The 57,671-nt window shown below is 72.4% G+C and carries 46 protein-coding genes (1 of these 46 running past the window's edge); 23 read left to right on the top strand and 23 right to left on the bottom strand.

What is annotated here, in order from left to right; all coding sequences use genetic code 11:
- Together metK and ACYVJE_RS19375 are read right to left on the bottom strand one after the other, a co-directional pair.
- The coding region (gene metK / locus ACYVJE_RS19370; RefSeq protein WP_461145563.1) for a methionine adenosyltransferase at positions 1–841 on the bottom strand (841 nt) is incomplete at its 3' end.
- Positions 842–960: 119 nt separating this feature from the next.
- Positions 961–2,661 carry a glycine/sarcosine N-methyltransferase gene (locus ACYVJE_RS19375; protein ID WP_459159266.1) on the bottom strand — a complete coding sequence of 567 codons (1,701 nt, stop codon included), beginning with the start codon at positions 2,659–2,661 and terminating at the stop codon, positions 961–963.
- A 1,227-nt stretch (positions 2,662–3,888) separates the two neighbouring features.
- Here ACYVJE_RS19375 and ACYVJE_RS19380 point away from each other — a divergent pair.
- A complete protein-coding gene (locus tag ACYVJE_RS19380; RefSeq protein ID WP_461145564.1) occupies positions 3,889–4,731 on the top strand; it encodes an alpha/beta fold hydrolase in 843 nt (280 codons plus the stop codon).
- Positions 4,732–4,762: 31 nt separating this feature from the next.
- Here the strand turns inward: ACYVJE_RS19380 and ACYVJE_RS19385 are convergent, their stop codons facing one another.
- Positions 4,763–5,680 (bottom strand): alpha/beta hydrolase-fold protein, encoded by a 918-nt coding sequence (locus ACYVJE_RS19385; RefSeq protein ID WP_461145565.1) that lies wholly within the window; start codon positions 5,678–5,680, stop codon positions 4,763–4,765.
- Between the two features lie 215 nt (positions 5,681–5,895).
- Between ACYVJE_RS19385 and ACYVJE_RS19390 the strand changes: the two genes are divergently transcribed.
- Entirely contained in the window at positions 5,896–7,449 is a 1,554-nt protein-coding gene (locus ACYVJE_RS19390) for an acetolactate synthase large subunit (RefSeq protein WP_461145566.1), read from the top strand.
- Positions 7,450–7,516: 67 nt separating this feature from the next.
- On the opposite strand, the gene ACYVJE_RS19395 is transcribed toward ACYVJE_RS19390, so the two are convergent.
- The 3 genes from ACYVJE_RS19395 to ACYVJE_RS19405 form a co-directional block, all read right to left on the bottom strand.
- A complete protein-coding gene (locus ACYVJE_RS19395; protein WP_461145567.1) occupies positions 7,517–8,581 on the bottom strand; it encodes a 2-oxoacid:ferredoxin oxidoreductase subunit beta in 1,065 nt (354 codons plus the stop codon).
- Positions 8,578–10,518 (bottom strand): 2-oxoacid:acceptor oxidoreductase subunit alpha, encoded by a 1,941-nt coding sequence (locus tag ACYVJE_RS19400; protein WP_461145568.1) that lies wholly within the window; start codon positions 10,516–10,518, stop codon positions 8,578–8,580. The genes ACYVJE_RS19395 and ACYVJE_RS19400 overlap by 4 nt, the downstream gene beginning before the upstream one ends.
- Before the next feature lie 352 nt (positions 10,519–10,870).
- Positions 10,871–12,082 carry a PAS domain S-box protein gene (locus tag ACYVJE_RS19405; RefSeq protein ID WP_461145569.1) on the bottom strand — a complete coding sequence of 404 codons (1,212 nt, stop codon included), beginning with the start codon at positions 12,080–12,082 and terminating at the stop codon, positions 10,871–10,873.
- 220 nt (positions 12,083–12,302) lie between these two features.
- Between ACYVJE_RS19405 and ACYVJE_RS19410 the strand changes: the two genes are divergently transcribed.
- Positions 12,303–13,139, top strand: a complete 837-nt coding sequence (locus tag ACYVJE_RS19410; RefSeq protein ID WP_461145570.1) for a crotonase/enoyl-CoA hydratase family protein — start codon at positions 12,303–12,305, stop codon at positions 13,137–13,139.
- Here ACYVJE_RS19410 and ACYVJE_RS19415 read toward each other — a convergent pair.
- A complete protein-coding gene (locus ACYVJE_RS19415) occupies positions 13,108–13,929 on the bottom strand; it encodes an enoyl-CoA hydratase/isomerase family protein (RefSeq protein ID WP_461145571.1) in 822 nt (273 codons plus the stop codon). The two genes, ACYVJE_RS19410 and ACYVJE_RS19415, sit on opposite strands and share 32 nt — an antisense overlap.
- 191 nt (positions 13,930–14,120) lie before the next feature.
- Between ACYVJE_RS19415 and ACYVJE_RS19420 the strand changes: the two genes are divergently transcribed.
- Positions 14,121–14,807, top strand: a complete 687-nt coding sequence (locus ACYVJE_RS19420; protein ID WP_459159257.1) for a histidine phosphatase family protein — start codon at positions 14,121–14,123, stop codon at positions 14,805–14,807.
- Positions 14,808–14,839: 32 nt separating this feature from the next.
- On the opposite strand, the gene ACYVJE_RS19425 is transcribed toward ACYVJE_RS19420, so the two are convergent.
- The 9 genes from ACYVJE_RS19425 to ACYVJE_RS19465 form a co-directional block, all read right to left on the bottom strand.
- Positions 14,840–15,796: an LLM class F420-dependent oxidoreductase gene (locus ACYVJE_RS19425; protein ID WP_461145572.1), complete on the bottom strand. Its 957-nt coding sequence runs from the start codon at positions 15,794–15,796 to the stop codon at positions 14,840–14,842.
- 56 nt (positions 15,797–15,852) lie between these two features.
- Positions 15,853–17,391: an acyl-CoA synthetase gene (locus ACYVJE_RS19430; protein ID WP_461145573.1), complete on the bottom strand. Its 1,539-nt coding sequence runs from the start codon at positions 17,389–17,391 to the stop codon at positions 15,853–15,855.
- 53 nt (positions 17,392–17,444) lie between these two features.
- Positions 17,445–18,098: a PaaI family thioesterase gene (locus tag ACYVJE_RS19435; RefSeq protein ID WP_459159254.1), complete on the bottom strand. Its 654-nt coding sequence runs from the start codon at positions 18,096–18,098 to the stop codon at positions 17,445–17,447.
- Complete coding sequence (locus tag ACYVJE_RS19440) at positions 18,095–18,850, bottom strand: crotonase/enoyl-CoA hydratase family protein (RefSeq protein WP_461145637.1); 756 nt, start codon at positions 18,848–18,850, stop codon at positions 18,095–18,097. The genes ACYVJE_RS19435 and ACYVJE_RS19440 overlap by 4 nt, the downstream gene beginning before the upstream one ends.
- 368 nt (positions 18,851–19,218) lie before the next feature.
- Complete coding sequence (locus ACYVJE_RS19445) at positions 19,219–20,670, bottom strand: glutamate synthase subunit beta (RefSeq protein WP_459159253.1); 1,452 nt, start codon at positions 20,668–20,670, stop codon at positions 19,219–19,221.
- On the bottom strand, positions 20,663–25,228 hold the full coding sequence (gene gltB, locus ACYVJE_RS19450; protein WP_461145574.1) for a glutamate synthase large subunit: 4,566 nt from the start codon (positions 25,226–25,228) through the stop codon (positions 20,663–20,665). The genes ACYVJE_RS19445 and gltB overlap by 8 nt, the downstream gene beginning before the upstream one ends.
- A 490-nt stretch (positions 25,229–25,718) precedes the next feature.
- Positions 25,719–27,011 carry a glycosyltransferase family 87 protein gene (locus ACYVJE_RS19455; RefSeq protein WP_461145575.1) on the bottom strand — a complete coding sequence of 431 codons (1,293 nt, stop codon included), beginning with the start codon at positions 27,009–27,011 and terminating at the stop codon, positions 25,719–25,721.
- 205 nt (positions 27,012–27,216) lie between these two features.
- A complete protein-coding gene (locus ACYVJE_RS19460) occupies positions 27,217–30,522 on the bottom strand; it encodes an acetyl-CoA carboxylase family protein (RefSeq protein ID WP_461145576.1) in 3,306 nt (1,101 codons plus the stop codon).
- A 28-nt stretch (positions 30,523–30,550) separates the two neighbouring features.
- Complete coding sequence (locus ACYVJE_RS19465; RefSeq protein WP_461145577.1) at positions 30,551–32,287, bottom strand: AMP-binding protein; 1,737 nt, start codon at positions 32,285–32,287, stop codon at positions 30,551–30,553.
- A gap of 188 nt (positions 32,288–32,475) precedes the next feature.
- Here ACYVJE_RS19465 and ACYVJE_RS19470 point away from each other — a divergent pair, with 188 nt between their 5' ends.
- Positions 32,476–33,168, top strand: a complete 693-nt coding sequence (locus ACYVJE_RS19470) for a 4'-phosphopantetheinyl transferase family protein (RefSeq protein ID WP_461145578.1) — start codon at positions 32,476–32,478, stop codon at positions 33,166–33,168.
- 681 nt (positions 33,169–33,849) lie between these two features.
- On the opposite strand, the gene ACYVJE_RS19475 is transcribed toward ACYVJE_RS19470, so the two are convergent.
- Positions 33,850–34,614 (bottom strand): bestrophin-like domain, encoded by a 765-nt coding sequence (locus ACYVJE_RS19475; protein WP_461145579.1) that lies wholly within the window; start codon positions 34,612–34,614, stop codon positions 33,850–33,852.
- Positions 34,615–35,041: 427 nt separating this feature from the next.
- Between ACYVJE_RS19475 and ACYVJE_RS19480 the strand changes: the two genes are divergently transcribed.
- Together ACYVJE_RS19480 and ACYVJE_RS19485 are read left to right on the top strand one after the other, a co-directional pair.
- Complete coding sequence (locus ACYVJE_RS19480; protein ID WP_461145580.1) at positions 35,042–36,460, top strand: family 2B encapsulin nanocompartment shell protein; 1,419 nt, start codon at positions 35,042–35,044, stop codon at positions 36,458–36,460.
- Between the two features lie 12 nt (positions 36,461–36,472).
- Complete coding sequence (locus ACYVJE_RS19485) at positions 36,473–37,510, top strand: family 2 encapsulin nanocompartment cargo protein polyprenyl transferase (protein WP_461145581.1); 1,038 nt, start codon at positions 36,473–36,475, stop codon at positions 37,508–37,510.
- A 101-nt stretch (positions 37,511–37,611) separates the two neighbouring features.
- Here the strand turns inward: ACYVJE_RS19485 and ACYVJE_RS19490 are convergent, their stop codons facing one another.
- Positions 37,612–38,373: a LamB/YcsF family protein gene (locus ACYVJE_RS19490; RefSeq protein ID WP_461145638.1), complete on the bottom strand. Its 762-nt coding sequence runs from the start codon at positions 38,371–38,373 to the stop codon at positions 37,612–37,614.
- Between the two features lie 220 nt (positions 38,374–38,593).
- Here ACYVJE_RS19490 and ACYVJE_RS19495 point away from each other — a divergent pair, with 220 nt between their 5' ends.
- From ACYVJE_RS19495 to ACYVJE_RS19520, 6 genes are all read left to right on the top strand, one after another.
- Positions 38,594–39,496 (top strand): 5-oxoprolinase subunit B family protein, encoded by a 903-nt coding sequence (locus tag ACYVJE_RS19495; protein ID WP_459159243.1) that lies wholly within the window; start codon positions 38,594–38,596, stop codon positions 39,494–39,496.
- Positions 39,493–40,482 (top strand): 5-oxoprolinase subunit C family protein, encoded by a 990-nt coding sequence (locus tag ACYVJE_RS19500; RefSeq protein ID WP_461145582.1) that lies wholly within the window; start codon positions 39,493–39,495, stop codon positions 40,480–40,482. The genes ACYVJE_RS19495 and ACYVJE_RS19500 overlap by 4 nt, the downstream gene beginning before the upstream one ends.
- 11 nt (positions 40,483–40,493) lie before the next feature.
- Entirely contained in the window at positions 40,494–40,733 is a 240-nt protein-coding gene (locus tag ACYVJE_RS19505; protein ID WP_461145583.1) for an acetyl-CoA carboxylase, read from the top strand.
- Positions 40,730–42,073: an acetyl-CoA carboxylase biotin carboxylase subunit gene (locus ACYVJE_RS19510; RefSeq protein WP_461145584.1), complete on the top strand. Its 1,344-nt coding sequence runs from the start codon at positions 40,730–40,732 to the stop codon at positions 42,071–42,073. The genes ACYVJE_RS19505 and ACYVJE_RS19510 overlap by 4 nt, the downstream gene beginning before the upstream one ends.
- A gap of 339 nt (positions 42,074–42,412) precedes the next feature.
- Positions 42,413–43,702, top strand: a complete 1,290-nt coding sequence (locus tag ACYVJE_RS19515; RefSeq protein ID WP_461145585.1) for a glutamate decarboxylase — start codon at positions 42,413–42,415, stop codon at positions 43,700–43,702.
- A 192-nt stretch (positions 43,703–43,894) separates the two neighbouring features.
- On the top strand, positions 43,895–44,833 hold the full coding sequence (locus ACYVJE_RS19520; protein ID WP_459159238.1) for a nitrilase-related carbon-nitrogen hydrolase: 939 nt from the start codon (positions 43,895–43,897) through the stop codon (positions 44,831–44,833).
- Positions 44,834–44,961: 128 nt separating this feature from the next.
- Here the strand turns inward: ACYVJE_RS19520 and ACYVJE_RS19525 are convergent, their stop codons facing one another.
- Positions 44,962–45,258: a 4a-hydroxytetrahydrobiopterin dehydratase gene (locus ACYVJE_RS19525; protein WP_459159237.1), complete on the bottom strand. Its 297-nt coding sequence runs from the start codon at positions 45,256–45,258 to the stop codon at positions 44,962–44,964.
- A 227-nt stretch (positions 45,259–45,485) separates the two neighbouring features.
- Between ACYVJE_RS19525 and larE the strand changes: the two genes are divergently transcribed.
- The 3 genes from larE to larC are packed head-to-tail and all read left to right on the top strand — an operon-like array spanning position 45,486 to position 48,322.
- The gene (gene larE / locus ACYVJE_RS19530) at positions 45,486–46,313 is read left to right on the top strand and encodes an ATP-dependent sacrificial sulfur transferase LarE (protein WP_459159236.1); all 828 of its coding nucleotides are present in this window, start codon (positions 45,486–45,488) and stop codon (positions 46,311–46,313) included.
- On the top strand, positions 46,310–46,981 hold the full coding sequence (gene larB / locus ACYVJE_RS19535) for a nickel pincer cofactor biosynthesis protein LarB (protein WP_461145586.1): 672 nt from the start codon (positions 46,310–46,312) through the stop codon (positions 46,979–46,981). Before larE ends, larB begins: the two co-directional genes overlap by 4 nt.
- A 3-nt stretch (positions 46,982–46,984) precedes the next feature.
- A complete protein-coding gene (gene larC, locus ACYVJE_RS19540) occupies positions 46,985–48,322 on the top strand; it encodes a nickel pincer cofactor biosynthesis protein LarC (protein WP_461145587.1) in 1,338 nt (445 codons plus the stop codon).
- 72 nt (positions 48,323–48,394) lie between these two features.
- Here the strand turns inward: larC and ACYVJE_RS19545 are convergent, their stop codons facing one another.
- The gene (locus ACYVJE_RS19545; protein ID WP_461145588.1) at positions 48,395–48,799 is read right to left on the bottom strand and encodes a hypothetical protein; all 405 of its coding nucleotides are present in this window, start codon (positions 48,797–48,799) and stop codon (positions 48,395–48,397) included.
- A 278-nt stretch (positions 48,800–49,077) separates the two neighbouring features.
- Between ACYVJE_RS19545 and ACYVJE_RS19550 the strand changes: the two genes are divergently transcribed.
- Positions 49,078–49,326: a hypothetical protein gene (locus ACYVJE_RS19550; protein WP_459159232.1), complete on the top strand. Its 249-nt coding sequence runs from the start codon at positions 49,078–49,080 to the stop codon at positions 49,324–49,326.
- 64 nt (positions 49,327–49,390) lie between these two features.
- Entirely contained in the window at positions 49,391–50,188 is a 798-nt protein-coding gene (locus tag ACYVJE_RS19555; protein ID WP_461145589.1) for an exodeoxyribonuclease III, read from the top strand.
- 48 nt (positions 50,189–50,236) lie between these two features.
- On the opposite strand, the gene ACYVJE_RS19560 is transcribed toward ACYVJE_RS19555, so the two are convergent.
- Positions 50,237–51,244, bottom strand: coding sequence for an Acg family FMN-binding oxidoreductase (locus ACYVJE_RS19560; protein WP_461145590.1), 1,008 nt, complete (start codon positions 51,242–51,244; stop codon positions 50,237–50,239).
- 167 nt (positions 51,245–51,411) lie between these two features.
- Here ACYVJE_RS19560 and ACYVJE_RS19565 point away from each other — a divergent pair, with 167 nt between their 5' ends.
- The 3 genes from ACYVJE_RS19565 to ACYVJE_RS19575 all read left to right on the top strand — a co-directional run bounded on the left by ACYVJE_RS19565 (position 51,412) and on the right by ACYVJE_RS19575 (position 55,264).
- On the top strand, positions 51,412–52,680 hold the full coding sequence (locus ACYVJE_RS19565) for an aminotransferase family protein (RefSeq protein ID WP_461145591.1): 1,269 nt from the start codon (positions 51,412–51,414) through the stop codon (positions 52,678–52,680).
- Positions 52,681–52,803: 123 nt separating this feature from the next.
- Positions 52,804–53,310 carry an ATP-binding protein gene (locus ACYVJE_RS19570; protein ID WP_459159228.1) on the top strand — a complete coding sequence of 169 codons (507 nt, stop codon included), beginning with the start codon at positions 52,804–52,806 and terminating at the stop codon, positions 53,308–53,310.
- A gap of 124 nt (positions 53,311–53,434) precedes the next feature.
- Complete coding sequence (locus tag ACYVJE_RS19575; protein WP_459159227.1) at positions 53,435–55,264, top strand: transketolase; 1,830 nt, start codon at positions 53,435–53,437, stop codon at positions 55,262–55,264.
- 49 nt (positions 55,265–55,313) lie between these two features.
- On the opposite strand, the gene ACYVJE_RS19580 is transcribed toward ACYVJE_RS19575, so the two are convergent.
- Both ACYVJE_RS19580 and ACYVJE_RS19585 read right to left on the bottom strand, forming a co-directional pair.
- Complete coding sequence (locus ACYVJE_RS19580) at positions 55,314–55,586, bottom strand: DUF3040 domain-containing protein (RefSeq protein WP_459159226.1); 273 nt, start codon at positions 55,584–55,586, stop codon at positions 55,314–55,316.
- 134 nt (positions 55,587–55,720) lie between these two features.
- The gene (locus ACYVJE_RS19585) at positions 55,721–56,743 is read right to left on the bottom strand and encodes an MBL fold metallo-hydrolase (RefSeq protein ID WP_461145592.1); all 1,023 of its coding nucleotides are present in this window, start codon (positions 56,741–56,743) and stop codon (positions 55,721–55,723) included.
- A gap of 159 nt (positions 56,744–56,902) precedes the next feature.
- On the opposite strand from ACYVJE_RS19585, the gene ACYVJE_RS19590 reads away from it, so the two are divergent.
- Both ACYVJE_RS19590 and ACYVJE_RS19595 read left to right on the top strand, forming a co-directional pair.
- Positions 56,903–57,613, top strand: a complete 711-nt coding sequence (locus ACYVJE_RS19590; protein WP_461145593.1) for a FadR/GntR family transcriptional regulator — start codon at positions 56,903–56,905, stop codon at positions 57,611–57,613.
- Between the two features lie 51 nt (positions 57,614–57,664).
- Positions 57,665–57,671, top strand: the 5' end (the start) of a protein-coding gene (locus tag ACYVJE_RS19595; protein WP_461145594.1) for a four-carbon acid sugar kinase family protein. The gene runs 1,436 nt beyond the window's last position; only the first 7 of its 1,443 coding nucleotides appear in the window; its start codon is at positions 57,665–57,667; the stop codon falls past the right edge of the window.

Here is a 57,671-nt window from a genome sequence, read left to right on the forward strand (position 1 = left end):
TGCCCGAGAAGGCACCGCCACCGTGCCGGGCCATACCGCCGTAGGTGTCCACGATGATCTTGCGGCCCGTGATGCCGCAGTCACCCATCGGACCACCCACGACGAAGCGACCGGTCGGGTTGACCAGGACGTTCATGTCGCCGTTGTCCAGGCCGACGCGGTCGAGCTCGGGGTTGATGACCTTCTCGCGGATGTCCTTGGCGAGCATGGTGTCGAGGTCGACGTCCTCGGCGTGCTGCGTGGACAGCACCACCGTGTCCAGGCGCACGGCCTGGTCACCGGCGTACTCGACGGTGACCTGGGTCTTGCCGTCCGGGCGCAGGTACGGCAGCACGCCGTCCTTGCGCACGTTGGTCAGCCGGCGGGACAGCCGGTGCGACAGGGCCAGCGGCAGCGGCATGAGCTCGTCGGTGTCGTTGCAGGCGTAGCCGAACATCAGGCCCTGGTCGCCCGCGCCCTGCTTCTCGATCTCGTCCTCGGAGCCCTCGACGCGCTGCTCGTGCGCCTCGTCCACGCCCTGGGCGATGTCCGGCGACTGGGCGTCGATGGCCACGTTCACACCGCAGGAGTTGCCGTCGAAGCCCTTGCCGGAGGAGTCGTACCCGATCTCCAGGACGGTGTCGCGGACGATCTGCTGGAAGTCCACGTAGGCCTCGGTCGTGATCTCACCGGCGATCTGCACCTGGCCGGTGGTGATCATGGTCTCGGCAGCGACGCGGGACTTGGGGTCCTTGGCGAGCAGCGCGTCCAGGATGGAGTCGCTGATCGCGTCCGACATCTTGTCCGGGTGACCCTCGGTCACCGACTCGCTGGTGAACAGCCTACGGTTGATCTCACTCACGCCTACTCCTCATCTCGCAGCTGAATGCTGCTTCGATCCTTGCGTTCACGAACGTCCGTGTCGTTGCGGGTCGGCCGGTCCGGTCCCGCGGACCTCCCGGCCCGGTCCGGCACCCGGGTTCAGGCGCGGCCGTGGATGACGCCCCAGGCGAGGCTTCCGCTCTTGCCGCCGTCGACCCAGTTGCGCAGACCGACCTTCATCCGACTGCGATAGTCCTCCCCGATGCGGTCCGCGAGTTCGTCCTCGCGCTTCTCCAGCTCCTGCAGCACTCGGCCGTAGTGGAGGGTCAAGTAGTCCGTCAAGTCCTCGAACTCGACGTCGGTGAGTCCGAGCTTGGACAGCTCCCGCTTGTAGAAACCGGGCGAACCGAGGCTGTCCAGGTGCAGCCGGTCCAGGATCGGCTGCAGCGCCTTCGACCCCGCGGCGCCGTCCGCCGCCATCGGGTCGGTGAAGACGAAGTCGCCCTTCGGCTGCAGCACGCGGGTCACTTCCTCCAGCACGCGCTCGCGCTCGCCGCTGTGCAGGATCGCGTCCTGCGACCAGACGAGGTCGAAGGCGTTGTCCTGGAACGGGAGGTTCTCGAAGGAACCCTCGTGGACCTCGATCAGTTCGTCGAGCCCCTCCTGCCGGTTGAACTCCCGGTTGCGGTCGTTCTCGACCTCGCTGAGGTTCAGGCAGGTGACCTTGCACCCGTAGGTGCGGGCCAGGTGCCGAGCGGCACCACCATACCCGGCGCCGATGTCGAGCACACGGGTGTCCGGCGTGATCTTCGCCTTGCTCGCCATGTGCTCCACGGTGCGCTGCGACGCGACGTTGATCTCCTCGTCCTGCGTCTTGTACAGGCCCACGTGGAAGTGGTTGCCGCCCCACACGTGGAAGTAGAAGTTGTCCGCGTCCTCGGAGTTGTAGTAGTCGCGGGCGGTGTGCACCGCGCCCGAGTACATGCTGGACAGTTCATCGTCCGGCGTGTACTTCTTCTCCGCGATGTGGATGAAGAAGTCCGGCTCGTCGTCGGAGTAGGTCTCCTGGAAGTCCCCGTAGGTGTCGATGCGCTGGAAGCCCACCTCGCGCAGCAGCCGCCGCGTGTAGTTCTTCCGGAGCGGGAACATGTTCAGGTAGTACTCGGACTTGTCCGGGAACACGTACTTGAACCGCGCGAGGCCGTCGTCGATGTGGTCCGGGTCGGCGGACACGTCCTCGCCCGCGTAGTAGTACGTGTGCTTGCTGGAGAAGCCGGAGTCCAGGATGGAGTCGTAGTTGCGCTGGTCGATGATCAGCACACCGTCGTGGTTCAGCATCGCGTAGAACTCCGCGAGCGCCTTGCGCCGGTCCCGCTCCGAGAAGAGGTGGGTAAACGAGTTACCCAGGCAGATGATCGCGTCGTACGTGCCGTGGACGTCGCGGTTGAGCCAGCGCCAGTCCGCGTTCACGACGCGCAGGATGTGCCCGCCGTAGGAGAGCCCGTTGCTGAACGCCTGGGCCAGCATCTGCGGGCTGCCGTCCGCACTGACCGTCTCGAAGCCTTCCTCCAGGAGCCGCACGGAGTGGAAACCGGTACCGGTCGCCGCGTCCAGGACGGACTTCACCCCGCGGGCTTTGAGCTGGTCAATGAAGAAGCGGCCTTCGCTCTCAGTGCGCGCCTTCCAGTCGATCAGGTCGTCCCACTTGTCGACGAACCCGCCGACGTACTCGTGCGTGTAGTGATCCGACTCGCGCACTTCCAACGGGTTGTCGCCGAAGACCTGCTCCTCGCGATGCATCGGGTCGACGTCCGACCCAGTCTGATCACTCTGGGCAAGGTCGTTCACGCTCTTGGCCATGCTTCACTCCCACCACTCGCGTTGGTCATGCGCCTCCGCACAACTCGGGTTCGCACGATTCAGTGCCCGAGCTCGACTCGTGGCCGTGCGGGTCGCCGCTGCGAAATAAGGGCAACTCTCGACCGACCTGGGCGGCCCGAATCAACGGCCGCGCACCAAAGTCGATCCCCGTGCGGTCAGCTTCGTTGCCGACCTCGACGCGAAATCTGTGCGTCGAGTACCCAAACTAGATGAAAAAGTTCCTGACACAACCTTTTCCGCTTGTGACCCTGATCACAACGCTCCGGTGATTGCATGATTCGGATGGACCGCCCCGGCGAAAAAACGCCCCACCACCTGCGAATTTCCGGAGCCTTTCCCCGCGGCGCAACGATCGCGTAAGTGCGCTTCGCCGCCATCCTGTGTACACGCGCGCGCACTTCTTAGCACATTACGCGGGAGGGAATCAACCGTGCACCCGAGTGATTCTTCGCAGGCCCAACCCCGGTGCACCCCCGCCGAACGGCGGGATCTCCCCTGCTCACCCGGTACATCGCCGCGGACGGCCGGGGTGTTACGGCTCCGCGACCCGCCGTTCGCGACGATCGGGAGCACGGCTCCACCTCGACAGCACTGAATCGCTTCAGCCCAGCGCACGGACAATCGCGGGCGAAATTCAGCGCCGCGTCCGGGCCGCGCCGAACGCACGGGCGGACACCTCGCTCACCGCATCCCGCCGTGATCTAGTCGAACGGCTGTTGACACCGCTGTCAACCCCCGAAAATCCCACACGATTTCTGCGCGCCGCCCGGCGCCATGTCGGGTTGTCGACAAAGCAACAAGGCTGGAATCCCGTCAGCAGAATCCTGAATACCGCGAAGATTCTCGTCATGCGGAAGGCATTCGCGGTGCCGACGCGGCGCGTTGCGCGATAGGCAAATCGCGCAGGAGGTGCCGCCCGCGCATTCGCCGGAATTCGGCGCGGCGGGGCGCTGCGGTGGATACCGCCGTCCGACCCGTTGCGCGGCAAGTCACCCCGCTCGGCGCACCGGACGTCGACGTTTGATGTTGGACACGCCACGCTCGACCCGTCCGGCCCGCCGGTCAACCACTTCCCGGGGTGCCGCTGCTCACACTTCCCGCCCCCGCGCTGCCCCGCGGGACCGCTCCTCCTGGCCACCCCCGCTCCCGGGCCTCCCCTCCGCGCAACGGGCACAACGCCCCGTGCTGCGCAGCTAGGCTGAGCGCATGATCGATGAGCTCTCCCTCACCACCGGGGCCGGTGTCTTCGACGCCCGAGCGGCCGGCCCGCACGACGGGCGCGCGGTTCTGCTGCTGCACGGGTTCCCGGAGACCTCGCTGCAGTGGAGCGCGCAGCTCGAGGTCCTCGGCGGCGCTGCCGGGTACCGCGCCATCGCGCCCGACCAGCGCGGGTACTCCCCCGGCGCCCGCCCGGAGGAGGTGCGGGAGTACCGGCGCGAGGAGCTCGTGGCCGACGTGTTCTCCCTGGCCGACGTCCTGGGGTGGGACCGCTTCGACCTCGTCGGCCACGACTGGGGCGCGATCGTCGCCTGGGCTTCCGCCGCGGCGCGCCCGGAGCGCGTGCGCACGTTGACCGCGGTGTCGGTGCCGCATCCCGATCCGTTCGCGGAGGCGATGCGCCACGACGAGGACCAGCAGCGGCGTTCGGCCTACATCAGCGACTTCCGCTCGGCCGGGGCCGAGCGGCGCCTGCTCGAGCAGGACGCCCGGGCGCTGCGCCGCGTCTACGGCGGCGTCGTGCCCTCCGAGCACGTCGCCGAGTACGTCCGCCGCTTCGGCGAGGAGGGCGCGCTCACCGCGGCGCTGAACTGGTACCGGGCGATGTCCCGGGACGACGGGGCGGTCGGACCGGTCGCGGTGCCGACGCTGTACGCGTGGGGCACCGAGGACGTGGCCGTCGGCCCGACGGCGGCGCTGGCCACCGCCGAGCACGTCACCGGACCGTACCGCTTCGAGATGTTGCAGGACGTCTCGCACTGGGTCCCGGAGGAGGTCCCCGACGAGCTCAACCGCCTGCTGCTGCAGCACCTGCGCGCGCACCCGGAGTGACGGCTCCCGCGCGACCGCCGCTGCTGCCGCGTCAGCGCGGCAGGTGCGCGTCGAGGAAGCGCACCATGTCCGCGCCGACCACATTGAACACACTGCCGTCGTGCCCGCCGGGCAGGACCGAGAACACCGGCGTGTTGCGGTGTTCGGCGCGAAGTCGTCGCGCCCCGGGGAGGAACGCGTCCTCGTCGCCCACCCAGATGCCGACCGGGACCCGTTCGCCCAGCATGTGCATCCGCCCGATCGGTTCGGTCCGGCGCCACTCCTGCTCCGTCACGAACGCGTGCTTCTCCCGCATGTGCGCCCATGTCGTGGGAACCGCTGGTGACAGCGCCGCGAGCGCGCTCACCGGGTTCCCGCGCACGCTCCGGTCGATCGCGTAGTTGACGGCTCCGAACCCACCGGTGGAAATCCCTGCGACAGCGGCAGGTTCGCCGAATCGACCACCGAGCCCACGGTGGACCATCCATTGCGGCAGCTCTTCGCGCAGCATGCTCGCGAGACGGCCGTTCGCCGAGTTGTCGCACCAGTACGCGTTGTACCCGCCGCCGGCGGAGACCAGACCGAACGGGGAGATCTCCCCGCTGCGCGCGAGGCTCCCCAGGGAGGACAGCGTGTCCCCCGGCACGGGACTGGGATTGATCCCGTCCCTGCCGTGCAGGTACAGCACCCACGGCAGCTCTCCCAGGTCCTCTTCATCCACAGTGGATGGGTGAGCCGTCCAGAGCTGGACGTTCGTGTGCCGGTACTCCGAGTACACCTCCTCGGTCCGCACCACCACGCCGTCCGCGGACTCCTGCTCCTGCGGCGCCTGCGAGGTCGCCCCGCCCGGCTCCGGTGGCGGCGCGGGCGTCGAGTCCGCCTCGGAGGTGCACCCGGCCGCCGCGGCCCCCGCCGCCAGCAGCCCCGCGTACCGCAGCAACCGCCGCCGATCGAGGAACCCGTCACGCATCTCGTCACCGAAAGTAGTCGTGGTCAGTGCCCGGGCAGGCGGCCCGCCCCACCGCAGCCGCACTGCCGGCCGACCAGACTACCCACCCCCGTCCCCGCCCCGCGCGCAGGCCGTCCCGAACCCGGGGAACACCGGTGCGGTGCTTGCCCGGACCCCCCGCACCCGGGAGCATGGGAGCGTTCCGCGCTGATCCCCCTCGCGCAAAGGAGCGGCACGTGAAAGGTTCCGAGGCCCTGCTGGCGACGGCGCACGCGTCCGGTGTGCGCGCGTGCTTCGCCAATCCGGGAACGACGGAGATCCCCCTGGTCGAAAGCTTCGACGAATCCCCCGGTGTGCGCCCGGTCCTGGCCTTGGCGGAAGGAGTCGCCACCGGCGCCGCCGACGGGTACGCGCGGATGGCCGAGGCACCGGCGCTGACCCTGCTGCACCTCGGCCCGGGCCTCGCCAACGGGATCGCGAACCTGCACAACGCCCGCCGCGGCCTCTCCCCGGTGATCAACGTCATCGGCGAGCACGCCAGCTGGCACCTGGCCGCGGACCCGCCGCTGGCCAGCGACATCGACTCGCTCGCCGCCCCCGTTTCCGGCTGGGTGGGACGCACCTCCTCCCCCGCCGGGACCGCACGCGCCTTCCTGACCGCCCGCGAGCGGGCGCTGCGGCTGCGCCTCCCCGCCACCCTGATCGCCGCGGCCGACCACATGGCCGGCGAGGGCGGTGCCGTGCCGGACGTGCCGGCTCCACCCGTTCGCCCGGCGGTGGACGACGAGCGGATCACCGAGGTCGCCAAGCGGCTCACCGGCAACGGCGGCGAAACCCGCCCGGCTCTGCTGCTCGGCGGTTCCGCTCTGCACCCCGCTGCGCTGACCGCCGCCGGGCGGATCGCGGCCGCGTGCGGCGGCGCCGTGTTCACCGAACGCGGCTCGGCGCGCGTCGACCGGACACCGAACCTCCCGGTCACCAGGGAACTGCCCTACTTCCCCGAAGACGTGCTCGCCGCGCTCGACGGCTGCACCGACCTCGTGCTCGTCGGGGCGCGCACCCCGGTGTCGTTCTTCGGGTACCAGGGGCAGCCGAGCTACCCGCTGCCGCCGGAGACGCGGATCCACACGTTGGCCGAGCCGACCGAGGACGCCACCGCGGCGGTGCACGGGCTGGCCGCCGCGACCGGCAGCGAGTCCACCGCTCCGGTGCGCGCCGACGCCCCGGAGCTCACCCCGCCGGAGGGGACGCTCACCGCCCAGGACGTGGCACGCGCGATCGCGTGCACGCAACCGGAGAACGCGATCGTCGTCAACGAAGGGGTCTCGGGTGCCGCGGCCTACCCCGCCGTCGCCGCCTCCGCCCCGCCGCACACCGAACTGGGCCTCACCGGCGGTGCGATCGGCGGCGGTCCCCCGCTGGCGACGGGGGCAGCCGTGGCCTGCCCCGAGCGCCCGGTGATCACGTTCCAGGCCGACGGCAGCGCCGCCTACAGCATCCAGGCACTGTGGACGCAGGCCCGGGAGGGGCTCAACGTCACCACGGTGGTGCTGGCCAACTCGCGCTACCGCATCCTGGAGACCGAACTCCACCGCCACGGGGTCGCCGAACCGGGTGCTTCGGCCCGCGATCTGACCGACCTCACCGGTCCCGCCGCGGACTGGACGAACGTGGCGCGCGGTTTCGGCGTCCCGGCCGTGCGCGTGACCACCGGTGCGGAACTGGTCGCCGAGCTGCGCAACGCGCAGCTCGGCGCCGGGCCGCGGCTGATCGAGGCCGTGCTGCGGTGACCTGCCGGTCCGCACGCGGGCGGGGCCGCGTCAGCTCGGACGCGGCCCCGCTGCGGTCGGGCCTTGCTCAGATGCTCCAGGTGTCGTTGCCGGTGAGCAGCTTCTGCAGGTCGGCCTGCTTGTTCTGCTTCGCCTCGGCCACCTGGGCGCGCGCCATGTCGTCGTAGGTATCGCGCGGCACGTTGCGGAAGATCCCGGTGACGGTCGGGTTGAGGTCCTGCCCGCCCAGCCGGGACAGCGCGAACGCGTACGACGGGTCGGGGTTGGCCGCGTCGTGCACCACGACCTCGTTCTCATCCACTTCGGACAGCTTGGCCACGCGGAGGCCGCCGGCACCGTCGGGGACGACGCCGCGGCGCTCGTCCTCCGGTCCGAAGACGACGGGTTCCCCCTGCCGCAGCGGGATGATCCGCCGCTGCTTCTCGTCGCCGTCCTTGAGCACGTCGAACGCACCGTCGTTGAAGATCGGGCAGTTCTGGTAGATCTCGACCAGGGCACTGCCGCGGTACTCGGCGGCGGCGCGGAGCGTCTCGGTCAGGTTCTGCCGGTCCGAGTCGATGACGCGGCCCACGAAACCGGCCTCGGCCCCCAGCGCCACGGACACCGGGTTGAACGGCTGATCCAGCGAACCGACCGGTGTGGACTTGGTGACCTTGCCGACCTCGCTCGTCGGCGAGTACTGGCCCTTGGTGAGCCCGTAGATCTGGTTGTTGAACAGCAGGATCGTCAGGTTCACGTTGCGCCGCAGCGCGTGGATGAGGTGGTTGCCGCCGATGGACAGCGCGTCGCCGTCACCGGTGACCACCCACACCGACAGGTCCGGGCGGCTGGTGGCCAGGCCGGTGGCGATGGCCGGCGCGCGGCCGTGGATGGAGTGCATCCCGTAGGTGTTCATGTAGTACGGGAACCGGGAGGAGCAGCCGATCCCCGAGACGAACACCATGTTCTCGCGCTTGAGGCCCAGCGACGGCAGGAAGCTCTGCACCGCGTTGAGCACGACGTAGTCGCCGCACCCGGGGCACCAGCGGACCTCCTGGTCGGACTTGAAGTCCTTCGCGGACTGCTTCTCGTCGGTGGTCGGAACCTCGGCCAGGCCGCCGAGCTCCGGCATTCCCAGATCCGTGGTAGTCACGCGGAAACCCCCTGCACGACATCGGTGAGCACGTTCTGCAGCTCCTCCGCCTGGAACGGCAGACCGGCCACCTTGGTGTAGGACTGCACGTCCACGAGGTAGCGCGAACGCAGCAGCATTGCCAACTGGCCGAGGTTCATCTCCGGCACCACGACCTTGTCGTAGGCGCGGAGGACCTCGCCCAGGTTGTCCGGCATCGGATTGAGGTGGCGCAGGTGCGCCTGGGCCACGGACATGCCCGCACCGCGCACGCGGCGGCAGGCCGCACCGATCGGACCGTACGAGGACCCCCAGCCCAGCACGAGCACGCGGGCCTGGCCGCTCGGATCGTCCACCTCGATGTCGGGCACCGCGACGCCGTCGGTCTTGTCCTGCCGCAACCTGACCATCCGGTCGTGGTTGTCCGGGTCGTAGGAGATGCTGCCCTTGCCGTCGGCCTTCTCCAGACCGCCGACCCGGTGCTCCAGGCCGGGCGTGCCCGGGATCGCCCACTCCCGCGCGAGCGTCTCGGGGTCGCGCTGGTAGGGCCAGAACTCCCCGGAGCCGTCGGAGGCGTTCGGTTCGGCGGCGAAGTCGACCCGCAGGTCGGGCAGCTCGTCCACGTCCGGGATCAGCCACGGCTCGGAGCCGTTGGCGACCGCGCCGTCGGACAGCAGCAGCACCGGCGTGCGGTAGGCCAGCGCGATCCGCGCCGCGTCCAGCGCGATGTCGAAGCAGTCGGCCGGGGAGCACGGCGCGATCACCGGCACCGGCGATTCACCGTTGCGGCCGTACAGCGCCTGCAGCAGGTCGGCCTGCTCGGTCTTCGTGGGCAGCCCGGTGGAGGGGCCGCCGCGCTGGATGTCGCACACCAGCAGCGGCAGTTCCAGCGCCACGGCCAGCCCGATCGTTTCGGACTTCAGCGCCAGGCCGGGCCCGGAGGTCGTGGTCACGCCCAGCGATCCGCCGAAGGAGGCGCCCAGCGCCGCGCCGATGCCGGCGATCTCGTCCTCGGCCTGGAAGGTGGTGACGCCGAAGTTCTTGTGCTTGGCGAGCTCGTGCAGCACGTCCGAGGCCGGTGTGATCGGGTAGCTGCCGAGGAACACCGGCAGTTCACTGCGCTGCCCCGCGGAGACGATGCCGTAGGCCAGCGCGGCGTTGCCGGTGATCTGCCGGTAGGTGCCCTGCGGCAGCTGCGCCGGGGCCACCTCGTAGGACACGGCGAAGGACTCGGTGGTCTCGCCGTAGTTCCAGCCCGCGTGGAAGGCGAGGAGGTTCGCCTCGGCGATCTCGGGCTTGTTGGCGAACTTCTCGCGCAGGAACTGCTCGGTGCTCTCGGTGGGCCGGTTGTACATCCAGGACAGCAGTCCCAGCGCGAACATGTTCTTGCACCGCGCCGCGTCCTTCTTGCCCAGCGAGGTCTCGGCCAGCGCCCCCTGGGTGAGGGTGTTCATCGCGACCTGGTGGACCGTGTACGGCTCCAGTTCCTCGGTCTCGAGGGGGCTCTGCTCGTAACCGACCTTCGACAGGTTGCGCTTGCCGAACTCGTCGGTGTTGACGATGAGCGTTCCCCCGCGCGGCAGGTCGCCGATGTTCGCCTTCAGCGCCGCGGGGTTCATCGCCACCAGCACGTCCGGCCGGTCGCCCGGTGTGAGGATGTCGTAGTCGGCGAAGTGCAGCTGGAAGCTCGACACCCCGGGCAGCGTGCCCGCAGGAGCGCGGATCTCGGCGGGGAAGTTCGGCAGCGTCGCCAGGTCGTTGCCGAAGGAGGCCGCCTCGGAGGTGAACCGGTCACCCGTCAGCTGCATGCCGTCACCGGAGTCACCGGCGAACCGGATGACCACCCGGTTGAGCTGGCGGACCCCGTCCTGCGGGCCGTCACCCCGGTTCGTGGCCGTCGCTGTGGCCGGTGAGCCCGAGTCCGCAGCTGCGGACCGGTGCCCATTCGTCGTGCCCACGTTGCTCCGTTCCCTTTCCCTGCAGGTGTGTGCGTCCCACGGCGTACGATACTCCGCCTCGCGGTCGTTCTTACCCACAGTAGGGTTCGGGATCAACCGCTTCTTCGCCCCGCACACGGCCGCGTGCGCCCCGCTGGCGCCGCTGCCCGATCGCACCGGCGCCCGCGGACACCGCTCGCGAATCGCCCGATCGCCCCAGGTCAGACGGGGAACGTGCGGTGAAAACCGGCGAACGGGCGGCGCGGTGCCGCACGACCGCACCGCGCTCGGCGCCCCCGGGGAGCACCGGCGCCGGAGCACGGGTGCGCTACGACACATCCCAGCATGCGAGAGATCCCCGACCGGGTGAGGATCAGCGCTGCCGCTTCCGCTCGTACATGTCGAGGTCCGCGCTGTGCAGCAGCTCGGTGGCCGACCGCTGCGGATCGCGGGTGGTGGCCAGCCCCACGCTGGCGCGGGCCTCCATCACCTCTCCGGCGATGATCAGCTCCGTGTCCAGGTACGCGGCCACCCGTTCGCGCAGCGCCCCGGCGGCCTCCTCGTCGGGCACCAGGCTCAGCACCACGAACTCGTCCCCGCCGAGCCGCGCGACCGTGTCCCCGGAGCGCACCGCGCGCTGCAGCTGCTGCGCGGCGGTCATGAGCAACCGGTCCCCGTGCGCGTGGCCGTAGCGGTCGTTGATCGGTTTGAGCCGGTCCAGATCGGCGAGGAGCACGCCGAGCACCGCGCAGCCGCTGCCGATCTGCTTGAGGTACTGCTCCATGCGGTCCTCGAGCAGCACCCGGTTCGCCAGACCGGTCAGCGGGTCGTGCAGCGCCAGGTGCGCCAGGTGCGCGTCCACCAGGCGCCGCTCCCCGATGCTCTCGTACTGGCTGATGATGAAGGCCGGCGAGCCGTCGGCGTCGGGCACCGTCGTGGCGCGGAGGAACACCCAGATGGGGCGGCCGTTCTTGCGCCGGAAGCGCTTCTCGACCGTCATGGTGTCGGTCTGCCCCTTGACGAGCTCGTGGAACTCGTCGCGGCCGCGCTCGTCGTCGAGCTCGTAGGTGAGGTCCCAGACCGACTTGCCGAGCAGTTCCTCGCGCTCGTAGCCGAGGGTCGCGGCGAGTTCCTCGTTGACCGCGCTCCACCGCCCGTCCAGGTCGAGCACGGCCATGCCGATGGGGGCGTTGGCGAAGCTGCGCCGCCACTGCTCCTCCAGCTCGCGGCGCTCGGTGATGTCCTGGATCTGCGAGAGCAGGTGCGTCACCGTTCCGGTGGAGTCGCGGATGTAGGCGCGGGAGACCAGCGTCCAGATCACCGAGCCGTCGCTGCGGACGTAGCGCTTCTCCAGCGGCTCGTCCGCGGCGCGCGGACCACCCAAGTCGATGTCATCCGGATGGGTGACATCGCGGTAGTCGCGTCCGCACAGCTGCTCGGCCGGGTAGCCCAGCAGTTCGCACAGGGCCGGATTGACGTACTCGTACCGGCCCTGCATGTCGATGATCGCCAGCGGAGCGGAGGCCTGGTCGAACACCTGGCGCCAGAACCCGTCCTCCACCGACATCCCCTCGGCCGCGGACATGGGAGGCCCAGAATAGCGCTGGCGCGTCCGCGCTCGCATCGCGCCACGCGCAGCACGCCCGCCGGAGGCCGCGCCGGCGCGCCGGTCGGCGGGCACCCACCGCCCCTTCCGGTGACGTTGGGCACACCGCGCTGGGCCGTCCGCGCGCGGAGCACCGAGGATTGCCGTTCATCCGCGATCACCCGCCGTCCCGCGGCGGCGTTGCCTGCGAGGAGGCCTCTTGACCACCGAACCCCGAGTCCGCTGCACCGTCGAGGACCACATCGCCGAGGTCCGGCTGGACCGGCCGGACAAGCTCAACGCCCTCGACGTGGACATGTTCCACGAGCTCCTGCGCACCGGGCGGGAGATCGCCGCGGACCCCGCGGTGCGCGTCGTGGTGCTGCACGGCGGCGGACGCGGGTTCTGCGCCGGCCTCGACTTCGCCGAGTTCGCCCGGATGGCTGACCCCTCCGGCGGGGAGGACAACCGCCTCGCCGCCGCGGACGCGGAACCGGTCGGACCGGCGCGCGCGCTGGCCCAGCAGGTCGTGTGGGTGTGGGCTGCGCTGCAGGTGCCGGTGATCGCGGCGGTGCACGGCGTCGCCTTCGGCGGCGGGCTGCAACTGGCACTGGGGGCCGACATCCGGTTCGCCACCGCGGACGCGCGCCTGTCGGTCATGGAGATCAACTGGGGCATCATCCCGGACATGACGGGAACGCAGGTGCTGCCCGAGCTCGTCGGCCGGGACGTGGCCAAGGAGCTCACGTTCACCGGCCGCGAGGTCACCGGTTCCGAGGCGGACGAGCTGGGACTGGTCACCCGCGTGAGCACCGACCCGCTCGCCGAGGCCCGCCGGGTGGCCGGCGAGATCGCGGGCAGGTCCCCGGACGCCGTCCGCCGCGCGAAGCGGCTGCTCGAGTTGGCAGGGCGCACCGACCTCGAGGAGGGTTTCGCCGCCGAGCAGCGCGCGATCGGCGAGCTCGTGGGCGGCGCCAACCAGCTCGAGGCCGTGTCCGCCAACTTCGCCGAGCGCGCGCCGCGGTTCAGCGATCCGGAGCGGCCCAGCGACCGGTGAACTCCGGTTCGGTGCCGCTGGTGAACGCCTCGCGCGCGTTGGCGGCGTCCTCGGTGGCGAAGTTGACCGCCTGCGCGCGCGCCTCACCGCCCAGAGCTTCGCCGAAGCTCTGCTGCGCTGCGGTGTGCAGCAGGTCCTTCGCCTGCGCCACGGCGGCCGGCGGCTTCCTGGCCAGCGACTCGGCGGTGGAGGCGGCGAACGCGTCGAGCTCGTCGTCCTCGCGCACCCAGGTCACCAGGCCGAGGTCCGCCGCCTCGGACGCGCCGACGAACTCGCCGAGCATCACCAGGCGCTTCGCCTGCTGCATGCCGACGATCCGCGGCAGCAGCCAGGACCCGCCGAAATCGGGCGAAAGCCCGCGGTTCGCGAAGATCTGGCTGAACCGCGCGTTCTCGGACGCGGCGACCACGTCGCAGCACAGCGCCAGGTTCCAGCCCGCTCCGACGCACGCGCCGCGCACCCGGGCCAGCACGGGCTTGGGCAGGTGGAACACCGCCTCGGCGACCGAGTTGACCAGCTCCATGCGGCGCAGCGGGTGCTGCCGGTCGGTCATCGCCGTCAGGTCGGCCCCGGCGCAGAAGTCACCGCCCGCACCGGTCAGCACGACGGCGCGCACCGCGTCGTCGGACGCGGCGCTGCGGAAGGCCTCCCGCAGCAGCCGCCACGCGTCCGGATCGAGCGCGTTCTTCTTCCGCGGGCGGTTGAGCGTCACGGTGAGCACGTTCCCGGAAAGCCGCGCGAGAACGGGGTCCTCGCCGGACCTCTCGCCCATTTCCTCCGTTGTGGACATCGTTGTTCCTCCTCCTGCACGGTGACTTCCGCCACGGGGCGCCGTCCGGCCGCCGACGCGCCGACCGCTGGGGCGGTCCCCGGTGGCGCGGGAAGTGCTGGGCAGGGCGCTGCTGCGCCACGGGTAGATTGGTGACGGGGTTCGCGCGCCGCCCCTGCAGTCCGCCCCGCCCCGCGAGGAGAGCGAGCACGATGACCGAGTACCGCCAGGCCCGGTTCACCCTGCCGAGCGGAGCGACCGACCTGCTGCTCGTGCGGCACGGCGAGTCGGAACCCGCCCGCGCGGGCACGCCGTTCCCCCTGATCGACGGCCAGAGCGACCCCGCGTTGGCGGAGGCCGGGCACGAGCAGGCCGAACTGGTGGGGGCCCGGCTGGCCGGGCAGCACCCCGACGCGGTCTACGTGACACCGCTGCGGCGCACGAGCATGACGGCGCTTCCGCTGCTCACCCGCACGGGGCTGAGCTCGCAGGCGGAACCGGAGCTGCGGGAGGTGCACCTCGGCGACTGGGAAGGCGGGGTGTTCCGCCGCAAGGTCGCCGAGGACGACCCCGTGCTGCACCGGATGTACGCCGAGCAGCGCTGGGACGTGATCCCCGGTGCCGAATCGCCGGAGACCTTCGCCGAGCGGGTGCGGGCGGCGATCTCGCGGATCGCCGCGAAGCACCCGGACCAGCGGGTCGTCGCGTTCACCCACGGCGGCGTCATCGCCGAGGTGATGCGCCAGACCGCGGACGCGCGACCGCTGGCGTTCCTCGGCGCGGACAACGGCTCCGTCTCGCAGGTCGTCGTCGACGGCTCGTCGTGGATCCTCCGGCGCTTCAACGACACCGCGCACCTGCACTCCGCATCGGACCCCTCCGCGGCCCCGCTGAGCTGATCCGCCCGCGGCGCCGCGGCGCTGCCTCGCGGTCAGCGCCGCCCCAGCGCGCGCACCGCAGCGCTCGGATCGCCCGGGGCGATCAGCGCGATGACCGGCGTGGTCACACCGTTGTCCACATAGGACTGAATGCGCTCGCGGCAGTGCTCCGCCGGACCGTGGACCACGAGGTCGTCGACGACGCGGTCCGGGATCGCCTCCAGGGCGCCCCTGCGGTCCCCCCGCTCCCACGCCTGCCACATCGGCGCGAGCTCCTCGCGGCCGAGCCACTCGTGGAACTTCCGGTACACGGGCACGTTCAGGTACGCGGCCAGGTGGCGCTTGGCGATCCCGCGCGCCGTGTCCGCATCGGTGTCCGGCACGACGAAGATGCGGGCCACGATCTCCTTGTCCGCCCCGCCTTCGCGCACGTACGGCGCCACCGTGCGCACGTCCGCGGGGGAGAGCCAGTTCAGGATCGCACCGTCGCCCTCCCGGCCGGCCAGCCGCAGCATGCCGGGCCGCAGCGCAGCCACGAGCATCGGCGGCGGGACGTCCGGGACGAGGCCCGGGCGGAAGCCGTCGACGCCGAACGTGTCGTACTGCTCGGTGACCTTCTCCCCGGTGAACGCCGTGCGCAGGAAGCGCAGCGTGTCCCGCACCCGCTTGAACGGCTCGGTGAAGGCCATGTCGTTCCAGGACTGCACGATGACGTCCGAGGACGTGCCCATCCCGAGCGCGAACCGCCCCGGTGCGGCGGCGGCCAGCGTCGCCGCGCTCATCGCCAGCGTCGCCGGCCCGCGCGTGAACACCGGGACGATCGCCGTGCCCAACCGCAGGCTCGGCGCCCACGTGGACGCGAGGGCCAACGGCGTGAACGCGTCGGCCCCGTTGGCCTCCGCGGACCACACGTCGGTGTAGCCGAGGTCGGGCAACTCTGCGATGAGACTCCGCTGCTCCGCCAGCGGGATCTCGGCGAACGGCACGGTGATGCCCCAGCGTCGTGTCACGGGTACCTCTCCTCCTCATCGGGGGACTGCTTCGTCGGGGAACGCGGGCTGCGGCGTCACGACCGCTCGGCGTAGCGCTGCCGCAGCTGCTCGCGCAGGAGCTTGCCCGTGGGGGTGCGCGGCACCTCCTGCACGAAATCGACGCCGCGGGGCGCTTTGTAGTGCGCCACGCGGGTGCGCACGTGGTCGATGACGTCGCGCTCCAGCTCCGGGCCGGCACGCTCCTGCGCCACCGGGGAGACCACCGCCCGCACGGACTCGCCCATCTCCGGGTCGGGGACACCGAACACGGCGGCGTCGAGCACCTCGGGGTGTCCGAGCAGGACGTTCTCCACCTCCTGCGGGTAGATGTTCACCCCGCCCGAGATGATCATGTTCCCCGCGCGGTCGGTGAGGTAGAGGAAGCCCTCCTCGTCGAGGTAGCCGAGATCGCCCACCGTGGCCCAGTTCCCGTGCTCCGGGTGCCTGCTCGCGCGGGTCTTCTCCGGATCCCCGAGGTACTCGAACGGGACCTCGTCCCGTTCGAAGTACACCGCGCCGATCTCGCCCGTTGCGAGCTCGGTGCCGTCCTCGTCGCACACGTGCGGCTCGCCCACGACCGCGCGCCCCACCGACCCGGGTCTGGCCAGCCACTGCTCGCTGTCGATGAGCGTCATCCCGATCGCCTCGGTCGAGGAGTAGTACTCGTGCAGGATCGGCCCCCACCAGTCGATCATGGCGCGTTTGACGTCGGGCGGGCACGGCGCGGCCGCGTGGATCGCCACCCGGTGCGCGGACAGGTCGTAGCGCTCGCGCACCCGCCGGTCGAGCCGGAGCATGCGCACGAACATCGTCGGCACCCACTGGCTGTGCGTGACGCCGTGGCGCTCGATCGAGGCCAGCGCCGCCTCCGCGTCGAACCGGTGCATGAGCACCACGGTCCCGCCGAGGGAGTGCACCGCCGTGCTGTAGCGCAGCGGCGCGGCGTGGTAGAAGGGCGCGGGCGAGAGGTAGGCGCTCGAGGAGTCCACCCCGTACACGCCGCTGAGCAGATCCAGCAGCGCATCCGCGGCCTCCCCGAGCGCGCAGCCCGGCAGGGGCGGCTTGATGCCCTTGGGCAGCCCGGTCGTGCCGGAGGAGTACAGCAGCGCGGCCCCCTGCGGTTCGCGTTCGGGCCTGCGCGGCGAGACCTCCGCCAGGGCCTCGTCGAGGGGGCGGTACCCGGCGACCTCGCCGCCGTAGCTCAACAACGCGGTCACCGCGGGCAACCGGTCGGCGACCGCTTCGGCCACCTCGCGCAGAGCCGCGGACACGACGAGCACGCGCGCCTGCGCGTCGTCGACCACGTAGGCGACCTCGTCCGCGGTCAGGTGGCTGTTCACCGCGCACACGTACAGCCCGGCGCGCACGCCGGCCCAGTACACCTCGTAACCGCGCGGATCGTTGTCGGTGAGCACGGCGACGGCGTCGCCCTCGACGAGGCCGCGCTCGCCAAAGACGTTGGCCAACCGGGCGGAGCGCTCCTCCAGTTCGCCGTAGGTGAGGACCGCCCCGGTCTCCGCCGCGACCACGGCGGGGCGTTCGGGGGTTTCGGCTGCGTGGACTCCTGGGTGCATCACGACCTCCGCGTCATCGCCGAGTTGGGACGTGCCGCCGGGCACGACCGGTTTCACCGGCCCGCGCGCCCCCTCCTCGGATCGCGGTCGGCGCCGAACAGCCGGCGGTTCTGCTCGGCGCTGGGGACGACGAACCTCCCCTCCGCCCGCACCGCGACCGTCCCCGGATCGGCCTCGGTCGCGATCGTCGCGGTCGACCGGGTCCAGCGCCCGCCTTCGTCCTCCTCGACCTCCCCGGTGAGGACGAGGGGTTCGCGCAGCGGGACCGGCCTGCGGTAGCGCAGCGAGAGCTGCACGGTCATGCCGGGTCGCCCGCGGGCCGCGTGGGCGTGCCCGAGGACCTGGTCCAGCAGCAGGGCGCTGACGCCGCCGTGCGCGTACCCCGGCGGTCCTTCGTGCATCGGGCCCAGGGTGCACCGCCCGACGGCGCGCCCGTCGACGATCTCCACCCGCAGCGGCGGGGCGAACGGGTTCCCCGGGCCGACCGCGGGGTTGAACGCGCGCGGTCGCTCGCCGTCCTCCGCGCTCCCCCGCTGCCCCGGATCGCGCGTGCGCGCCCGCAACCGCGCGGTGTGCTCGCGGACGTCCTCGGCCACGGCGCGCAGCTCGGCTTCGGTCACCTCGGTGGACACCGCAGCCGTGTTGAGCTCGCGCAGGGCCTCGCCCAGCACGCGCACGGCCTCGTGGCGTCGGCGCTCGCCGCTCATTCGCCCCGCCAGACCGGCGCGCGCTTCTCGGCGAAAGCGCGAGCGCCCTCCTGGGCGTCGGCGGAGGCGAACACGGGAGCGACGAGGTCCCGCTGGCGGGAGAACGCCTCCGCGTCGGTCCACCGCACCGCGTCGGCGACGACGCGCTTGGTGGCGCGCACGGCCAGCGGTCCGTTGCTCGCGATGCGCGCGGCCAGGTCCTGCGCCTCCGACAAGGCCTCGCCGGATTCCGCCAGCGCGGCGACGAGACCGTGCTCCGCGGCGAACGGGGCGGTGAACGACTCCCCGGTCAGCGCGATGCGCATGGCCAGCTGGTACGGCAGCGCCTTCGGCAGCCGCAGCAGTCCGCCCGCGGCGGCGACGAGACCGCGCGCCACCTCGGGCAGGCCGAACCGGGCGTCGCGGGCGGCGACGACGAGGTCGCAGGCCAGGGCCATCTCGCAGCCGCCGGCGAGCGCCCAGCCCTCCACAGCGGCGATGAGCGGTTTCTCCGGCGGACGTTCGGTCAGGCCGCCGAAACCGCGCCCCGGCAGCGAGGGCCGCTCCCCGTCGCGGCTGAAGGCCTTGAGATCCATGCCCGCGCTGAACGTGCCGCCCGCGCCGGTGAGCACGCCCACGACCGCCTCCGGATCGGCGTCGAACGCGTCGAGCGCTGCGGCCAGCTCCTCGGCGGTGGTGCGGTCGACGGCGTTGCGGGCGCGCGGGCGGTCGATGGTGATCACCGCGACGCCGGCGCTCGTCGTCGTGCGCACGTTCCCCGCTGCGTCCTGGGTCCGCCCCGCCTCGTCCACATCCCCTCCTCGGCCGGATCCCGATGCGGACCGGGCGAAGGCGGGCTCCCTGGCCGACCACCCGGACCGGACAGACCGACCGTCCGGTCTGTCGGTGTCAGCGTGCCACGCGGCCGCGGTGCGGTACAACACATCCCGCCGATCGACGAGCGCGCCGCGCCACCGCGCTGCCGGCGCGGGCGGGCGGAGAGCTCCCCCGCGGCACCCGGGCCGGGCGGGGCGCTGCGGCGAGCGCGGCCCGCGCACCGCGGGCCGGAGGGACCTGCGCGCGAAACCGGGTGCGCCGGAAGGAATCCGACGCACCCGGTGCGCTCACCGCGGGGAGCGCCTCACGTCAGCGGGCGGTCCGCCGGCCCGATGGGCGCCGGCAGCACGTCCCGACCGGTGAGGTAGCGGTCCACACCCGCCGCCGCCGCGCGCCCCTCGGAGATCGCCCACACGATCAGCGACTGGCCGCGACCCATGTCCCCGGCGCTGAACACGCCGTCGACCGAGGTCATGAACTGCTCGCTGCGCGCCACGTTGCCGCGCTCGTCCAGGTCCACGCCGAGCTCGTCGACCAGCCCCGCCCGCTCCGGGCCGGTGAAGCCCATCGCCAGCAGGGCCAGCTGCGCCGGCAGCTCGCGTTCCGTGCCCGGCACGGGCTGGAAACCGCCGTCGGCCCACTCCACGTCGACGACGCTCAAGCCCCGCAGACCGCCCCGCTCGTCACCCAGGAACCGCTGGGTGTTGATCGAGTACAGGCGCTGCCCGCCCTCCTCGTGCGCCGAGGAGACGCGGTAGACCATCGGGTAGGTCGGCCACGGCTGGCCGTCGGGGCGCGACGCCGGCGGCGTGGACATGATCTCCAGCTGGGTCACCGAGTTCGCCCCTTGGCGGTGCGCCGTGCCGAGGCAGTCCGCGCCGGTGTCACCGCCGCCGATGATGACCACGTCCTTGCCCGCGGCGCTGAGCGGCGGTTCGGCGAGATCGCCCTCCTGCACCCGGTTGGCCAGCGGGAGGAACTCCATCGCCTGGTGCACGCCGTCGAGCTCCCGCCCGGGCAGCGGGAGCTCGCGCGCCTGCGCGGCGCCGCCGGCGAGCACGACCGCGTCGTAGTCGGCCTCGAGCTGCTCGACGGTCACGTCCACCCCGACCTCGACGCCGGTGCGGAACTCGGTCCCCTCCGCGCGCATCTGCCCGAGCCTGCGGTCCAGCCGCCGCTTCTCCATCTTGAACTCGGGGATGCCGTAGCGCAGCAGACCGCCGATGCGGTCGGCCCGCTCGTACACCACGACGGTGTGCCCCGCGCGGGTGAGCTGCTGCGCGGCCGCCAGGCCGGCGGGCCCGGAGCCGATGACCGCCACCGACCTGCCGGTGCGCGTGCGCGGCAGCTGCGGGCGCACCCAGCCCTCCTGCCACGCGCGGTCGATGATCTCGATCTCGACCTGCTTGATCGACACCGGATCGTCGTTGATGCCGACGACGCAGGCCGCCTCGCACGGCGCGGGGCACAACGTCCCGGTGAACTCGGGGAAGTTGTTCGTGGCGTGCAGCCGTTCCGCCGCGGCGGCCCAGTCCTCGCGCCAGACGAGGTCGTTCCACTCCGGGATCAGGTTCCCGAGCGGGCAGCCCTGGTGGCAGAACGGGATGCCGCAGTCCATGCAGCGCCCCGCCTGCTTGGTGAGCTCGGAACCGTCGAGCTCGAGGTAGACCTCCCGCCAGTCCTTGATCCGCACGTCGACGGGCCGGCGCTGCGGGGTCCTGCGGGGAGTGGTGAGAAAGCCCTTGGGGTCAGCCATGTGCGGCCTCCATGATCGCCTCGTTGACGTCGCGGCCGTCGCGTTCGGCCTGCTGGCGCGCGGTCAGCACGCGCTTGAAGTCGCGCGGCATGATCTTGCCGAAGCGTTCGACCGCGAGGTCCCAGTCCGCCAGCAGCTCGCGGGCCACCGCGGACTCGGTCTGCTCGAAGTGGCGTCGAACCGCGTCGTGCAGGAACTCCCGGTCCGACCCGTCCAGCGGATCGATGTCCACCATGGCCGTGTTGACCCGGAACGGGTCCAGGTCGAGCACGTAGGCGGTCCCCCCGGACATGCCGGCGGCGAAGTTCCGCCCGATCTCGCCGAGCACGACGGCGCGCCCACCCGTCATGTACTCGCACCCGTGGTCGCCGACGCCCTCGACGACCGCTGTCGCGCCGGAGTTGCGCACGCAGAACCGCTCGCCGACCGTGCCGCGGACGAACAGCTCCCCGCCGGTGGCGCCGTAGAGGAGCACGTTGCCCGCGATCGTGTTGCGCTCCGCCGCGAACGCGGCGTTGTCGTCGGGCCGCACGACCAGCCGCCCGCCGGAGAGCCCCTTGCCGACGTAGTCGTTGGCGTCGCCCTGCAGGCGCAGCGTGACGCCCGCCGGCAGGAACGCGCCGAACGACTGCCCGGCCGCACCGCTGAACGTCACGTCGATCGTGTCGTCCGGCAGGCCGGAACCGCCCCAGCAGCGGGTCACCTCGGCACCGAGCATGGTGCCCACGGTGCGGTTGACGTTGTGGATCGGCATGTCCAGCCGCACCGGGGTGCCGTCGCGCAGCGCCCCCTCGCACAGCTGGATGAGCGTGTTGTCCAGCGCGTGCCGCAGGCCGTGGTCCTGCTCGGTGGTGCGGTGCAGCGACGCGCCCTCCGGCAGTTCCGGCATGCGCGTGATCGCGCCGAGGTCGAGCCCCTCGGTCTTCCAGTGCCGCACCGCTTCGGAGGTGTCCAGCAGCTCGGAACGGCCGATCGCCTCGTCCAGGGTCCGGAAACCCAGCTGCGCCAGGTACTCCCGCACCTCCTGGGCGATGAACTCGAAGAAGTTCACCACGTAGTCGGCCTTGCCGCTGAACTTCTCCCGCAGCTGCGGGTTCTGCGTGGCCACGCCCACCGGGCAGGTGTCCAGGTGGCACACCCGCATCATCACGCAGCCGGAGACCACCAGCGGCGCCGTGGCGAAGCCGTACTCCTCGGCGCCGAGCAGCGCGGCGACGACCACGTCGCGACCGGTCTTGAGCTGCCCGTCGGTCTGCACGGTGATCCGGTCGCGGAGCTGGTTGGCCAGCAGCGTCTGCTGCGTCTCGGCCAGACCCAGCTCCCACGGCGCGCCCGCGTGCTTGATCGAGGACAGCGGGGAGGCCCCGGTGCCGCCGTCGTGGCCGGAGACGAGCACCACGTCCGCGTGCGCCTTGGACACGCCGGCCGCCACCGTGCCCACGCCCAACTCGCTGACGAGCTTGACGTGCACCCGCGCGCGGTCGTTGGCGTTCTTCAGGTCGTGGACGAGCTGCGCCAGGTCCTCGATCGAGTAGATGTCGTGGTGCGGCGGCGGCGAGATCAACCCCACCCCCGGCGTGGAGTGCCGCGTCTTGGCGATCCACGGGTAGACCTTGCCGCCCGGCAACTGACCGCCTTCGCCCGGCTTGGCCCCCTGCGCCATCTTGATCTGCAGGTCATCGGCGTTGACCAAGTACTCGCTGGTCACCCCGAACCGCCCAGAAGCCACCTGCTTGATCGCCGAGCGGCGGGAGTCGCCGTTGCTGTCCGGGGTGAACCGGTCCGCGTCCTCACCGCCCTCGCCGGTGTTGGACTTGCCCCCGATGCGGTTCATCGCGACGGCCAGCACCTCGTGCATCTCCTGCGAGATCGAACCGTAGGAGATGGCGCCGGTGGCGAACCGCTGCACGATCGACGAGACCGGTTCGACCTCCTCGACCGGGACCGGCTCGCGCTCGCCGGTGCGGAAGCGGAACAACCCGCGCAGCGTCATCAGCTCGCGCGACTGCTCGTCGACGGCCCCGGTGTACTCCTTGAACGTCTCGTAGCGGCCGGCGCGGGTGGAGTGCTGCAGCTTGAACACCGTCTTCGGGTTGAACAGGTGCGGCTCGCCCTCGCGCCGCCACTGGTACTCCCCGCCGTCCGGCAGTTCGCGGTGCGGCGCCGCGACGCCGTCCCGCGGGTAGGCCAGCCGGTGCCGCTGGGCGACCTCCTCGGCGAGCACGTCGAAGTCCACACCGCCGAGCCGCGAGGTCGTTCCGGTGAAGCACCGCTGGACGACCTCCTCGCCCAGACCGACGGCCTCGAAGATCTGCGCCCCGGTGTAGGAGGACACCGTGGACACGCCCATCTTGGACATCGTCTTGCGGACACCCTTGCCCAGGGCCTTGATGAGGTTGCCCGTGGCCTGCTGCGCGTCGGGGCCGCGCAGCACGCCGTTGTTGACCCGGTCCTCGACCGCGGCCATCGCCAGGTACGGGTTGACCGCCGCCGCGCCGTAGCCCAGCAGCACCGCGACGTGGTGCACCTCGCGGACGTCACCGGCCCGCACGACCAGGCCCATCCTGGTGCGCTTCTTCTCCCGCACCAGGTGGTGGTGCACCGCGCCGGTGGCCAGCAGCGAGGGGATCGGGGCCCGCTGCTCGTCGGCGCCCTCGTCGGACAGCACGAGGATCCGCGCGCCCTCCTCGACCGCGGCCGAGACCTCCTCGGCGATCTGGTCCAACCGGCTGCGCAGCGCCGCTCCCCCGCCGGCGACGGGATAGGTGATGTCCACGACGGCCGAGCGCAGGTGCGGGTACCGCTCGTCGTCGCGCAGCGCGGTGACCTTGGCCAGCTGGTCGTTGTCCAGCACCGGGTAGGGCAGCACGAGCTGCTGGCAGGACTCCGGCCGCTCGTCGAGCAGGTTGTGCTCCGGCCCGACGTGGGTCTGCAGCGAGGTCACCAGCTCTTCCCGGATGGCGTCCAGCGGAGGGTTCGTGACCTGCGCGAACAACTGCGTGAAGTAGTCGAACAGGGCACGCGGGCGCTGCGCGTAGCCGGCGAGCGGCACGTCGTTGCCCATCGACCCGACCGGTTCGGCCGCGTCGCGGGCCATCGGGTCGAGCAGCACCCCGAGCTCCTCCTGCGTGTAGCCGAACAGCTGCTGCCGCCGCACCAGCGAGTCGTGGCGCACCGGCTCGTGCTCCGGCTCGGGCAGCTCCTCCAGCCGCACCAGCCCGTCGTCCAGCCACCGCTGGTACGGCGCTTCGTCGGCGAGCCCGCCCTTGATCTCGTCGTCGTCGACGACGCGGCCCTGCTCGGTGTCGACCAGGAACATGCGGCCGGGCTGGAGCCTCCCCTTGCGGGCCACCCGCTCGGGCGCGATGTCCAGCACGCCGACCTCGCTGGCGAGCACCACCAGGCCGTCCTCGGTGATCCAGTACCGGCCCGGCCGCAGGCCGTTGCGGTCGAGCACGGCGCCGATCTGGGTGCCGTCGGTGAACGCGACCAGCGCCGGTCCGTCCCACGGCTCCATCAAGTAGTTGTGGTACTCGTAGAACGCCCGGCGGTGCGGATCCATCTCGTCGTGGTTCTCCCACGCCTCCGGGATCATCATGAGCACCGAGTGCGGCAGGCTGCGCCCGCCGAGGTGCAGCAGCTCGAGCACCTCGTCGAACGTCGCCGAGTCGCTGCCGCCCGGCGTGGCCACCGGGCAGACGCGCTGCAGGTCACCGGGGATGAGATCGGTGTCGAGCAGGCTCTCCCGCGCCCGCATCCAGTTGCGGTTGCCGCCCAGGGTGTTGATCTCGCCGTTGTGCGCGACGAACCGGTACGGGTGCGCCAGCGGCCACGACGGGAACGTGTTCGTGGAGAACCGCGAGTGCACCAGGCCGATGGCGCTGGTGAACCGCTCGTCGGTCAGGTCGGGGTAGAAGTCGGGCAGCTGCTGCTCGGTGAGCATGCCCTTGTAGACCAGCGTCCGCGCCGACAGGCTCGGGAAGTACACGTCGAGTTCGTGCTCGGCGCGTTTGCGGACGCAGAAGGCGCGCCGGTCGAGTTCCAGCGCGGTGCGGGGGAGCTCCCCCGCCTGCTCGTCGGCGCCGAGGAACAGTTGCCGGAAGCGCGGCATGACACCGCGCGCCAGCTGCCCGGCGCGGTCCGCGCGGACCGGCAGCTCCCGCCAACCGAGGACGCGCATCCCCTCCTCGGCCGCGATGCGCTCCACGCCCGCGACCGCGCTGTCGGCTGCGTGCGCATCGTCCGGCAGGAACGCCGTGCCCACCGCGTACGACCCGGTGGGCGGCAGGGGGAAGTCGACGACGTCGCGGAGGAACGCGTCCGGGATCTGCGTCAGCAGACCCACGCCGTCACCGGTCCCCGGATCCGCGCCCTTGGCACCCCGGTGCTCCAGGTTCCGCAGGGCGGTCAGGGCTTGCTCGACGAGCTCGTGGCTGTGCCGTCCGCGCAGGTCAGCGACGAACGCGACACCGCACGCGTCGTGCTCCTGCCGGGGGTCGTGGAGACCTCCGGACGTGCGGGGGCGCACCGCGTGCTCCGAATGCTGCGAGTGGGGCATCGAACCTCCCGTAGTCAGGCCGTGCCGCGCGCGCTCGTAGCGCGCGGCAGCGAAATCCGAAGGGGGGCACTGACAAAAGGATGCGCCGTTGCACTCTTGGCCAGTTCCGGGAACTGTACAGATCACGTGCGGCGAACACTACGGGTCGTCGACCTCCGAAAGGCCCAGCGCCGGATGCGCCCGATGCCGCCAAGACCCCGCCATCACCCGCTCTGACCTGCGATTTCGGCCCACATGGCGGGGAACGCCGAAGCCGCGGGCGCGCACGTGGGCTACGTCACCGGCCGGTGCGCCGCCTTCTCCCCGCGCAAAACCGCGCCGAATTCGCGCGGGACGCAATTCTTCCGCCGCGTTTCCGCACCGGCAACATCGGTTGTTCCTGCACCGACCCGCGGGGCAAAACAAATCCGGCCGCGCCGGGGACCCGCGCGGCAGGAGCACCACGCGCAGTCGTCCGGCGCGGCCGGTCGGCAGCCGAACCGCGGACCGCTCAGGACACCTGGGCCTCCGCGGAGACCGAACCCCGCGGAGCCGCGGGGCCGCGGGAGCGCGGACCGGCGAACCAGGCCCGCAGCCCCAGCAGCGCCACCAGCACCGACCCCCAGAGGAAGTAGGGGTTGCCCACCAGGTGCTGGGTCTTCGTCCACGGGTCCGTGAACGGGACGTACGTGAACGTCGCGGTCACCGTCACCGCCAGGGTGATCGCGGCGACCACCGACCAGCCGGCGCTGCGTCCGCGCACCGCGTGGCCGATCATGACCAGCAGCGCGGGAGCGCACCAGACCCAGTGGTCCGACCACGACGTCGGCGAGATCAGCAACGCCAGCAACCCCGTGGCCAGCACGCCCAGCACCGGATCGAGGCGGTGCACGGCGAAGGTGACGATCGCGACGCACACGATGCAGGCAGCGCCCCACAGCAGCAGCTCGGTGCTCTCCGGCATGCCGAGGCGGGCCAGCGCGCCGCGGATGGACTGGTTGGTGTGGAACGCCGAACCGTTCACACCGCTGGCCGGACCCGCGCCGAACCAGTACGCGACCGCGGCCTTCCAGTGCACGGCGAACCCGGCCAACGTGCCGGCGGCGGCGGTCACCACGGTCACGACGGCGGCCCGGTAGCGCCGGTTGATCACGAAGAACAGCAGGAACGCCGCCGGGGTGAGCTTGATCGCCGCGGCGATGCCGACGAGCAGCCCGCGGGGCCAGCGGGGCGAGCGGGCGAGGCAGTCGACCGCGACCAGCCCCATGAGGACGATGTTGACCTGCCCCAGGCCGAACGAGGAGTAGACCGGCTCCAGGAAGGGGGTCAGCGACAGGGCGCTCATCGCCACGGCCGCGGCACCGCGCGCGCCGACGCTCGGCCACATGTGCCGGGTCACCAGGTACAGGGTGCTGCCGATCGCCAGCAGGTCGACGAGGAACAGCGCGGTGATGCCGGCCTCGAACGGCAGCAGCGCGAACGGGGCCAACGGCAGCAGCGCGAACGGCGGGTACACCCACGGCAGGGGTTGCCCCGTGCTCACCACGGGGGCGTTGCCCACGAGCTCCCCACCGGACACCCAGGTCCCCACGGCCCACCGGTACACCTGGTAGTCGATCGCGTAGTCCTCGGAGATCCCGGCGCGCCCCCACGCCATCATGACGGCCATCGACCCCAGCAACACCGGGATGCTGGCGATGATGAGAGCGTTCGCGTACCGCGTCACGAATCCGCGAAGCCGGGTCCGAGCCCCGCCCCCGGGTTCGGGGACCGCGCGGCTCGGCTTGACGTCCACCGTGGCCACCTGTGTCGTCCTCTCGGTCGTCCGCCCGTCCAGGGACGTGAATCCGTTCTGGTTCATCGACCGGCGGGCCCTGGTCATCACCCGTAGAAGCCGACAAACTCTATCCCACGGGACGCCCGCGGACGCATCCGACCTGCCGCGTGTCCGCGCCGTTCCGCGACCGGGCGGGACCGGCGCCGCCATGCTCGGGCCCCGGGGGCAACGGTCACCAGGGATCGACGGCGACCCGCGCGTGCGGATTGACCCACCCGGTGCGCGCGACCGCAGGCAGTGCGGACAGGACCCAGCTGCGCGTCTCGGCGGGGTCGACGACCTCGTCGATCTCCAGGTGCGTCGCCGCGTTCAACGCCCCGCCGAGCTCGTACAGCTCGGCGACGAGCTGGTCGTGGCGGCGCTGCCGCGCGTCGGGGTCGGCGATGGCCTCCAGCTCGCGGCGGTAGCCCAGGCGCACCGCGCCCTCCAGGCCCATCCCGCCGAACTCCCCGCTCGGCCACGAGACGGTCGCCGCGGGGTTCGCCAGCGACCCCCCGGCCATCGCCATGGCGCCCAGCCCGTAGCTCTTCCGCAGCACCACCGCGACCACGGGCACGGTCAGCCGCGCCCCGCGGACGAACAGGCGCCCGAACCGGCGCACGGTGGCCTCCTCCTCGGAGCGCGGTCCGACCATGAACCCCGGGGTGTCGCACAGCGACACGATCGGCAGCCCGAAGACCTCGCACAGCTGCATCAGCCGCGCGATCTTGTCCGCCCCGTCCCCGTCGATCGCCCCGCCGGCGACCGCCGGGTTGTTGGCGAGCATCCCGACCGGCCGGCCGCCGATCCGGGCCAGTGCGGTGACCACGCACGGGCCGTAGTCCGGCCGCAGCGGCAGCACCGATCCGGTGTCGCACAGCAGGTCCACCGCCGCGCGCACGTCGTAGGCGCGGGTGCGGTCCTCCGGCACCACGTGCCGCAGGCGGCGCTGGTCCGGCTCGGTGAACTCCGCCAGCTCCCCCTGGAAGTAGGCGAGGTAGCGCCGGGCGGCCTCGGCCGCTTCGGCCTCGTCCTCGACCGCGATGTCGACCACGCCGTTGCGTTTCTGCACCCCGATCGGGCCGATCTCCTCCGGGGAGAAGGTGCCCAGCCCCGCCCCTTCGATCATGGCGGGACCGCTCATCCCGATGCTGGCGTCGCGCGTGGCGATCACGGTGTCGCACGTGCCCAGCAGCGCCGCGTTCCCGGCGAAGCAGCGCCCGGCGGCGACGCCCACCGTCGGCACGCGTCCGCTCAGCTCCCCCAGCGCGCTGAACGACCTCGTGTCGAGACCGGCCACTCCTGGTGCGTCCACATCACCCGGCCGGCCACCACCGCCCTCGGCGAACAGCACCACGGGAGTCCCGCGCCGCCGTGCGAGGTCGAGCACCCGGTCGGTCTTGCGGTGGTTGGCGTAGCCCTGGGTGCCGGCCAGCACGGTGTAGTCGTAGGCGAGCACGGCGCACGTGCTCGCACCGGCGCCGAACCACGCGCCGTTGACCTCGCCGAAGCCGGTCACCATCCCGTCGGCGGGGGTGTTGGCGACGAGGTCGTCGGTGTCGCGCCGGCTGCGCTGCGTCGCCACGGCGAAGCCGCCGAACTCCCGGAACGTGCCGCGGTCGACGAGGGCGTCGATGTTCTCCCGCGCCGTGCGCATGCCGCGGGCGTGCCGCTTGCCCGCAGCCTGCGGACGGGCCTCGTCGAACCGCAGGGCCCGCCTGTCGAGCACGCGGCGGAGGTCGCCGCGGACGTGCTCGGGGTCGGGCTCGGCGTCGACGGCGCCGTCCGCGGCCACCTCCCCGGTCGGCTCGAGCACCAGCAGCGGCTGACCGGCCTGCACGACGTCCCCGGGAGCGCACCGCAGCTCGGAGACCACGCCCGCGCGGTCGGCGGGCACGCCGTGGCGCATCTTCATCGCCTCGAGCGTGACGAGCTCCTGACCGGCTCGGACCTGATCGCCCGGCTGCACGGCGAGCGCGGCCACCGATCCGCTCAGCGGTGCCGCGACCGCGTCCGGGAGATCCTCGTGCGCGGTGTTCCCGGCCGGACCGGGGCCCCCTGCCGGGGCGGTCCTCCCGACCTCCGCCTGTTCCCCGGTCGCCTGTTCCCCGGCCGCGTGCTCCTCGGCATCGGCGAGCAGCTGCGCGAGCTCGGAGTCGACGAAGTCCGTGCGGCACTCCCGCTGCCGGAACGCGCTGCTGCGCAGGATCGCGCGCTGCAGCGCGAGGTTGCACCCGATGCCGCTCACCGCGGTGTCCGCCAGCGCCCGCTGCGCCGACCGGACGGCCGCGTCGAACCCGGCCGGGTCGTGCACGACGACCTTGGCCAGCAGCGAGTCGAACCGCGGGTTGGTGCGCTGCCCGGTGCGCACCCCCGATTCCACGCGCACGCCCCGCCCGCTGGGCAGGCACAACCCGGTCAGCGTTCCCACCTGGACGGTCACACCGCCGTCGGGGTGCGGCGTCTCCCCGTTGATCCGCACCTGCAGCGCCGTCCCGCGCGGCTGGGGCGGCCCCGCGGCGTAGCCGAGCTCGTCCAGGCCCGCACCGCCGGCGAGGGCGAACTGGTGGCGCACGAGGTCGATGCCGAGGACCTCCTCGGTGACGGTGTGCTCGACCTGCAACCGCGGGTTGACCTCGCAGAAGACGAACCGCTCACCGGAGACGAGGAACTCGACCGTGGCCACGCCGCGCAGGCCGGCGTGCCGGGCCAGCCGGGTGGCGGCGTCGAACATCGCCTCCCGCACCTGTCCGGGCAGGTGGTCGGCCGGCGCGGTCTCGAGCAGCTTCTGCTGCCGCCGCTGCACGCTGCAGTCCCGGTCCCACAGGTGGACGGCCTGCGCGCCGTCGCCGAGGACCTGCACTTCGACGTGCCGCGCGTCCGGCACGAGCCGTTCGGCGTAGAGCTGCGCGGAGCCGAACGCGGCCTGCGCCTCCGCGCGGCACGCGGTGAAGGCCGCGTCCACCTCCTCGGCGGAGGTGAGCACGCGCATGCCGCGCCCGCCCCCACCGGAGACCGCTTTGAGCACCGCGCCCGCCGGCGAACCCGCGACGAACTCCCGCAACCGCTCCGGGGAGACCGGTGCGGCCGTCCCCTCCGGCGTCGGAATTCCCAGTTCCGCCGCGATCTCGCGCGCGGCGGACTTGTCCCCGAACAGGTCGAGCACGTCCGCGGAGGGGCCGATGAACATCAGCCCCCGCTTGCCGCACTCGCGGGCGAACTCCGCGCTCTCCGAGAGGAACCCGTAGCCGGGGTGGACCGCGTCGGCACCGCTGCTGACCGCCGCGTCGAGCAGCCCCGGGATGTCCAGGTACGCGCCCGGGCCGGCCTGCGGCAGCGCCGCGGAACCGTCACCGCTGCGCACGTGCGGAGCGTGAGCATCATCGGTGGAGTGCACGGTCACGGTCTCCAGCCCGGCGACCTCGGCCGCCCGGGCGATGCGCCGTGCCACCTCGCCGCGGTTGGCGATGAGCACCCGGCTGAACGTCTCCCCGGACATCGCGTCCCTCCTCGCGTCCCCGCGCACGTCACTCGCCCTCCGGTGCGGAGCGCTGCGTGCCCGACCGCTCGGCGCGCTCGAGCAGCTGCCCCTTCTTGATCTTCCCGGTCGCCGTCATGGGCAGCTCGGCCACGAGCTCGACGCGCGGCACTTTGTAGGCCGCCATGTTCTCCCCCGCCCATTCCGCCAACGCGGCAGCGCTGGTGGCGGAGTCCTGCCCGAGCTGGACGAACGCCACGGGCACCTGCCCGCAGCGGGGGTCCGGCGCGGGCACGACGGCCACGCCGAGCACGTCGGGGTGGCGGGCCACGAGGGTCTCCACTTCGGACGGGAAGACGCTCATCCCGTTGACCTTGATCATCTCCTTGTTCCGGCCGAGGAAGTGCAGGCAGCCGTCCTCGTCGACCATGCCGATGTCCCCGGTGTGCAACCACCCGTCCCGCAGCACCTCCGCGGTGGCTTCCGGCCGGCCCCAGTACCCGGTCAGCAACGAGGGGGTGCGGATCGCGATCTCCCCGCGGCTGCCCAGCGGAAGCGGCTCGCCACCGGACGGGTCGACCACCATGAAGTCGGTGCCGGGAACCGGAAGCCCGCAGAACACCGGTTCGCTGTTGAGGTCGGCGTCCCCGCCCTGGAACCCGTGCGTGATGGTGTCGGCGGTGTGGGTCTCGGTCATGCCGTACGAGGCCTCGCGCAGCACGCTGTGCTCCCCCACGGCCTCCCGCCACTGGCGCCGCAGGTCCGGGGTCAGCTTCCGCACGAACGACATGGCCCGCGGGCAGTCGAGACTGGACAGGTCGTGCTCGGCGAACCGGGGGTGCCGCATCAGCTCGACGTAGTTGTCCGCGGTGCCGATCATGTCCGTGACGCGGTGGTGCTGCACCGCGGCCAGCACCGCGTCGGCGTCCCAGCGCGCGAACAGCACCACGGTGTGCCCGTGCACGAGGGGGACGAGGATGCCCAGGTCCTCCCCCGCGATCCAGAAGACGGGCACGTACACGGCGCAGACGTCCGGGCCGCTGTGCCGCCGCGGCGGGCGGGCGGCACCGGCCGTGGCCGCCGTGTAGAGCATGTTCCGCTGGGTGTGCACGCACCCCTTCGGCGTCCCGGTCGTGCCGCCGGTGTAGTTCAGCGCGGCGGGCGCGTCGAGGTCCACCCGCACCGGTTCGGCGCGCGGGGACCGGTGCACCCGCCACCACTCGTCCGCGCGGCCGTGCTCCGCCTCCTGGTTCCGCAGCGATGCCGGGACCGGCAAGTCCGGTCGTCCCGGCAGGAACGCACCCGGATCGGTCGGCAGGATCGTGCGCACGCTCGTGGCCCCCGCGACCTGCTCCACCGGACCGAGGCGGTCGAGCGCCGCGACGAGCACCGCCGCCGCGGAGTCGGCGAGTTCGTGCTCGAGCTCGTGGTGCTGGAACATGGGGTTGACCGGCACGTGCACCGCGCCGATCTTCAACGTCGCCACCATCGCGATGGTGAACTGCGGGCAGTTCGGCAGCAGGACCGCGACGCGGTCGCCGGAACGCACCCCCACCGAGCTCAGCCACGCGGCGAACCGGTCGGACAGCTCGTCGAGTTCCGCGTAGTCGATCGTCCTGCCGTAGAAGGTGATCGCCGCGCGGTCCGGGGCGCGCGCGGCCCAGTGGCGGAGGTGGTCCGGGACCGGGACCTCGCCGAGCGGGTAGTGCACCTGCTGCGGGATGTCCGGCGGCCAGACCCGGCGTTGCCGCGCGCGGACCTCGTCGAGATAGGCGGAAACGTCCATGCCACCCCTCCGCTTCATACCGACCAGTCGGTCGAGGCACAGCCTGCACACCGCGTCACTACGTGTCAACAACGCGTTCGCCGGCAGAAGGGCCGCGTGGAGGCGGAGAACCGCTGCGCGCCACCGGAGCACCGCACCCGCCGCGGGTATGCTGCCCCCATGTCGACGAGCAGGCACCGGGCGCGGTCGTGATCGAGAAAGTGCTGCCGCCCGCCGTCGCGGCGGCCGAGACCACCACCGACGCCGACGAGGTGCACCTGTTCCCGGAGGAGGAAGCGCTCATCACCCGCGCCGTCGCGAAGCGGCGCCGCGAGTTCAGCACCGGCCGCTGGTGCGCCCGGCGGGCCATGGCGCGCCTGGGGCTCGCACCGCGCCCCGTGCCGCGCGGCGACCGGGGGATGCCGGTCTGGCCGGAGGGCGTGCTCGGCAGCATCACGCACTGCACCGGTTACCGGGCCGCGGTCGCCGCCCGCGGCGAGCAGCTCCCCGGCGTCCTCGGCCTCGGCATCGACGCCGAGCCGCACGAGCCCCTCCCCGACGGCGTGCTCGAGGTCATCACCACCGAACGCGACCGCTCCGCCCTGCACGAACTGTCCGCACAGGACGGATCCGTGCACTGGGGACGCGTGCTGTTCTGCGCCAAGGAGGCCGTCTTCAAGGCCTGGTACCCGGCGACGCACCGCTGGCTCGACTTCGAGGACGCCGACATCACCTTCCGCGGGGAGGAGTTCGCGGCGCACCTGCCGCGCGCACTGGAGGCCCCGGAGCACAGCACCCGGCTGGCGGGCCGGTGGCTGGTCGAGGACGGCCTCGTCCTCGCCGCGCTGCTGCTCCCCCGCACCGCGCTGCCCCCCTCCGCGCGGCCGGGGACGTCCCGCTGAGGAGGCCTGAACACGCGCTCACCGCGCAGGAGCAACACCGCGGGGTTCACCGGCGCAGGGCTCGGGCGGCGGCCGACGCTCCCAGGACGAGCACGAGCGTGGTCATCACCCACCGCCGCTTCTCCGTCAGCTCCTCCGCCTCGGAAGTGGAGTCCCGTTCCGGCGGTGGCAGCAGCGGCGCACCGGACGCGGGAGGGACCGGCGGAACGGGGGATTCCGGAGCGGGGGGTCGGGAGCTCGCGGAAGCGCCGGGCGAAGCGGGAGCCGGGGCCGTGCTCGGCGGAGGACCCACCGGTTCGCCCGCAGGTCGCTCCGGGGGCTCCGGGGGCTCCGGGGGCTCCGGGGGAGCCGGTTCGCCCGGTTCCGTCGGTTCGGGCGGTGCCGGCGGCTCGGGGGGCTCGGGTGGTGTCGGGGGGTCGGGAGGAGCTGGGAGCTCGGGTGTTTCCGGCGGTGCCGGGGGCTGCGGTACCGGTGGTCTCGGTGGCGCCACCGGCGTCGACGGGCTCGGCGGCTCCGGCGTGCACGGCGCGGGCACCGGGAACTGCGGGTGCGACTCATGGGCAGCACGCGCGGGCGCGCTGACGTGCGCCTGCTCGGAGGACTGCGCGACGGGGTCCGGACCGGTGGCCCCGAGCGCGCCGAGCACCGCGGCCAGGGCGGAGGCGGTGCGCGCGGGACCCATCACGCGGTTCCCAGCCGACCCAGCGCCCATCGGAAGGCCTCCGGCGGGATGCGGCTCCCGCCGAAGGGGTTCTGCAGCTGGAAGATGGCGAACAGCAGCAACGCCATGACACCGGCCAGTGTGGACACCAAGAGCACGTGCGGACCCAGGCGCGTTCCGCCGAAGAGGTTCGGCAGCAGCACGCACGCGAAGCTCCCCCCGATGAGCACGAACCACATCACCGCGACGACATCGCGGTCGGCGGCCCGGGTGATGCGCTGCTGCCGCTCCTCGTACACCGACGCGAGCCGGCCGGCCGCCTCACCTCGCCTGTTCGCCGCCCACTCCCCTTCGGCCGCCACCCGTCCCAGCGCACGCCGGATCGCGTCGAGCTGCTGCCAGCCCCGATCACCGAGCGGCTCACCGGCGCGCATCCGGGGCCATTCCTCGTCGAGCACCGTTCTGGCATATTCCGCACTGCGCGTGCGGACTTCCGCACCGACGCCCGGGGAGAGCGGTTCCACGGCCCACGACACCGCGACGAGGTTCTGCGCCTCGCGGTAAGCGCCCTGGCGTGCGTCATCGGCGGTGTCGAACAGGGTGACGAGGATGAAACCGAGCACCACCGCCTGCAGACCGCTCACGATGGTGAACACCTGTCCCGCGGCCTCGTTGTTGTTGAGCCGCCCCTCCTCGTTCCCCAGCCTGCGCACGAAGTAGGCGCAGAGCGCGCCGAACCCCGCGGCCGCGAGAACCCACACCACACCGACCACATAGGACTGCAACGCGCTCCTCCGTGCTCGCTCCGAGCGGACGGTGACGGCGCGCGCCGGACGGACGCTTCCCGGCGCGCACTTCCCCGGAAACCGTTACCGAAACCGCGAAGGCACGACAAGGCCGCGTCACCGCATATTCGCAGAATTTCCCCGCGTGGAGCATTCCCCGCACGGTCCAACTTCGCGAATTTCCCCGGCAGTACTGCACTCGAGGGAATCAACAGCAGTGGTAGCCAACGGCGAAGACCGAGCACAACCCCGACACGGGTGAAGCCTTCCGCATTCTGCTCCACTTTCGTGGGACTGTTGATTCCCGTTTCCCCGCTGCTAGCTTCTCCTCCGGCGCCGCACCACGGCGTTCCCCTTTTCCGCAGCGAATCGCAGCGATGCTGCGGCGTTCTCCACTGCGCACGTTCGACTGGAAAGGACGAGTGCCATGACCGCTGCCGGATCCGGCGACTCCCCGGACCCCTCCACTCCGGAATCCTCCCAGCCCAGCAGTCTCACCACCACCGCGGCCCGAAACCTCGCCAGCACCACCAAGACACCACCGCAGATGCAGGGCATCACCTCGCGCTGGCTGCTGCGCGTGCTGCCCTGGGTGCACACCTCGGGCGGCGTGTACCGCGTGAACCGCCGCCTGACCTACACCGTCGGCGACGGCCGCATCACCTTCACCAACACCGGACGCGACGTGCGGATCATCCCGCAGGAACTGCGCGAGCTGCCGCTGCTGCGCGACTTCGACGACGAGTCCGCGCTGTCGGCACTGGCCGATCGGTTCACGCAACGGGAGTTCTCCCCGGGGCAGAACATCGTCCAATCCGGGCAGACAGCTGATCAGGTCGTGCTCATCGCCCACGGCAAGGTCACCGAGATCGGCGCGGGCGAGTACGGCGACGAGTCGACCAACCGGGTGCTCGCCGACGGGCAGCACTTCGGCGCCGAGGTACTCGGCGGGAACGCCGGGGCGTGGCAGCACACCTACAAGGCCACCACCCCCTGCACGGTGCTCACGCTCACCACGCGTGATTTCGAGGCGATGGGCGAGCGCTCCGAATCCCTGCGCGAGCACATCCGCGGCGCGCTGCAGCGCCGCGCGGAGCAGCGGAGCAACCAGCACGGCGAGGCCGAGATCGCCGTCGCCTCCGGACACCACGGCGAACCACCACTCCCCCACACCTACGTCGACTACGAAACACACCCCCGCGAATACGAACTCTCCCCCGCCCAAACCGTCCTCCACCTCCACACCCGCGTCGCCGACCTCTACAACAACCCCCACAACCAACTCCACCAACAACTCACCCTCACCATCCAAGCCCTCCGCGAACGCCAAGAACACGAACTCGTCAACAACCCCACCTTCGGACTCCTCAACAACACCGACCTCACCCAACGCACCCACACCCGCACCGGACCACCCACCCCCGACGACCTCGACGACCTGCTGGCGCGCCGCCGCCGCACGGAGCTGTTCCTGGCGCATCCGCGCGCGATCGCCGCGTTCGGCCGGGAGTGCAACCACCGCGGCACCTACCCGCGTCCGACCGAAGTGGACGGGAAGCGGATGTGGGCCTGGCGCGGTGTGCCGATCCTCCCCTGCGACAAGATCCCCGTCACCGCGCGCGGCACGAGCTCGATCCTGGCGATGCGCACCGGCGAGGAGGCCGAAGGCGTCGTCGGGCTGCACCGGACGGGGCTGCCCGACGAGTACGAACCCGGCCTGTCCGTGCGCTTCACGGGCATCAACGAGCAGGCCGTCACCTCCTACCTCGTCACCACCTACTACTCCGCCGCCGTCCTCGTCCCCGACGCCGTCGGCCTGCTCGAGCACGTCGAAGTCGCGCGTTGAGAAAGGATCAGCATGTCCGCACCTTCAGCTTCCGGGATCACCACAGCCGAGGACGTGCTCGCCCGGAACCGCGACCTGGTACGCCCCTCGCTGCGCGACGCGGTGGACCGCATGCCGGCGACGATGCGGCACATCACCGGCTACCACCTGGGGTGGTGGGACGAGAGCGGTGGCACCGCCGCGCACGACCAGGGCAAAACCCTGCGCTCCACCCTCGTGCTGCTCAGCGCCACCGCCGTCGGCGGCTCCCCGGCAGCGGCCATGCCCGGTGCCGTGGCCGTGGAGCTCGCGCACAACTTCTCGCTGCTGCACGACGACGTCATGGACGGCGACACGACCCGCCGCCACCGGCCGACCGCGTGGCGCGTCTTCGGCACGGGCGCGGCGATCCTGGCCGGCGACGCGCTGCTCACGCGGGCGTCCCAAGTGCTCGGCGACAGCACCAACCCCGCCGCCGGCCGGGCGCTCGACGCGCTGCACGAAGCCGTCACCGGCCTGATCGACGGGCAGACGGCCGACCTCTCCTTCGAGGAGCGGATGGACGTCACGGTGGACGAATGCGTCGACATGGCGATGAAGAAGACGGCGGGACTCGCCGGGGCCGCCTGCGCGATCGGCTCCGTCCTCGGCGGCGCGAGCACGGAGCGGATCGCGCGCCTGGAGCGGTTCGGCCACCGCGTGGGTCTCGCCTTCCAGCACGTCGACGACCTGCTGGGCGTGTGGGGCGACCCCTCGGTCACCGGCAAACCCGTCTACTCGGACCTGCGCACGCGGAAGAAGACGCTGCCCGTCGTCGCCGCGCTGCGCTCGGAGCACCCGGCGGGTCGCCGGCTGCTCGAGCTGTACCGGGACCCGCAACCGCTCACGGGGGCGGATCTGGCGCACGCCGCTGACCTGATCACGCGGGCCGGCGGCCGGGCGTGGAGCCAGCGGCAGGCCGCGGAACTGCTCGGCGCGGCACTGCGGGAACTGGACGCGGCGCGCCCCGAGGCCGAACCCGCGCGCGATCTGGGCGCGCTCGCGCGCCTGCTGGCCGATCGCCAGAGGTAACCGCCCCGCGCACCGGACGTGCCCCCGCGGTGCGCGATCGGCCCGCCCGCGGCGAGATCGCTCGTCGCGGGCGGGCCGTTCCGCCGCCCGGGCCGTTCCGCTCAGGTCCGCAGCCGCACCACGTCGGCCATCCGCGCCTGCGACACGCCCGCCTCGGCGAACTTCTCGCGGATCGCGCGGGCGATCTCCACGGCGTTGGGGCGGTCGCCGTGCAGGCAGATGGTGTCCGCGCTGACCGGGATGCTCGTCCCGTTGACCGAAGTCACCGTGCCGCTGAGGACGTCGAGCGCCTGCTGGGCGCACCGCTCGGCCGACTTCGGTTCCGGAACCGGTTCGATGATGATCTTGCCCGAGTCGTCGTAGTCCAGGTCGGCGAAGGCCTCCCGGATCACGGGGAATCCGCGTCCGGCCACGTGCTCGGCCGTGTCACCGGCGAGGAGGACGACGGGCACGTCCGGGGCCGCCGCCGCGAGCTCCTCCGCGATCGCGTCGGCCACCGAGTTGTCCCGGAGCGTGAGCCCGTAGAACGCGCCGTGCGGTTTCAGGTGCGTCAGCTCCACCCCGAGGCTGTTGGCGATCGTCCGCAGGGCGCCGAACTGGTACAGGCACGCGTCGGCCGCCTCCCGCGGTGTCATCGCCAGTGCCCGGCGTCCGAAACCGGCCAGGTCCGGAAATCCGGGGTGCGCGCCGACGGCGACACCGGCGTCGCGGGCCAGCTCCACCGAGCGTCGCATCGTCCCCGGGTCACCCGCGTGCCACCCGCAGGCGACGTTGACGGAGTTCACCAACGGGATGAGGTTCGCGTCGTCCCCGAGTTTCCACCGACCGAAGCTCTCGCCCGCATCCGCGTTGAGATCAACCACTGTCTGCAACTCCGACACCTCCTGCTGGACGCACCTCTGCGATTGTCATCCTCCCGCCCCGGGCTTATGATCACACGACGTATTCCGAGTTCGAAGACTTTTCGTGGCATCCTGACTCGATAGGGCGGTTTCCGAGGCGCAGCTCCGACGCAATCCTGCGGTTGTCCGCCACACAGCGCATCCTCAGAAGGGGTACACCCACATTGCCGAGGAGGTCGACATGGCGGAATCGACGGTCGGGCTCCCTCCAGCGCGGTACACCTACGGGGGCGACGAGTTCGTCTCCGTCGAGTTGGACCAGGAAATGAGCCTGGAGGCCAATTTCAAAGCGATGGCGATCACCGGCGCGCTGCGCGAGCAGAACATCGACGGGCTGATCGACATCTGCCCGTCGAACGCGTCGTACATGGTCCGATTGGACCCGGATCGCCTCCATCCGGCGGAACTGGTCGAGGAGCTGCGCCGGCTGGAGGAGTCCGTGGGCGAACTGCCGCAGGACTACGTGATCTCCACGCGCATCGTCGACGTCCCCGTGCTGTTCCGGGACGACTGGACGCACGAGACGCTCATGCGCTTCCGCGACCGCCACCAGGACCCGGAAGCCAGCGATCTCGAGTACGCCGCCCGCATCAACGGGTTCTCCAGCGTGCAGGCGCTGGTCGACTCGATCGGATCGGCGCCGTTCATCGTCACCATGCTCGGATTCGTCGCGGGACTGCCGTTCTGCTACCAGATGGTGCCGCGGGAACAGCAGATCGAGGTGCCGAAGTACGTGCGCCCGCGCACCGACACGCCCGAACGCGCGTTCGGCTTCGGCGGAGCGTTCGCCGTGGTCTACCCGGTGCGCGGCGCCGGGGGTTACCAGCTGTTCGGGATCGCGCCCGCACCCGTGTTCGACGCCGGGCAGTCGCTGCCCGACTTCGCCGACGGCATCGCCTTCCCGAAACCGAGCGACATCCTGCGCTACCGGCCGATCGACCGCGGCGAGTACGACGCGGTGCGCGAGCAGGTGGAGGCCGGCACGTTCCGGTACCACCAGCGCCCGGTCGAGTTCTCGCCCACCCGGTTCCTGGCCGATCCGCACGGCACGAACCGCGAGCTGCTGGAGGTGTTGTACCGATGACCGACCTGATCGTGCGCTCCGGCGGCCTGTCCACGACGGTGCAGGATTCCGGGCGCCACGGCCACTACGCGATCGGCATGCCGCCGTCGGGCGCGATGGACGGGTTCGCCCGCGCCGTGGCGAACATGCTCGTCGGCAACGCGGACGGGGCGGCCGTGCTCGAAGCCACCTACCTGGGCCCGACGCTGGAGTTCACCGACTCCCGCGCGGTGGCGGTCACGGGGGCGCGCTGCACCCCGACGCTCAACGGCGAACCCGCCTCCCCGTGGGAAACCCTGCACGTGGAGGCCGGCGACGTGCTCGGGTTCGGCCCGCTGCAGGCCGGAGCGCGTCCCTACATCGCGGTCAGCGGCGGGATCGCCGTACCCGAGTACCTCGGCTCCCGGTCGACCTACATGCTCACCGGCATCGGCGGTTTCGGCGGCCGCGCGATCACCGAGGGCGACCGCGTGCCGCTGGGCACCGCGCCCGGCGCCGCTCCCCCGCGGGGCACGGCCGTGCCCGAGGAGCTCCTTCCCGATTTCCCCGAGGTCACCGAACTGCGCGTGGTCGTCGGGCTGTGCTCCTACCGGATGACCGAGCGCTCCCTGGAGGCGTTCTTCGACACCACGTGGAAGGTCACCAAGGACGCCGACCGCGTCGGTTACCGCCTGCGCGGCGGGGAGATCGAGTTCATCGAGCGGGAGCAGCCGTTCGGCGCGGGCAGCAACCCCGCAAACGTCGTGGATCTCGGCTACCCAGTCGGATCCATCCAGATCCCCGGCGGGGACGAGCCCATCATCCTGCTCAACGACGCCGTCACCGGAGGCGGGTACGCCACGATCGGCACCGTCATCTCGGTCGACCACGACCGCGTCGCGCAGACCCGCACCGGCAGTCACGTGTCGTTCCGTCCCGTCGACATCGAAACCGCGCTCACCGCCCGGCGGGAGCACCGCGACCGCATCCGGCGCGCCCGCGAAGCGCTGTCCGTCCAGCACGCGTGAGGAGGACGCTCATGTCCACAGTGAACTCCGAACTGCCCGGTCTGTTCTACCGGCGCCCCGCCCCCGACAGGGATCCCTACATCGAGGAGGGAACCGTGGTCGAGCCGGGGCAGACGCTCGCGCTGATCGAGGTCATGAAGACCTTCAACGAGGTCAGGGCGGACCGCTCGGGCCGCATCGCCAAGATCCTGCTCGAGGACGGGGCCGAAGTGGAAGCGGGTCAGGAGATGTTCGAGGTCGAGGAACTATGACGGAACTGCGTCGCGTGCTCATCGCCAACCGCGGCGAGATCGCTGTGCGGATCATCCGCGCCTGCCACCTGGCGGGGCTGGAAACGGTCGCCGTCTACTCCGACGCCGACAAGAACGCCCAGTGGGTGCGCATCGCCGACCACGCGGAGCACATCGGCAAATCACCGGCTGCCAAGTCCTACCTGGACCGCGAAGCGATCATCACGGCGGCGAAGGAGTCCGGTGCCGACGCAGTGCACCCGGGATACGGCTTCCTGTCCGAGGACGCCGCCTTCGCCCGGGCCGTGACCGACGCCGGGTTCGCCTTCGTGGGGCCTCCCGCCGAGGCGATCGAGCTCATGGGCGACAAGGCGCGAGCGCGCACCGCCGCCGACGAGGCGGGGGTGCCCGTGGTCCCCGGCAGCTACGCGGTGACCGGTCTGGAGGACGCGGAACGCGCCGCGGCCGAGGTGGGCTACCCGATCCTCATCAAGGCGGCGGCGGGCGGCGGCGGCCGCGGCATCCGCCCGGTGCAGGACCGCGCGGAACTGGCCGAGGTGCTGCCGGCCGCGCAGGCGGAAGCGCGGTCGGCGTTCGGGGACGGCACCGCCTACATCGAACGCGCGATCCCCCGGGCGCGGCACATCGAGGTCCAGGTCCTGGCCGACGACCGGGGCAACGTGGTTCACCTGTTCGAGCGCGACTGCTCGATGCAGCGGCGGCGGCAGAAGCTGATCGAGGAAGCCCCCGCTCCCGGGTTGAAGCGCTCGACGCGGGCCGCGCTGAACGACGCCGCGGTGCGGTTGACCCGGCACGTCGGATACCGCAACGCGGGCACGGTCGAGTTCCTCGTCGACCTCGACGAGAACTTCTACTTCATCGAGATGAACACCCGGGTGCAGGTGGAACACCCGATCACCGAGGCGATCACGGGTGTGGACATCGTGGCCGAGCAGCTGCGGGTGGCCGCCGGCCGGCCGCTGTCGATCGCCCAGGACGACGTGGTGCCCGTGGGGGCGGCCGTCGAGCTGCGCATCAACGCCGAGGACCCCGCCAACGGCTTCGCCCCGACCCCCGGCGAAGTCGCGCGGTTCGACCTGCCCGGAGGTCCGGGTGTCCGGGTGGACACCTGGCTCACGCACGGGGACCGCATCACGCCGTTCTACGACTCCCTCGTGGCGAAACTCGTGTGCTGGGGCGCCGACCGGGCGCAGGCGTACGCCCGGGCGCGCCAGGCGTTGCGGGAGTTCCACGTGGAGGGGGTCGCCAGCACGGCACCGCTGCACCGCGAGCTCACCGACGACGCGGAACTGCTCGCCGGACCCGTGCACACCACGTGGCTGGAGCAGCGCCTCGGCTGACGCGGTGCCGGGCGGGAGCTCCCGCAGGACGAAAGGACCATCCGCCCGGCGCCCGAGCCGCGGTCCGCCGCCCCGCGGCTCGACATCCCCTCCGCGGCGCGAGCACGCGGTGCACTGGAGTCCACAGTAGAACAGAACACCTCGCGCGCGGCTCCCCCGAACGCTGCGGGAAGCAGTCGATTCCCGCCGGCGAGCCCCGCGCAGCGGTCCTTTCGACGCCGTCCTTCCGGCACACCGGGGACGGCGGTCGTGGCACGAAGAGATCATGGTGCCCCTCGCGCGCAGCGGCCTACCTTTCTCACTGAAAGCGACACCGCTCCACGCGAGGAGGTACACGGCATGTCGGCCCAGCCGACCCCACGCTGTGCCAGCACCGAACTCGGACACGGTCCCACGACTGCCATACCTGCCCAAGGCTGGGGCTCGGCTGCGACGCTCGGATTCATCCGCGACCACCTGCGCCACGACGTTCCGCCGGACCGCAATCTGGCCACGTTCCTGTCCACCTCGTTCGACGCCGAGACCCGGCAGCTCTACCAGGACTTCCTGGAGCACAACCTCGTCGACCGCGACCAGTACCCGGGCATCAGCGAGCTCGAGGAGAACTGCCTGCGGATCATCGCCGACCTCTGGAACGCCGACCCGCGCTCGGCCGTCGGTGACGCGACCACGGGCTCCAGCGAGGCCGCCCTGCTCGCCGGCGCGGCGATGCTGCGGAACTGGCTGCACCACCGCGGCCGCGGGGATCCCGCCGATCGCCCCAACCTGGTCCTCGGATCCGACGCCCACGTCTGCTGGCGCAAGTTCTGCCGGTACTGGCAGGTCGAACCGCGGGTCGTGCCGGCGACCCCGGGGCGCATCGGGCTCACCCCGGACTCCGCCGCGCAGGAGTGCGACGAGAACACCATCGGCGTCGTGGCGATCCTCGGATCCACCATCGACGGCACCTACGATCCCGTCCACGACATCGCGGCGGCGCTGGACGCGGTGGCGCAGCGCCGCGGCATCGACGTACCGCTGCACGTGGACGCGGCCTCCGGCGGGTTCATCGCACCGTTCCTCGACCCCGAGCTGCCGTGGGACTTCCGGGTCCCGCGCGTGCGCTCGATCAACGCCTCGGGGCACAAGTACGGGCTCGTACCCCCGGGACTGGGCTGGGTGCTCTGGCGCGACCAGGGCGCGCGCACCGGATGGCTGCACTTCGACACGAACTACCTCGGACGCACCCGCACGCACCACGAGCTGAGCTTCTCCCGGTCCGCAGCCCCCGTCGTGGTGCAGTTCTACAACTTCCTGCGCCTCGGGTTCGACGGCTTCCGGCACAAGCACCGCGCCACCAGGGACAAGGCGATGCACCTGGCGCGCGAGCTGCGCGCCACGCACGCGTTCGAACTGCTCGGCGACGGCAGCCAGTTACCCGTGCTGGCCCTGACCCCGCGCGACGGGAGCAAGCTGCACGAGCTCTCGCTGCACCTGGCCGAGCGCGGCTGGTCGGTGCCGGTGTACACGCTGCCACCGGACCTGGAGGAGACCGAGGTCCTCCGCGTCGTGGTGCGCGAGGACATGACGTGGGACGACGTCGAGGCCTTCGTCCGCGCGGTGCGCGAGTTCACCGGCGTCGTCCGGTGACAGGGCGTCGTCCGGTGACCGGTCGCCCAGTGGCAGGGCGCCCGGTGGCAGGGCGCCCGGTGGCACCGGGCGACGCCCCGACCGACCCGGCGCGGTGCGCGGGAGCTCCAGCCCCGGACCGCACCGCCCGAGAAACGCGGCGCACGAGCCGCGACCGGGAGCACGCATCACCGAATCCGCAACACCTGGGAGATGTCCATGCAACCTGTCCGCATCACCACCAACATCACGCGCCCCGCCCCGCCCGCGTCCGGATCGGGGGTGCGCCTGGCGCTGTTCCAGGCCGAGAACCCGGCGGGCACGGAGGAGGCCGTGCGGCACAACCTCGCGCGCATGCGCGAGGCCGTGCGCCTCGCCGCCCGGTACTCCAGCCACGTCTGCGCGTTCCCCGAGTGCTACAACACCGGTTACTCGCTCGGCCCCGCCGAGTGCCAGGAGCTGGCGGAGACCACCGACGGCCCCACCGTGCGAGCGGCCCGGGAGGCCTCCCGGGACCACGGGACGGCCATCGTGCTGCCCTACGTCGAACGCGACACCGAGCTGGCGACGGTGCACGACTCGATCGCGTTCGTCGTGGACGGCGAGCTCGTCGCGAACTACCGCAAGACCCACCTGTACGGCTCCGCCGAGCGGAAGAACTTCACCCCGGGTGACGCGCTGCCGCCGGTGGTCGACGTCAACGACTTCCCGGTGGGGATCCTGAACTGCTACGAGTGCGAGTTCCCGCCGCTGTACCAGAACCTGGTGCAGCGCGGTGCGCAGCTGATCATCGGACCGACGGCCGCCGATCACCACTTCGTCCTGCCCGACGGCAGCCCCACGACGGTCCCCTACCCGGACGCCACCGAGCACATCATCCCCGCCATGGCCGCGGTGTGGCGGACGTTCGTGGCCTACGCGAACCGCCGCGGCTGGGAGGTCTCCGAGCGCGGGCAGTGGGAGTACCGCGCCAACTCGGGCGTGTGGGGCCCGGACGGGCGGGCCGTGGTCCGCGCGGGCGAGGCGGAGCGCACCGCGGACAGCCTGCTGATCGGCGACTGCGTCCCGGAGCGCTCCGCACCGTTCAGCCCGGAGGGCAACCACCTCGCGGACCTGCGGTTGCGGCTGGACACCAGCGCGCTGGCGGGCTGATCGCCGCTCCGGTGCCGGCGCTCCTACCGGCACCGGAGCCCCCTCGCTGCGCGGCGCCCGCCTCCGCTGCGGGGTGCTCCGGTGCCGCGGCACGCGGGAGCTGCGGACCGCCGCGGGTGCCGGCCGGTTCAGCTCGCGGGTTCGACGATGCCGTTGATGCGCCGGACCAGCGCGAGGTCGCCCTCGGTCACGCCGCCGGCGTCGTGGGTGGTCGTCGTGACCGTCACCCGGTTGTAGTCGTGCACGGTGATGTCCGGGTGGTGGTTGAGCTCGTTCGCCGCGAAGGCGACGACGTTGGCCACCTGCACCGCCCCGTTGAATCCCTTGCGCTGCCAGGTGCGGGTCAGGCTCGAGCCCGTGTACTGCCACTCGCCCAGGTCGGCGAGGGCGCTGTGGATGGCGTCGGTGGACAGCAGCTCGGCCATCGTCTCCTCACAGTTCCGCGTCGGAGTCCTCTCCCCGCGAATCTACCTCCCGGCCGCGCGCACCGCGGCCGGTCGGCGTCCAGGAGCGCGGGCGCTCGCGGTCTCGGCTCGCTTCCGCCGACCCGGCGTGATCGATCCTTGACAGTGCGCGCGCACCGCGGCCTAGAGTAGGCGCTCGGAGCCCGCCGGGCAGGCAGGGACTCCAGGCACGCGACGAAGGAGCGGACGTGACCAGTTCGCCGTTGCAGCGGCTGCGGGACCGGATCGCCCGGGAGGACCGCCTCGTGGTGGCCTTCTCCGGCGGAGTCGACTCCGCGCTGCTGGCTGCCGTGACGCACGAGGTCCTGGGTTCCCGGATGCTGGCGGTCACGGCGGTGTCCCCGAGCCTGGCCACCTCCGAGCAGCGCCGGGCGCGCGCGTTCGCGCGCGACCGGGGGATGCCGCACGTCGAGGTGTGCACCGACGAGGCCGAGCGGCCGGAGTACCGGGCCAACGACGGCTCCCGCTGCTACCACTGCAAGACGGCGCTGTTCGACGCGCTCGAACCGCTGCTGAACGCGTTCGGCGACGCGCGCGTGGCCATGGGCACGAACAGCGACGACTTGGGCGACCACCGCCCCGGGCAGCAGGCGGCCGCCGAGCGCGGGGCCTGCACCCCGCTGGTCGACGCCGGCTTCTCCAAGCTCCTCGTGCGCGAGGCGAGCACCGAACTCGGTCTCTCCACTGCGGACGAACCCGCGGCGGCGTGCCTGGCTTCCCGGGTCGCCTACGGCGACCCGGTGACGCCCGAGCTGCTGGCGCGCGTCGAGCGGGCGGAATCGGCGGTGCGCGAGCTCGGTTTCCGCGAGTCCCGGGTGCGGGCGCACGCGCAGGGCACCGTCGCGCGCGTCGAGGTCCCCGAATCCGAGATCCCCCGCGCCGCCGCCGTGCACTCCGAACTGGACAGCGCGGTGCGCGCCGCCGGGTTCCGGTTCTGCTCGCTGGACATGGGCGGTTTCGCCAGCGGCCGGATGAACGTGCTGCTGGAGTTGTCCCCGTCCCGGACCGCCTCGTGACCGGCTACACCGACCTGGGGTACGCCCGGGTGGACACCGACCGGGAGGAGCGGCAGGGGCTCGCCGAGGTCATCTACGCCCCGGGCAAGCAGGACGAGGAGGTCGCCGGCATCGCCGCTCGGCTGCTGTCCGAGAGCAGCGGTCCGGTGCTGGCCACGCGCGTGCCGCGGGCGAGCGCGCAGCACGTGCTGCGCGAGGTCCCGGGCGGGGCCTACGACGAGGAGGCGGGACTGCTGGTGTGGCGTCCGCGCGCGGCGGCGGACTTCCGGGTGCTGGTGGTGACGGCCGGTACGGCCGACGGACCGGTGGCCGCCGAAGCGGCCGCGGTCTCCAGCGCGATCGGTCTGTCCACTGAGGTCGTCCGCGACGTGGGGGTGGCGGGGTTGCACCGGCTGCTCGCCGAGCGCGGGCGCTTGGAGGCGGCCGATGCCGTCATCGTCGTCGCCGGCATGGAGGGCGCGTTGGCCAGCGCCGTCGGCGGGCTCGTGCCCTGCCCGGTCGTCGCGGTGCCCACCTCGACCGGTTACGGGGCCGCGCTGGAGGGGGTCACGGCGCTGCTGGCGATGCTGTCCTCGTGCGCGTCGGGGGTCACGGTGGTCAACATCGACTCCGGTTTCGGCGCGGCGATGGCCGCGCAGCGCTTGGCCCACAGCCTCGACCGGGAGTGAGCGGTGCTGCTGTGGCTCAACCCCACCACCGGCGTGTCGGGCGACATGCTGCTCGGGGCGCTGCTCGGCCTCGGAGCCCGGCTCGACGCGGTGCGCGCGGCCATCGCCTCGACGGGGCTCCCCGGCTGGCAGCTGGAGCACACGACCGCGGAAGTCGGCGGTTTCCTGGCCGACCGGGCCGCGGTCCACCTCGGGGAGGCCGGGCACGTCGGGGAGGACGGGAACGTCCGGGAGGTCGGCACCGCGCGGACGGCCGCGGAGCTGGTGGAGCTCGTCCGCCGTGCCCGCCCCGAGCCGGTCGCCGACCTGGCCGCGCGGGCGGTGTCCGAACTCGGCCGGGCGGAGGCCCACCTGCACGGACGGCCGTTCGACGAGGTCCACCTGCACGAGGTCGGCGGCGCGGACACCGTCGTCGACGCGGTCGGTGTGGCCGCCGCGGTGCACGACCTCGGCGTCACCGCCGTGCACTCCGCCCCGATCGCCCTGGGCACCGGCACCGTGGAGTGCGAGCACGGAGTGCTGCCCGCCCCCGCTCCCGCGACGACGCGGCTGCTGCGGCAGGCCGCCGTGGTGGGCACCGATCTGCCCGGGGAGACGGTGACCCCGACGGGAGCGGCGCTGCTGGCGGCGATGGAGGCGGACTACCGGCCGCCACCGGCGATGACGCTGCGCGCCACGGCCTACGGCGCGGGCTCGCGCCGCTTCGCGCAGCGCCCCAACATGCTGCAGGCGAGCCTGGCCGCGCCGCTGCGCGGCACCCCCGAGCCGCCCGGCGGTGCGGTACCGCACACCCCCTCCGCGCAGCGCACGCCGTCACCCGCCGTCGCGGCGCACGAGGGCCCCTGCGCGGCGGGCGCTCCGGCAGCCGCGGCGCAGCACGCCACCGCGGCGGAATCGGGCTCGGAGCCGATGGTGCTGCTCGAGTGCACGGTGGACGACGTCACCGGTGAGACGCTGGGGCACGTGCTGCAGCGCAGCCTCGATCACGGGGCCGCCGACGCGTGGGTCACCCCGGCGGTGATGAAGAAAACCCGCCCCGGGCACGTGCTCCACGTGCTGTGCGCTCCGGAGCACGAGGACGCTCTCGGCGAGCTGGTGCTGGCCGAGACGGGCAGCCTCGGGATGCGGCGCGTTCCGGTGCAGCGCCGGGCGGCACCGCGCGAAGTCGTCACCGTCACGCTCGAGGGGCACCCGGTTCGGGTGAAACGAGGTCCGTGGCAGGCGAAACCGGAGCACAGCGATCTCGTCACCGCGGCGGGCGCGCTCGGCCTCCCGGTCCGCACCGCCGCCCGCCGCGCGATGGCGCAGTTCGAGGCCGAGCACGGGGGCGACGACGGCTGAACGCCGACCGGACGTCCGAGCCCCCGTGCGCAACCGGCCCCGCACCGGGCGGAACGCTCCGGCGGTGCCCTGCTACGGCCAGTCGCTCCCGGTCCCGCCGCCCGGCAGCTGGTCGGGCTCGGCCTCCGCGTCCGGATCGTCCGCCGCGGAGCGGCCGACGCGCTCGGCGTAGTCCTCCGGTGCGAGCTCCTCGGGCGATCCGGACATCTCCGCCTCGGCGCCGGCGGGCGCGTCCGGTCGTTCCTCGGCGAGCTCCTCGTCGAGGCTCTCCCCTTCCCGATCCGAGCGGGTCGTCGGGCGGTGGGCGGTGACGACCGTCCAGTCCTCGGGCGGGTCCACGCCCTCTTCGACGGGGTCGCCGCCGAGCTCGTCGGTGTCGAGGTCCTCCGCGGACTGCAGGTTCGCGGGGTCCTGCGGGAACTCGGGCGCAGCGCCCGTTTCGTCCGATGTCGGGGTGGTGGCGTCGGGATCGGTCATCGTGACTCCTTCCGGTGTCCTCCCTTCCGGGATGCGCGCGCGCATTTCCTTCCCGATTCCGCGCTTACCCCACAGTCTCGGGGGAGAAACAGCATGCCGCGCCGGGTCCGACGCGTCGTCGCCGGACGATCTCTTGACTCCACCGTGGAGACTGCTAGGGGACGGTACGTACACGGTTTCCGCGGCTTTATTCATCCGATCGCGTGAAAGCTGGAACCGCGTCCTCTTCCTCGGAGTCACATCGGCAACGGACCGAAACGAACCTGGAGAGCAACGCCATGCAGCACCACGTGCACGTCGAACTCATCGGTGGCCCCGAGGACGGGCGCACCTTCGTCATGCCGACCGCCCCGGGCGGTGCCGGCGAGCAGCAAGGCCCCTTACCGTTCGCGACGTTCACCCTGCCCGGCCCGGTCCCCGACGAGGACTGCCCCGCCGTGCGCTACGACCTGGGAGAGTGCCGCCCGGACGGGGTGTGGTGCTACGACTTCGTCGGCGAGCAGCTCGCGGCCCGCACCGAGCGCTGAACCCCGCGGCGCGGCGCCGCCTGGCGCGTGATCCCGCGGCGAACGGGTATGCCAGGCTGTCCGCATGCGGATCGCCACGTGGAACGTCAACTCGGTCAGCGCCCGCCTGCCACGGCTCGTGGACTGGCTGTCGACGCGCGAGCCGAACGTGCTCTGCTTGCAGGAGACCAAGTGCGCCGCGGATTCCTTCCCGGTCGACGAGATCTCCGAGCTCGGCTACGAGGTCGCCGCCCACGGGACGGGGCGCTGGAACGGGGTGGCGATCCTGTCCAACGTGGGGCTGGTGGACGTCCGGCGCGGCCTGCGGGACGAGCCCGGGTTCCAGGCGGACGACGCGCTGGTGCCCGCGACCGAGCCCCGGGCGATCGGCGCCACCTGCGGCCCGCTGCGCGTGTGGTCGGTGTACGTCCCGAACGGCCGTGAAGTCGGTCACGCGCACTACGACTACAAGCTCGAGTGGTTGCGCGCGCTGGGCGCGACCGCCGGGCACGAGCTGGTGCCGGACGCGCCGCTGTCCGTGCTCGGCGACTTCAACGTCGCCCCCGCCGACGAGGACGTGTGGGACATCTCCGAGTTCGACGGCTACACGCACGTCACCCAGGACGAGCGGGACGCGCTGCGCTCCCTCGGCGAAGCGGGGTTGTCCGAGGTCTACCCGCGACCGCTGAAGTACGACGTGCCCTTCACCTACTGGGACTACCGCGGTGGCGCGTTCCCGCGCAACATGGGCATGCGCATCGATCTCGTCTACGGCAACGCGCCGTTCACCGGAGCCAGCAGCGACGCCTACGTGGACCGGGAGGCCCGCAAGGGCAAGGGCCCGTCCGACCACGCCCCGGTCGTCGTCGACCTCGACCTGTGACCTCCCTCCGGTGCGCCGGGTACCTCCCCGGCGCACCTCGCGGTCGCCTCAGGCGCTGAACACGTCCGGCAGCGACCGCCGCGCCGTGGCCTGCTCGGGAATGCCGGAGCGCGGATAGCCCAGGCGCAGCAGGACCTGCGGCTCGCCCGCCAGCCCGAGCGCCCCGCGCAGCCCGTCGCGCACCTCGGACAGCCGCAGCGGCTGCGTCATCACCGAGCCGACCAGGCCCAACCGCGCGGCCTCGAGCCACACGCGCTGCAGCGCCTCACCCGCCTGGAAGTGCTCGCGGGGGTCGTCCCCCGGCGTGCTGAACACGAGCACGGTCTCCCGGCGCAGCCGGTCGACCAGCTGCTCCTCCGCGGGCACCGGGACCCCGCGGGCGGCCAGACCGGCGGCCGCCACGCCACCGGTGCCCAGCGCGCACCGCGGCATGCCCTCGACGGGAGCCCGGTCGGTGCGCGCGGAGATCCAGGTGGTGAGCTCCTGCTGGTACCGCGGATCGGTGCGGTGCTCGCGCGCAGCGCGCGCGAGCAGCGAGGCCGCGTTCTCGCGCGCGGCGTCGCCGACGCGCGCGACCGGCACCGTGGCGGCGGCGAGGAGCGACGAGCGGGTGGACTCCGGGACCGGCCGGTCGGCGAACTCGGCCCGGTGGCTGCTGCGGTGCGTGATCGCCCGCCACCGCCCTCCGTCCGCGCTGCTCGCGCGCTGCCGGTGCGTGGCGAACACGGTCGCCCCCGCGTCGGGTTGGTCCTCGTCGACGGACCAGCGCACGTCCGGCACCCACCCCATCCCGCGCATCGCGATCGCGAGGTTCGCCACCGCCGCCCCGCAGGAGATCCGCCGGTCGCGCCCGTGCGGGTCGTGCTCGGGCACGCGCACGGTCAACCGCTGGCGCAGCGAGACGCTGCGCGTGCGCACCCGGATCGTCCACGGCTGCGAGTTGTGCACCGACGGCGCGCGGCGGACGGCTTCGGCCAGCACGGCCGCCTCGTCCGGGGACCACGGCGGCTGGGTGGCCCAGCTGTGGGCGGATCGGAGCAGGGGGAACCACGTCATCGGCACACCTTTCGCTGGGAGCGGGTCGATGCTCCGAGCGTGCCGAGCTCCCGGCATGCAGCGCAGAGGATTAAGTCCCAGTGTGAGCCGGTAGGTGGAGGTTGCGTTGCTCCCGAGCAGGCACTGGCGCAGCGGCCGGGGCCGGCGGTGCGCCCGAGGAGGTTGCGATGTCGGAGGATCGGCAGGACGGCACGGCGCTGTGGCACCCGTTCGCGGACATGTTCGCCGTCGAGCAGGACCGGATGACCCTGGAGCGCGGCGAGGGCGTGTGGGTCCACGACGATCGCGGGCGGCGCTACCTCGACGGCACCGCGAGCCTGTGGTACTGCAACGTGGGGCACGGCAGGCAGGAGATCGTCGACGCCGTGGCGGAGCAGATGCGGCGGCTCGAGGCCTACAGCACGTTCGGCGACCTCACCAACGCACCGGCCGAGCGGCTGGCGCACCGCCTCGCCGAGCTGGCTCCGATGGACGGCGCGAAGATCTTCCTCACCTCGGGCGGCGGCGAGGCGATCGACACCGCGGCGAAGCTGGCGCGCCGGTACTGGGTGCAGCGCGGCGCGCCCGAGCGCACACACCTGCTCAGCCGCGGTCAGGCCTACCACGGCACGAACGGGTTCGGCACCGCGCTGGGCGGCATCGCCCCGAACCGCGAGGGCTTCGGCGAGCTGATCCCCGGCGCCGAGCCGGTGGTCTTCGACGATGCCGCGGAGCTGCGGGCGGCGGTCGCCCGCATCGGCCCGGAGAACATCGCCGCGTTCTTCGCGGAACCGGTCATCGGCGCGGGCGGGGTGCACCCGCCCCCGGCCGGGTTCCTGGAGTCGGCGGCCGCGATCTGCCGGGAGAACGGCATCCTGTTCATCGCCGATGCGGTGATCTGCGGGTTCGGCCGCGTGGGCGACTGGTTCGGTGTCGAGAGGTGGGGCCTGCGACCGGACATGATCACGTTCGCGAAGGGGGTCACCAGCGGTTACCTGCCGCTCGGCGGGGTGGCGATCGCGGGCGAGGTCGCCGAACCGTTCTTCAGCCGGCCGGGGGTCGTGTTCCGGCACGGGCCGACCTACGCGGGGCACCCGGCCGCCGCGGCGGCCGCCCTGGCCAATGTGGACATCCTGCGGCGCGAACAGCTGCCCGCGCGGGTGAAGGACCTCGAGGCGCCGCTGCACGAGATGCTCCGCGCGCTGCAGTCGCACCCCGCTGTGCGCGAGGTCCGCGGTGGCACGGGGCTGCTCGGGGCGGTGGAGTTGCAGCCCGACCTGCTCACCGCGGATTCCGCCGCGGTGAGCAGGCTGGTCCGGGCGGTGCGCGCGGAGGGCGTCCTCGTGCGCGGCCTGGGCAGCGGTGCGGCGGTGTCCCCGCCGCTGACCATCGACTCCGCGCAGATCGAGCTGATCGGCAGCGCGCTGCGCACCGGCCTGGACGCGCTCGGTAACTGAGAACCCGTTCCTCGAGCCGCTGCGCCGAGTGGAATTCCTCGCCCCCGGGGCGACACGCGGCGCTGTGCTTGACAGGATACGGGCCTCGAAGGCGAGAGCGGACACGGACGGAGGACGAACCAGTTGAACACGAGCACCGCCCAGGTGGACGACCTGCGACTCATCGCGCTGCCGAGTGCCGTGAACTGCACGGACATGTTCGTACGGTTCTCGCTGTCCGAGTGGTCGCTGCCCTCCCTGTACGAAACGGCCACCCAGTTGGCGAGCCAGCTCGTCACCGCCGCGGTGGACAGCGCCGACCCGAAGAGCCCGGGTCTGATCACGGTCCGGCTGCAGCTCAGCGGTGAAGCGCTGCGGATCGAGGTGGAGGACGAGCAGGCGGCGGAACCGCCCGCGATGTCCCCCGAGCTGGCGGGCGGCCGGTGCGGTTCCCGGGTGCGCGACGAGGGCGGTTGCGTGGCCTGGTGCGAACTCGACCTGCCGACGGGGCTCTCGGCGAACTCCGTCCCCCTGCCCCGCCGCAACCCGAAGCGCTCCGACCAGGCCGAAACACCCGCCGAGGAGACCGCCGAGATCGACCCGGAGGTCATCCAGCGCCTGCTCACCGGCTTGAGCAAGTTCGACGGCTGATCGCCGGCGCGGCGCCGCTGCGCCGCACCGGGCGCACCGCTCGGCGCAGCCCGGGCCGGTGGCGTTCGAGAGCGCTGCCGCGGCAGCGGGTTTGGAACCCTGCCGGCCTGGGCACCACCGGACCATGGACCGCACACACTTCCGAAGCGAACTGGCCCAGCAGCTCCGGGTCGATTCCGTCCGGGCGGCCGCGGCGGCGGGGTCCGGCCACCCCACCTCGTCCATGTCCGCCGCGGACCTCATGGCCGGACTGCTCGACGGCCACCTGCGCATGGACTTCACGCGCGCCGAGGATCCGCGCAACGACCACCTGGTCTTCTCCAAGGGGCACGCCTCCCCGCTGCTGTACTCGTGCTTCAAGGCGGTCGGCGCGATCGACGACGAGGAACTGCTGACCTACCGCTCCTTCGGCAGTCGCCTCGAAGGGCACCCGACACCGGCCCTGCCCTGGGTGGACGTGGCGACGGGATCGCTGGGGCAGGGCCTGCCGACGGGCGTGGGGCTGGCCCTGGCCGCACGCGAGCTCGACCGGCTGCCCAGCCGGGTGTGGGTGCTGTGCGGCGACAGCGAACTCGCCGAGGGCTCGATCTGGGAAGCGCTCGAGCACGCCGGGCACGAGCAGCTGGACAACCTGATCGCGCTGCTCGACATCAACCGCCTGGGGCAGACGGGCGAGACCATGCACGGCTGGGACCTGGAGTCCTACGCCGCGCGCGCCCGCGCGGCCGGGTGGCGCGTGGAGACCATCGACGGCCACGACCCCGAGCAGGTGGAGAACGCGCTGGCCCTCGCGGGCCGGACGGACGGTAGGCCGCTGGCGGTCGTCGCGCGGACGAAGAAGGGCCGCGGGGTGAGCGCGGTCGAGGACCAGCTGGGCGCGCACGGCAAGCCGCTGCCGGACCGCGACGAGGCGGTCGAGGAACTCGGCGGTCTGCGCGATCTGCACGTCAAGCCCTCCTCGCCCGAGGGCAACGGCACGCGGCACGCGTTCGAGGCCCCCGGAGCCGAGCTGCCCCGGTTCACCACGGGCGAGGAGGTGGCCACGCGGAAGGCCTACGGCCAGGCGCTGAGCGCCCTGGGCAGCAGTCGCGGCGACGTGGTCGCGCTGGACGGCGAGGTGTCCAACTCGACGTTCTCCGAGGTGTTCCGCACCGACCACCCGGACCGGTACTTCGAGATGTTCATCGCCGAGCAGCAGATGCTGGCGGCCGCGGTGGGCATGCAGGCGCGGGGGTGGGTCCCGTTCGCCTCGACGTTCGCCGCCTTCTTCACCCGCGCGTACGACTTCATCCGGATGGCGGCGGTCGGCCGGGCGGACCTGCGCCTGATGGGCTCGCACGCCGGTGTCGCGATCGGTGAGGACGGGCCCTCGCAGATGGGGCTGGAGGACCTGGCCATGATGCGCGCCGTGCACGGCAGCACCGTGCTCTACCCGTCCGACGCCAACCAGACCGCCGCGCTCGTGCGGCTCATGGCCGACCGCCCGGGCATCTGCTACATGCGGACCTCGCGCGGGGCCGCACCGGTGCGCTACGAACCCGGTGAGGAGTTCACCATCGGCGGCTCCCGCGTGGTGCGCGAGGGCGACGACGTGACGCTCGTGGGCGCGGGCGTGACCCTGACCGAGTCGGTCCGCGCCGCCGAGCGGCTCGCCGAGGACGGCATCTCGGCCCGCGTGATCGACCTGTACTCGATCAAGCCGCTGGACACGGGCACCGTGGCGAAGGCGGCGACGGAGACCCGCGCCCTGGTCACCGCCGAGGACCACTGGCCCGCCGGGGGGCTCGGCGAAGCCGTGCTGGCCGCGCTCGCCGACCGCGGCGTGTCGACGCGGACGCGCCGCCTCGCCGTCACCGGGATGCCGGGCTCGGGCAAGCCGGCGGAGCTGCTGCACGAGGCCGGCATCGACGCCGATGCCATCGCGGCAGCGGCCAAGGAGGTCCTCGGCAGCTGAGGTCCGCCGGTCGCCGCCGGGGCGACCGCCGATCCACCGGCCGGTCGGGTCACCGGCCGCGGCCGGTGGTGAGGACACCGGTCAGCGCCACCGCCGCGGCCAGCACACCGACGGGAACGGCGACCACGGCCATCCCCGCGACGAGGCTGGACAGGCTCAGCACGACGAGCACGGCGACGAGTCCGAACAGGACGGGGCGGCCGAGCGGCTCGCCCGCTTCCTCGCCGCGGAAGGTTTCGAAGCGTTCCACGAGATCCGGGTCCTCGGCCTGCAGGGCGGACTCGATCTCGGCCAGCCGTTCCCACTCGCGTCGACTCAACATAGGGCCGCTCCGTCGCGTCCTCGGGAATGGCTCCCTAGATTGGCATGCACGACGGCGGGAGCACGTACGTCAATTCGGGCGAAATCGAAACTACGGAACGTGTTGTCAGGTGGATCCCGCCCAGGCCGGACCCCTCAGGCCGGCGCGCAGTGCCGCACGCCGTCGATCACCTCGCAGAGGACCCGCTGCTGGTGGTGCAGCACGTCCAGGTGCGCCTGCGTCTCCAGCACGGCGAGCATCTGGTTGAACGGGTCGAGCTCGTCGACCGCGTACTCGTGCCGGGTCCAGGTCAGCGCCCGCGCCGCCTCGTACGGCGTGGCGGCGCCGCGCTCGACGGCCGCGGCCGTGGCGCGCAACCGGTCGTCGTGGTGGTCGAGCAGCTCGTCGACGCGCCGGTGCGCGCTGTCGGCGACCGGGCCGTGCGCGGGCAGCAGCCGCATGTCGGGCATGGCGCGCACCCGCCGCAGCGAGGCGAGGTAGTCGCGCAGCGGCGACTCGCTCGGGGCCTGCTCGAGCCCGAGCGAGGGAGTGATGTGCGGCAGCACGTGGTCGCCGGCGAACAGCAGCCCGTTGCGGTCGTCGCAGAACACGAGGTGGCCGGTGGTGTGCCCGGGCGTGGACACCGCGCGCAGCGGGCGCTCGGCCGGGCCGACCTCGGCACCGTGCTCGATCCAGGCGTCCGGGTGCTCCCAGCCGGGCCGGGGGGCCTCGTCGTCGTACAGCGCCGCGAGCGCTTCGACGACCGGTTTGGCACCGCACTCGCGGAGCAGCTCGACCTGCCGCGCCAGCGGGACGTGGTCCGGGTCGGTGAGCCGCTGGACCGTCTCCCGCTCGCCCTCGCCGAGCAGGACGCTGCTGCCGAACTCGCGCCGGAGCGCCACGGCCTGGGTGTAGTGGTCCCGGTGCACGTGGGTGACGAGGAAGCGGCGGATGTCGCCGAGACCGGCGCCGAGCTCGCCGAGCGCCGCGGCGAGCGCCTCGCGCGATTCCTCGAGCGCCCAACCGCCGTCGATCAGCGTCAGCCCCGGCCCGTCGACGAGCGCGTACACGTTCACCGCGCGCAGCCCGTCGTTGGGCAGCGGCAGCGGGATCCGGTACACCCCGGCGCCGACTTCTTGGGCCCCAGGTCGCATCCACTCACGACGCGCGTCGCCCATGCTCACCTCCGTGACGTCTCGAATCAGCCCTACCACACGGGAGGGCCCGGCGTGTTGTGTTCCGCCGCACACCGACCGGTCGGTCCCGTCGCCGTTGACCCGGCGCCGCGGACCCCCTAATCTCAAGACATCAGACGTCTGATGTCGAATGAGGTGCCGATGCCCCTGTCCGCGGACCTGGCCGAGCGGCTCCTCGGCGCCGTCATCGACGGCACCCACCCGCCCGGCGCCGCCCTGCCGCCGGAGGCCGAGCTCGCCGAGCAGCACGGCGTCAGCCGGTTGACGGTGCGCGAGGCGGTCAGCTCCCTGAGGGCGCAGAACATCGTGCACATCCGGCGCGGCCTCGGCACCTACGTCAACGAGCCCGGCACCTGGACGGCGCTGGACCCGGTGATCCGCGCCGCCAACGCCGGACCCGCGCACGGCGCGCTGTCCGAGAGCCTGCTCGAGGCCCGGCGAGTGCTGGAGGAAGGCGCCGCCGAGCTCGCCGCGGCCAAGCGCACCGAGGAGGACCTCGCCCGGCTGCGCGAGCACCTCGCCGCGATGCGCGCCGCCCACGAGCAGTCCGATGTGGACGCCTTCGTGCGGGCGGACCTCGCCTTCCACGACGCGCTCGTGCGCGCCAGCGGCAACATCTTCGTCCCGCTGATGTTCGCCCCGTTCGGGAGGCTGCTGCCCGAGGGGCGGCACGAGACCTCCGCGGTCGCCGCCATCCGGGAGAACGCCACCGCCCAGCACGAGCACATCGTGCGGGCGCTCGAGTCCGGCGACCCCGCCCGCGCGCGCTCGGCGATGGCCGCGCACATGACGCAGACCGGCGAGGACCTGCGCCGCCACGTGCTGGGTCCGGACGACGCCGGACCCCCCTGACCCCGCCCGCACCCCCGGACGACACGTCACCGGCCGTCGCGAAGGAGCACCATGCCAC

The organism is Salinifilum aidingensis (genome assembly GCF_054782015.1).

Bases quoted from the DNA above. Each gene is read 5' to 3' on its own strand.
- ACYVJE_RS19375 (WP_459159266.1), bottom strand. From the start codon at position 2,661: ATGGCCAAGAGCGTGAACGACCTTGCCCAGAGTGATCAGACTGGGTCG.
- ACYVJE_RS19380 (WP_461145564.1), top strand. From the start codon at position 3,889: ATGATCGATGAGCTCTCCCTCACCACCGGGGCCGGTGTCTTCGACGCC.
- ACYVJE_RS19385 (WP_461145565.1), bottom strand. From the start codon at position 5,680: ATGCGTGACGGGTTCCTCGATCGGCGGCGGTTGCTGCGGTACGCGGGG.
- ACYVJE_RS19405 (WP_461145569.1), bottom strand. From the start codon at position 12,082: ATGTCCGCGGCCGAGGGGATGTCGGTGGAGGACGGGTTCTGGCGCCAG.
- ACYVJE_RS19415 (WP_461145571.1), bottom strand. From the start codon at position 13,929: ATGTCCACAACGGAGGAAATGGGCGAGAGGTCCGGCGAGGACCCCGTT.
- ACYVJE_RS19420 (WP_459159257.1), top strand. From the start codon at position 14,121: ATGACCGAGTACCGCCAGGCCCGGTTCACCCTGCCGAGCGGAGCGACC.
- ACYVJE_RS19430 (WP_461145573.1), bottom strand. From the start codon at position 17,391: ATGCACCCAGGAGTCCACGCAGCCGAAACCCCCGAACGCCCCGCCGTG.
- ACYVJE_RS19435 (WP_459159254.1), bottom strand. From the start codon at position 18,098: ATGAGCGGCGAGCGCCGACGCCACGAGGCCGTGCGCGTGCTGGGCGAG.
- ACYVJE_RS19445 (WP_459159253.1), bottom strand. From the start codon at position 20,670: ATGGCTGACCCCAAGGGCTTTCTCACCACTCCCCGCAGGACCCCGCAG.
- gltB (WP_461145574.1), bottom strand. From the start codon at position 25,228: ATGCCCCACTCGCAGCATTCGGAGCACGCGGTGCGCCCCCGCACGTCC.
- ACYVJE_RS19460 (WP_461145576.1), bottom strand. From the start codon at position 30,522: ATGTCCGGGGAGACGTTCAGCCGGGTGCTCATCGCCAACCGCGGCGAG.
- ACYVJE_RS19465 (WP_461145577.1), bottom strand. From the start codon at position 32,287: ATGGACGTTTCCGCCTATCTCGACGAGGTCCGCGCGCGGCAACGCCGG.
- ACYVJE_RS19480 (WP_461145580.1), top strand. From the start codon at position 35,042: ATGACCGCTGCCGGATCCGGCGACTCCCCGGACCCCTCCACTCCGGAA.
- ACYVJE_RS19485 (WP_461145581.1), top strand. From the start codon at position 36,473: ATGTCCGCACCTTCAGCTTCCGGGATCACCACAGCCGAGGACGTGCTC.
- ACYVJE_RS19495 (WP_459159243.1), top strand. From the start codon at position 38,594: ATGGCGGAATCGACGGTCGGGCTCCCTCCAGCGCGGTACACCTACGGG.
- ACYVJE_RS19500 (WP_461145582.1), top strand. From the start codon at position 39,493: ATGACCGACCTGATCGTGCGCTCCGGCGGCCTGTCCACGACGGTGCAG.
- ACYVJE_RS19505 (WP_461145583.1), top strand. From the start codon at position 40,494: ATGTCCACAGTGAACTCCGAACTGCCCGGTCTGTTCTACCGGCGCCCC.
- ACYVJE_RS19510 (WP_461145584.1), top strand. From the start codon at position 40,730: ATGACGGAACTGCGTCGCGTGCTCATCGCCAACCGCGGCGAGATCGCT.
- ACYVJE_RS19515 (WP_461145585.1), top strand. From the start codon at position 42,413: ATGTCGGCCCAGCCGACCCCACGCTGTGCCAGCACCGAACTCGGACAC.
- ACYVJE_RS19520 (WP_459159238.1), top strand. From the start codon at position 43,895: ATGTCCATGCAACCTGTCCGCATCACCACCAACATCACGCGCCCCGCC.
- ACYVJE_RS19525 (WP_459159237.1), bottom strand. From the start codon at position 45,258: ATGGCCGAGCTGCTGTCCACCGACGCCATCCACAGCGCCCTCGCCGAC.
- ACYVJE_RS19545 (WP_461145588.1), bottom strand. From the start codon at position 48,799: ATGACCGATCCCGACGCCACCACCCCGACATCGGACGAAACGGGCGCT.
- ACYVJE_RS19550 (WP_459159232.1), top strand. From the start codon at position 49,078: ATGCAGCACCACGTGCACGTCGAACTCATCGGTGGCCCCGAGGACGGG.
- ACYVJE_RS19555 (WP_461145589.1), top strand. From the start codon at position 49,391: ATGCGGATCGCCACGTGGAACGTCAACTCGGTCAGCGCCCGCCTGCCA.
- ACYVJE_RS19560 (WP_461145590.1), bottom strand. From the start codon at position 51,244: ATGACGTGGTTCCCCCTGCTCCGATCCGCCCACAGCTGGGCCACCCAG.
- ACYVJE_RS19565 (WP_461145591.1), top strand. From the start codon at position 51,412: ATGTCGGAGGATCGGCAGGACGGCACGGCGCTGTGGCACCCGTTCGCG.
- ACYVJE_RS19575 (WP_459159227.1), top strand. From the start codon at position 53,435: ATGGACCGCACACACTTCCGAAGCGAACTGGCCCAGCAGCTCCGGGTC.
- ACYVJE_RS19580 (WP_459159226.1), bottom strand. From the start codon at position 55,586: ATGTTGAGTCGACGCGAGTGGGAACGGCTGGCCGAGATCGAGTCCGCC.
- ACYVJE_RS19585 (WP_461145592.1), bottom strand. From the start codon at position 56,743: ATGGGCGACGCGCGTCGTGAGTGGATGCGACCTGGGGCCCAAGAAGTC.
- ACYVJE_RS19590 (WP_461145593.1), top strand. From the start codon at position 56,903: ATGCCCCTGTCCGCGGACCTGGCCGAGCGGCTCCTCGGCGCCGTCATC.